The organism is Candidatus Melainabacteria bacterium (assembly GCA_003963305.1).
Classification (GTDB): domain Bacteria; phylum Cyanobacteriota; class Vampirovibrionia; order Obscuribacterales; family Obscuribacteraceae; genus PALSA-1081.
In genome coordinates, this window is sequence record RXJR01000032.1 from 57,672 (window position 1) to 115,342 (window position 57,671).

Consider the following 57,671-nt stretch of genomic DNA (forward strand, 5'->3'; position numbering starts at 1 on the left):
GTAAATCGACAGCTCGTCAAGATCGCAAGAGAGCTGGGCATCAAACTTTGCTGCACAAACGACAGTCACTTTACCGGCAAAGATGATGCGGTTGCTCATGACTGCTTGTTGTGTATTCAGATGGGCAAGAACGTCGTCGATGCTCAACGCATGAAGTTCAGCGGATGGGAATACATCAAAAACGGCGACGAGATGTATCACCTTTTTAGAGACCACCTCGACATCGAACACATCGAAGAAGGATTGCGCAGCACACTCGAAATCGCCGATAAGATCGAGTCCTTCAAATTAGCCAGTGAACCACGCTTGCCTGTATTTACCGTGCCGCAAGGACAAACAGCCGAATCTTACTTGAATCAGCTGGTTCACGAAGGCATCAAAGAAAAATACAAAGAGGTCACGCCTGAAGTACAGACTCGAGCTCGTGTCGAACTGGAAGTAATCGAAGGCATGAATTTTGCCTCTTACTTCTTAATCGTCAGCGACTTCATCCAGTACGCAAGAAAGAAAGGAATTCCAGTCGGTCCCGGTCGAGGTTCTGCCGCCGGCAGTCTGGTTGCTTACGCCCTGGGCATCACAAACATTGACCCCATCAAGTACAACTTACTGTTCGAGAGGTTTTTGAATCCTGAAAGAAAGTCGATGCCCGATATCGATACAGACTTCTGCATCGAACGTCGCGAAGAAGTGATCAAATACGTCGGCGAAAAATACGGAGCCGATCGGGTTGCGCAAATCATCACATTCAACCGCATGACCAGTAAAGCTGTCATCAAAGACGTTGCTCGCGTGCTTGAATTTCCCTTCGGTGAATCTTCCAAGCTCGCCAAAATGGTACCAGTGGTGCGCGGTAAACCAACACCACTCGATGAAATGATCGCTGACCATCCTGAGTTCAAGAAGGTCTATGCGATTAGCGACGAAGCCAGACAGGTGATCGATGTCGCTCGCAAGTTAGAGGGCGTCAACAAAAGCTTCGGCATGCACGCAGCCGGCGTCGTCATCTCCGACGTGCCGCTGGAAGAGCTTGTGCCGGTGCAGCGCAATAATGACGGCACCATCATCACTCAGTTCTACATGGAAGACGTAGCATACGTCGGACTGGTGAAGATGGACTTCCTCGGACTGCGCAACTTAACGATGATCGATAAGGCAGTCAAAATCATCAAACAGCTGCACGACATCGACATAGTGCCTGATGAACTGCCGATCGATGACGAGAAGACATACACAACAATCTCCAACGGCGACCTGGCCGGTATTTTCCAGCTAGAAACTTCATCCGGTATGCGACAGGTCGCACGAGACATGAAGCCAAACTGCATGGAAGACATTTCGGCTCTCATCGCTCTTTATCGTCCGGGTCCGCTCGACACGGGGATGATCGACAAATTCATCGATTGTAAGAACGGCAAGACCAAAATCACTTATGCAACGCCGCTTCTGGAGCCGATTCTCAAAGACACATATGGGCAAATCGTCTACCAGGAGCAGGTCATGCAGATCGCTCAACAGCTGGGCGGTTACAGCCTCGGACAAGCAGACTTGCTGCGCCGCGCCATGGGTAAGAAAAAACCCGAAGAGATGGAAAAGCAGCGCGAAATCTTTGTAGGAGGATGCGTCAAAAACGGCGTACCAAAAGAAGTCGCCAACGATCTCTTCGACATGATGGTGCAGTTCGCCGAGTACTGCTTCAACAAATCGCACAGTCAGGCGTACGCCCTGCTCACCTACCAGACCGCATACCTGAAGACGCACTACCCGGTTGAATACATGTGCGCTCTGCTTTCGAGCGTCAGCGGCGACCAGGAAAAGGTTCAGGGCTACATCGCAGAGTGCCAGGCCATCAATATAGATATATTGCCTCCAGACGTGAACATCTCAGGCAATGACTTCACCGTAGACGGAACCTCAATCAGGTTCGGATTGAGTGCGGTAAAAAATGTAGGCGAAGCGGCTGTTGAAGAAATCGTAGCTAAGCGCGAGCTGCACGGCAAGTTCGACTCATTGAACGACTTCATCTCCAAAGTCGACCTGCGCATATGCAACAAGAGAACACTGGAAGCGCTGATCAAATGCGGCGCCTGTCTCAGCCTGGACGTCTCAAGAAAACAAGCTCTGGAGAATCTCGACGCCCTGGTTGAACGCGCGCAGCGCAAGCAAGCGGAAGAAGCGAGCGGTCAGATCAGCTTGTTCAGCATGGCAGCCGACACCGGCGTCAGTTTCGAACTAAAACTAACAGGCGACGGCAGCGAATACCAGGAATCCGAACTACAGAAGATGGAGCACGAGTTACTCGGATTCTACGTCACGAGCCACCCGCTCAAGAAGGTCTCCAACCGCCTTCGCTTCCTCACAACGCACACCCTGCGTGACATAAAAGAGGCGAAAGATGGCACTAACGTGATCATCGGCGGTCTGGCGATAAGTATCGAAAAACGGCTAACGAAGCAGAACAAACTTCTGTGCATTATCCATCTGGAAGATCCCGCCGGAAAGATGGAAGTGGTAGCTTACAGCGAATTGCTCGACAAAACGCCACCCGAGGTGCTTGTGCCGCAGTCGTTACTGCTGATCAAAGGCAAGATCAAAAAGAACGAAGATCAGATCTCAGTTCTGGCAAATTCAGTCAGACGAATTTCAGACGCGTCGATGGTCGACATTTACTTCAACAGTCACCAGTCGTTCAGCGACCTGCATCGCCTGAAAGATGTGCTGAACACCCACAAAGGCGAAGACCCTGTCTTGCTCCACTTCCCGCAAGACAGCAAATCGAACCAGACCATTCTGGTCGGCTCGCAATTCTGGGTGTCGCCGTCAGCTGACTTCGTCACAAACATGCACCGCAATTTCGAGGAGAATGTGCGCGTCATGGTCAAGAGAATCTTCGTCTAGCCCGCGGAAACCGCATGAATAGCTAGTCTTAGACCGGCCCTCAACAATCTCTTAAACTTGGCCGTCGTTCAGGAGTGTTACGGTTCTTCATCTCCTTGACCGAGCAAATCCAACCGGCGGCAATGGTGGCATCTCCACACAGAGCGTCGAAGAAGCCGATGGATAGCAGGATTTACCGCTCAGCAGAGTGAGCTGAAGACAACGCATGACATCCCGGACAACCTCGGCGACAGACGCCAGGAAAAAAATTTTTGTCAGCTTTCCAAACCCCTTCAAAAAAAATTTTTTTGCTGTAGAATAGCTCTTTCGTAATAACCCAAGGAGGTTGACTCGACAAACACACAACGCCCAATTCCCAGGCCCGGCTGTTGTCCAACTCTGGTGTAAAGTAAGCGTTTCGTGTACCCCGCAAAACACTTGGCTCAAAGCTTCGATTTCGTCGTCTGTGAAAGAAGTGTTTTGTACAACTCGGATTCCAAAACACAACGTTCGGTACACCAACGAACGGAAAGGGGGAAGAAACTATGTTCGGACCACATCTAATTCTTGAAGCCTATGGCTGCCCGAAAGACCTTTTGGCAGACCTAGGATTAGTTAGCCAGGCACTAGATGCGTATCCTGCGCAACTAGATATGACGAAAATCATGCCACCATACGTGTTCCGCTATCAGGGCACAGTAGAGGATGATTGGGGAGTAAGCGGAGTAGTGCTCATCGCTGAGTCACACATCTCCATCCACACCTTTCCTGAAAAAGGCTTCGTCACGCTAGACATCTTCTCCTGCAGAGAGTTTGATGTCCAGGCTGCGATCGATTACTTCAGTAGCGTATTCAAACCAGAAAGCTACGAGAAGCAACTGCTCATGCGCGGCCGCGAGTTCCCTCGCAGTCTCGGCAGAGCCGGTATCGCAGTGGAGTCTGAGCGTTTGCGTGTAGCTGCTGCAGCTGTCTAAAACGAATCCAGACATTGAAAAAGGCGCGGCGAAAGCTGCGCCTTTTGTTTTGATTAAGCCGCAGCTACCGTTTGTCGCCAACAATAAAGCGCGACGCTCGCCCCTATTCAAATGCACCATATGCAATATCATCCATACTTATTCGGCATGACCATAAAGTGGTGCCAGTCACATCATACAATCCTCCAGGCGCGCCTCAGCCGTAGCGAATTCGAAACATGAACGTGCCTCACTCCACAGCATGGCAAGGGCAATGCCACTCTGCAAATTTGACAGCCGACTCGTTTGCTCTTATCGAAAACTGGGGACCAGCTTGTAAGCAATTGTCAGCTCTTTCTCAAGGGAAAACACCATACAATTTAAAGAGGTCGGGACACACGGAGAAAGATTGGCTGAGATTTTTATACGGTTGTCAGGCACTATTTGGCGTACGCTTACGTCAGAGTCAACGTGGTAAAAGTTGCCCATTAAGGGGTAGATTGTAAGCAGGGAGAGAGAGTAATCAGGAATGAAGGTTCCGAATATTCCGATTAAAGGCGAAGTCGTGGTTTCCAGTGTTCCGGAAGAGCGCACGGTCGAGTTCCCAGCGAACAGGTCCCTGGGCGAGCTCTATATACTAGACAAGGAAGGCAAGACACAGTTTCACGGCGATGCCGTGGGGCCGGTCAAAGTGCCCGGGGGCGCAGTCTTATCGCTCTACTACAGCTTCGATCCCATCTACGGATGCGCACTTTTATCAGACGTTAAACCAGACGGGCTTCATAGCCTCTCTTTTCTAGGCAGCGATATCGGCGACGCCGAGCTCAGCCACGTCGGACGTTTGACAGGACTGAAGGAGCTGGACGTAAGTTGCACCCAGGTCGGCGATGAGGGCATGGTCCATCTAAAAAACCTGACAGAGCTTACAAAATTGAACCTGTCGTCCACACAGGTGACAACAGAAGGTATCGCGACAATCTCAACCATGCCCAAACTCAAAGAGCTGGTCCTGGATGACACTGAAATAGGCGATGAAGCCCTCAACCACATCAAAAATCTTGCCGAACTGCAAATACTGAGCCTTTCCTTTACAGATGTGAGCGATAAAGGTCTGAGCAAGCTCAAAGAGATGAAGAATCTGGAAAAATTGCGCCTCAATTGCACAGACATAGGTGATGACGGTCTGGGCTTTATCGGTAAGCTGACAAACTTGAAAGAGCTCTGGCTGCGCAGCACTCAGGTTAGCTACCCTGGTCTGGTAGAACTGACCAAATGGCTGCCCAACTGCGAAATTATCATCTAAAGACGGCTATTTGGCGCCAGAATTCGGCGATAGACTTCGGCATCTACGTTGCCGCCGCTGGCAATACAACAAACAGTCTGATCGGCAAACCAATCCTTCTTTGATAGCAAAGCTGCGACGGCAAGAGCGCCTGTCGGCTCCACTTTCAAATTGGCAGCGGTGAACAAAATTCGCACGGCATCTTCAATTGCTGCCTCATCGACTTCGATTATAGTGCGCAGACCGGATTGTAAAATCGGCCAATTGTTCAAACCAACGCTCAATGTTCGCGCACCATCAGCGATGCTCTGGGGCTCGCTTTCATTTCTTATAATTTCACCTTTCTGCAGGGAGCGAGACGCATCATTTGCCATTTGCGGCTCGGCGCCAAAAACTGGTGTATGGTCATGATGTCGCTGCAAAGCACGGATTATGCCCGATGCCAACCCGCCACCACCGACGGGGACAATGACAGCGTCAAACTTATGACCGGATTCTACAAGCTCTTCACCTAACGATGAGTTGCCATCAATAACCAGCTGGTCATCGTAAGCTGAAACGACCTGAGCATCAGGGTGTTCGAGGGCTAACTGCGTGACACGCTCAGCTCTGCTAATTCTGGTTGTGTCGACGATGTCGACAACGCCGCCATAACTGGCAACTGCATCTATTTTGACTTGTGCTGATGTGCCAGGCATGACCACCGTGCACTTCTTTCCCAACAACTGGCAAGCACAAGCTAGAGCCTGACCAAAATTACCTGATGAAGCGGCAATCAAATGCGGCGCTTCCGTTTGCTGAGCGACATTGTATGCAGCTCGAAATTTAAAACTGCCTGTGTGCTGGAAAGTTTCCGAAGCAATGACTACGTTTGCACCGGCCAAACGAGACAAATTACGCGACTGAACAAATGTAGTTGGTCGCACTGCACGTCGCAGAACCTCAACGAAGTTAAAGGTTTGAGACATGCGGTCCCAGCCTAGTGTGTTACGTCAGACTCGCGTGGTGCTTTGCCGGCCGTTTCAAGACTCGACGACGAACCTTTCTTGTGAAATACGTTCAGCTTGCCGAACGTTCCGAAGGTTTTGCCAACCAGACCTGGTTCTTTGTTGCTGCTCTGCAGCTTTGGCTCGGGCTTCAAGCCGTGTGCCTCAGGCTTGACCTGTGCCGGCTGCGGTGGCGTTCCGTCCAGTAATTCGCTGTTTCCAGCTGGTTTCAAGTCTTCTTGCTTGGCAGCAGGTTTGCTGGCCACGGCTTTTGGAGCGACCAATTTGTCTGATTTACCGCCTCCCGTAAAAGGCAATTTATCAGCCACGGCATGCGTTCCGTCTTTCACCGTGTCTCCGGCAGCTTTGGCGCCCTGAGCAACTTTGCTGCCCATCTTCTTCGTGCTTGTGCCGATCGCGCGTGCACCCTTTATAAAGAAATTGCCCGACGCCTTAGCACCACTGGCGATACCATCGCCAACTGCTTTGGTACCTTTTTTCATGGAATCGCCAGCAGCCTTGGTGCCACTTGCAATACCGGAACCGGCGGACTTGAATTTATCGTTCACCCCTGACAACAGTCCATCACCATCGCCAGAAGGAGCAGCTTTTACTTTTGTTGGTTTCTTAGCCTGCTGGGCGGGTGCTTCGCCCGACTCGAACCCCGGCATTGTCACGAAGGTTGTGGTCGATTGCACTTCCTCCTGCGCCTCTCCGCCGAGCGAAGCGTCTGAGCGTGGAGCCTTACTGGGCTTGCTTTGAACCGGGGCAATGTAATTATTGGGATCTAGTGCGGAACCGGGCGTTCCGAGATTATTAGCCAGTGCGGCGGTGCTTGTTGCCGCGATGATGCAGGCAATGGCAACTGGCGCGGACTGCTTTTTAGCTCTCATCAGCTTCATTTTCTCCCTTCTAACCCGTGTGGGCACAAACTTTGTGTTGTTATAGCACATACGCGGAAGTGGTCATGAGCCCCAAAACCATCCAAGAGCGCGGCTCTATGGGTGTTTACAAGGACAACTGAGCATTGTTAAAGGCAGTCAATATACCGTTCAAATGTTTATAATGTCCACATACAATAATATTCGGGCAATACAAGGAACAAAATCACAATGCATCCAGCCGATTTTCAGACGTCTGCCGTGCTTTTCATTGCAATCGTGCTCGGTTATCTAGTCCTCAGCCTTTTCGTACTGGGCGGCAAAAAAGTTTACTTTGAGCCCTTCGTCGAGAAAGACGAGCCCACACCGGCCAAAGATTCAACTCAAGCCAGCGCTTCCACCCCGCCGACCCTCTAAAGGATCGGACTTGAGACAGAGCTTTTGGACCAACAGGTTCAGGGCGCCGGTTCGACAGGTGGGTGCTCACGCAACTTTACAATCTCAACCGAGCACGGGGCGTGAGCAACGATCGCTTCCGACACACTGCCAAGCAAGAATTTGGTGAAACCCCGTCGACCGTGTGAGCCAACTACAATCAAATCAGCGGGCCATGACTTGGCGATTTCTAAAATCCGGTCTTTGATATAGCCCTCGACCACTTCCACGCTGACGGCGTCAGCACCGAATTTTTCAGTCAACTGGTGAGCACTGCTGTCAATCAGGTTCTTTGCCGAAGCCATTTGCTCAGCCTGCACCTCAACGGCCAGAGGCACATATGCTGTCTGCCAGCCGGCATATTCCGGGTGAAATGGCTCAACCACAGTTAGAACTTTGAAGGCGCTACCGTCAGGCCAGGGACGCTCGAGTACTGCATCCAACGCCGCTTTCGAGTAGGGCGAACCATCGACTGCGAGCAGAATATTCATAGACTCGTTCTCTCAACATGTTGCACGCTATAAGATGATTGCATTATCCAACTTTGAGCGACAATGTAAACCGCAGCAGCAAATTTTATTGACGCGTCTTCTGAACTCAGATAGCATGTTGATACAATTTGGCACTGCAATAAAGAAACGAAATGCGCACCAACTTTTTTTATTACTGGTTTAGAGAGGTTCACCTGGCGTGAGTTAGACCTTTCTTGGTCCTCCAGGTGAACCGCAGAAAATCTGCGGTTCTTTTTTTTAGCAAAACAAACTTGAGCAAGCAAATGCAAACGACTAATTGGTACTACAGCTTTTATTTCTTCACCAGCAGGATATTTTCCGGGCGGGAGTAACAAGCATATTTGTTTCAACCGATTTACCACCAGCCCGGAACCCAGTGAGGTCCCGGGCTGTAGCACTTTTAAAGGAGTTTTCGAAATGGACGCAAAATTGGCAAGCAAGAAAAACGGCGATGATACGACAATCATCAAGATAGGCAACGCCCACTGCGGCGGCAAAGATTTGATGATTATCGGAGGTCCTTGCACCGTCGAGAGCGCTCAGCAGATGGAGCAAGTGGCATGCAAGCTGAAGACAGCGCCGGTACAAGCCTTGCGTGGCGGCGTCTACAAACCGAGAACATCGCCATACGCATTTCAGGGTATGGGCATGGATGGATTGAAAATCCTCAACGACGTGCGAGAGCGACACCAGGTGCCAGTCGTCACCGAAGTTATGTCAATCGAACAAATTGAAGCCGTCTGCGCACACGCCGACATGCTGCAAATTGGCAGCCGCAACATGCAAAACTTCGAGCTTCTCAAAGCCCTGGGTAAAGTTCAGACTCCAGTGCTTCTTAAGCGTGGCTTGAGCGCAACAATTGAAGAATTTCTCATGGCGGCGGAATACATTCTCGCTTGTGGAAATCCCAATGTAATTATGTGTGAACGAGGCATTCGCAGTTTCGACACATTCACCCGCAACGTCCTGGATCTGGGCGCAGTTGTGGCTTTAAAGCAACTGACACATCTTCCTGTAATCGTTGATCCCAGCCACGCGGCAGGGAAACGAGAGCTGGTAGCCGATCTAGCCCGCGCTGCCATTGCCTGCGGTGCTGACGGACTGATCATCGAATCTCATCCTGAACCAGAGAAGTCGGTCTCGGATGCAAGACAGGCTCTGTCTTTACAGGACATGGTCGACTTGACGACGAGCTTGCGACCAATTGCCGAAGCAGTGGGACGCCGAGTCATTAACGCAGACAGAAGACAATTCTCGATCGTGAATTCTTCCGACAAGCATGTTAAAGTCTCATTCGAAAAAGATAAGTCAGGCAGCCTGCTGCGCAGACTATCGTAGGATTCACTGATTCCCGACTCTTTGGCTTTGCCGGAAGTAATCTGATGCGACGACCGAAAGCGCCTTCGTCAAATAGCTCCAACGTGCGAGCTCAGACTCGCCTGGGCGAAATTCGGACCCGCATTGATGAACTAGATAGCCAGATAGCCGCAATGTTAAACGAGCGCTTAAAGTTAGCCGGCGAGTTGACCGAGGTGAAAGCCCAACTGGGAATGGCAATTAAAGATCGCTCTCGTGAAGAGCAGGTGCTCGACCGAGTTTCAAAAATCGGTGAAACAGAGCAAATGCGCAACGCGATTCGTAACACGTATGAACGATTGTTCGAATTAAGCCGGCAGATCCAACAAGAAAATGCCATCGACCCGCAAGTAACTACTTACTTCCCCCAGGTCACCATATTCGGTATCGGACTGATTGGCGGTGCCTTGGCTCGATTAATCAAGAGAAGACTGCCCGACACCAAGATAATTGGAGTCGACAGAGATGATGTTCTTGCCGATGCACTTGAACAAGGATTGATAGATAAAGGCGTCGAAGACCAGAAAACTGCACTGCAGCGCTCCAGCCTGATCATTCTGGCAGCCTCTCCAAGCCAGAATATTGAATTATTGAAAGAGATTGCGCCCCTTCTCTCGAAGAGAAAGCTCGTCATCGATGTGACCTCGAGCAAAAGACAGATAGTCGAGCTGGCCGAAAATCTAAATCTTAAAGGAGCAGATTTCATCGGCGGACACCCGCTTTTCGGCAGCGAAAGAAGCGGACTGAAAGCAGCGTTAGACCTGAGTGTAGAGGGAAGTACATTCTGCGTTGTGCCCGGTGAAAAGTCGTCTGAAATTTCAGTGCGGCGCTTGATTCGCTGGCTGACGACTTTGAGTTTCCACGTAGAGGTAGTTGGTTCCTGCGAGCATGATGCAGTGCTGGCACGCACCAGCCATCTGATTCAGCTTGTGGCAGTGCTGATAGGATCGCAAATTGCCAGAGATATTCCAGATAACGAATTAGCAAAATTCGCCAGACTTTCCGGCCCTGGTCTTCGCCAGTTTTCGCGCCTGATGAAGAGCCCTCCCACCATGTGGCGAGAAATAGTAGCTCAGAACAAAACCGATATCGTCGATGCCCTGACTGATTTGCAGAAAGGTATCGACGATTTGCTTTCCGCATTGAAAACTGATGAAGTGTGCCTGGACACACTATTTCAAACCGCGAGTCGGCTGCCCAGAGTGCTTGACGCTTAAATTGCTGAAGCTTGAATTGCTGAAGCTTGAATTGCCGAAGCTTTAATTGCCGAGGCCTGAATTGCTGCAGCCTTAATTGAGCCCGGCATTTTATCGCTCGTCGCGAGTGCGTTCCAAACCTTTCAAACGATTCTGCAGTTGGCGCGACGCCATCAGGGTCGGAGAAAGCCACCAGATAGCCAACACAATCAACAGCAAGAATGTACCTGCTGCCATTCCGTACAACCAGGTCGGCACTTTATCAGCCACTGCATGGGAGTTATTGTTACTCAATGACGACATGGGAGGCGCAGAACCGACACTGGAAGGGATGGCACTGCTTGCAATGCTGGTGGCATTGCCGCTACCCGCCCCGCTTGCGCTGGTGCTTGAAGAATTAGAACCGCTCGCATCGTTAGAATTATTCGCGGCACTGGAACTGTCTGGGATGCTTTCGACAGTGCTAGCAGGTTGATGCTCAACGGCAGCTTCGTCTGGCTTTTGAACAGCAGCTGGTTTAGTGACAGGGTCAGTCGAACCAACTGCGCTGCTCATCGGAACAGAAGCAACCGATTTCGGCGCCTGCGTCAGGTCCTCAGCTTGGGTCATTGCCGCCGGCTTCGGTGGTGCCGCTTTAGCCTGCGCCTGCTTTACCGGTGCCTGCTTTACCGGTGCCGGCTTTGGTTCCACGACAGGTGCTACGGCAGTAGCAACTACAGCCGCCTTCGGTTCAGGCTTCGGCTTCACCGCAGCCTGCGCAGGCGGCTTGGTTTTGCCGGCGTCGGCCACAGCCGGTTTTGCTTTTGCAGTCTCAGTTGCCGGTTTAGCTATCGGCTTAGCGACATCAACAACTACTTTCGGCTTAGTTTCAACTTTTGCCTTTGCTGCCGCTACCGAAGGCTTCTTCGCCTTGTTTTTTGCGGCAGCAGTTACCTTTCCAGCAGCAGCAGCAGCGGCGGCGGCTTCAGCCTGAGCCTTCGCTTTCGCCTCGTTTGCAGCAATCTGAGCCGCACGCTTGGCGGCGTTCTCTTCCTGCATCTTGGCGCGGGCTGCATTCTCAGCATTTCTAGCCGCAGTTTCAGCAGCTTTGGCAGCCGCTAACTCTCTCTCTTTAGCAGCTTTCGTAGCCGCACTGGAAGGTGCAACAAATTCTTCGTTCTTGCCTTTTTTGGACTTGCCGCCCTTAGTAAGTTTCTTCAGTGCCGCAGCCCGTCCGGCGATAGCAGGCCCATAGTTTGGATTGAGCCGCAAAGCCTTTTCATAGAACATGACAGCAGTGTCGTAACACCCCTGCCTGGCGAGCGAGTTGGCAATATCCGCTTCGTCTGAAGCAGGACTTGCCCAGGCGCTGCAAGGAGCCAGGGTGACAAGAGTAAGAGCTAGTAATGGAAAAGCCTTCAAGGGTGCCTCGTTAGAACCCTATTTCTCATTATTACACCAGTGGGAAAAACAAGCTCATGTTTCGCTTGTACTACCCACATCCTTCGTGCCCATTCCTGTTCGAAACCACGCGCCCATGCCGAGAAAAGACAATAACATTATGAGTCGGATGCCAATCCGAGGCAAAATTCCAAGTGGCGGAATGAGGAGCAACAAGGAAAGCAAAAAGCTGCCAAGCAGGGGCGCTGCTAACCGCTCGAACCACTGCCGCTTAATGGGAGCCGCTTGCTTGCGACTGAAAACAGAAAGTATGGTCTGACCGACTAATGTCGAGCTGATAGCCACTCCAATCAGCACAAATAATTCCAATGCCGCCAGAGAAACAATTGCCAGTGGCAATCCTATCTCACTGGCGAAGAGTGCCCGAGCTAAGGTAACAAATAAGAGGCAAGCGACGATTCCGCTCCACAAACTTCTCCAGTAATGGGTGGCGTAGTACCGCCGCGCTACATCCATGCGCGATGGCATCACCTCAGAGGCGACAATACTTATGAAAAGCAAGAACAAAAAGGAGAGCACCGGTGGCAGTGGCTTATTGGCCCACATGCGAAAGTAAAGGAGGGGACGGCGCCGCAAATCGTTCTTCGGAAAGTCGGCTTGCAGCTGCCCGTTCAAGCCATAACGAGACGATTCATCAGAATCTTCGACTTGCTCAGGAACTGTTGCCGCAATCCTGTCTGAGGCATAGTCTGGAGAACCCAAGTCAGAAGAAGCACGATCAGGTGGAGAAAGACTGCGAGAATCCGTCACACTGATGGGATCAGCCGGCTTAGAAGCTAAAACCGGAGTCAAGCAGAAGAAACATACAAGCAGTGCCAGAGAGCCGAGACAGGCTACTGCAGAAGTTCGCTTGCCGTAAAAGCAACTTTCAATTTTGCTTCTGAAGACTGGCATTATTTCTCGCATTCACCTCTAGAAGATACTTGAAGCCAAACAACAAAACGAAGCCAACCAGCCAGGACAATGCACCATTTATGGTATCAAAAGAATCAAGTGAGAAAACAAAGAGCGAGGCGGCTATAACTACGCAGCTCAAGACAAGAGAGCGCAAAGAGAGGGCATTACTGAGCGAAGTCTCCTGTACATCAGTCATAATGCGCTGCGTCAGCGATTCCGGCACATCATAGAGCATCATATTCTTGGCCGCTTCGGTAATCGTATTTACCTGCTCGCGCCAAGTTTCACATTGCGAGCAGTTGCGAATGTGCTGCTCGGCGGCAAGCAACTGTTCGGCGGTAAAAGCAGCCGTATCGTCGACCGTTTGCCTGGCCTGCAAGCAATCTTGTTCGCTCATTGTGCATCACCTCCACGGCGAGTTATAGAATCTGTTTGAGTGTCGGCCGGTTCCGCGAGCAGCTTTCGCAGCTTATCTCGAATTCGAAACAACATCGACTTCACTGTTGGAACGCTTTCACCGGAGATGCTGGCGATGTCATCGTACGACATATCGTTGTGATAACGCAAAACAAAAATATTGCGCTGACGCGACGACAATTGCTCGAGAGCGGCGAAGAGTTCTTGCTGCGAGATCTTCAGCTCCACCTCGCGCTCGACATCGATGCTGGAAACAGGCTCCAATGCTGGTTCTGACTCAAGCATGGCGTCAAGGGAACTGATTTGTTTGTTGTCACGCACATAATTCAAACAAGAGTTTGTCGCGATTCTCAAAATCCAGGGCTTAAAATTGGCTCCCCGCCTGAAAGTTCGCAAAGACTTGAAAGCCTTCAAAAATGATTCTTGCGTTAGATCCGCCGCCACCTCGTGAGAACGCACCATCTGAAAAAGCAAGTTATAAACCAATTTTTGATAGCGTCGCAGCAAACGCTCGAAAGCCTTTGTGTCTCCGCCCAGAGTCAAGTCGATCAGCGCCTGATCGTCTGGCTCGTGCTCGAGAAAAGTTCGACTGCTAGTCACTCGGTCCCTGCTTGGAATTACGCTTGATGGTGTCGAGCGGATCATACCCACACCTCACATCTCCCTGTCGAAGGCGCGGCTGCAATTATCGCAGCATTCTCGCTCTGCCATTTCCAGTCAGACAGGCAACAATTTTGTCTGAAACCATCTTGCGTTGCTCTGGTTTGAGAAGAGCGCGCACCTTGAGAGCAGTCGTCATGCGCTCGTCCATGAGCTTATCGCGCACCTCACGCAACTCTTGCAACTTGCTGCGAATCTGCTCATCAGAAGCCTCTCCCGACATCATCTGCGTCAGCTCAATCGCTTCACTTTTCAATTTCTCGCGCTGTGGACGGCAAGCCTCACTGCGTTCATCGAGAATGGCGGTAATCTGTTCAGACTGACTGTCTGAAGCCTCGATGAAATTGAAAAACTTCTTACGGAAGTGCTTTCGCAAAGCGGTCTCAAATTCTTTGTCAACAAATGGCGCACTAGCCCCCGTGCCGTCACCGGCTAGTACCGGATAAATCGCCAGTACACTGAGCAAGAGCGTGCTTGCCAGTCCAACCGTTGCGAAGATTATTGGCTTTCGTTTCATGTCATTCTCCCTCACTTCGGCTCTAAGATGCGCCGGTAATTTGAATACACCGGAGGGCAAAAAAAGTTTCGAAAAGGAGAAATTTAGTTATCAGCTCAGGGGCTGGTAACCCTCGAGTTTTTAGGAGCGGCTGCTATTAAGCGAATGGCGTCCTCGCGACTGACTATACCGTCTCGCACAGCAGCCTGCTGATCTAGAGCAAATAATAGAACAGCATCATCGATTACCTTAGACTTCAGCAAAATACTGCCAAGCGGTTGACCAGTATCCTCAGATTTTTTCAGTGCTTTTTCAAGTTCTGACGACTCGATTACCCCAGCAGCTGAGAGCAATTCGCCCAGCTTCGCCGTTACTGTCTCTTTCTTTCGCACCCAGCCTAGCTGATGAAGCGCATCCTCGAAAGAAATTTCTTGATTTGCAGCGACGGCCAGAGCCACAAGCGCCAGATCGGGCGCAACCACCTTATCGCGAATCAAAGACTGAGCATTGAGCGCAACCTGGAGCGCGTGCTTCGACAGGTAGCCAGACATCACAAGAACTTTGCCGATCAACTGACCCGTGTCATTGGCTATCTGCACAGCCTCGTTCAAGTCTTCTCGACGCAAAACTCCGGCTGCAGTCAACAGCTCGCCCAATCTAACTGGTTTGGCTTCCACGGCAACGCCCTGCGGTGATTTAAACGACCAGATCTTTCTTACCCAAAACTGAGTCAGGCTAACCGTGGAAGTGCAAATTCCTCTGTGTCAAAATGCAGTGGTTGAGTTCAACATGAGTAAGCTTGTGATAATTCTGCCGAAACTCTGGAAAGCGAATTCGATTGCCAGTGTCATAGCAATCGCATATACGGTCCTTCCTTCAATCATTCCATCAGTCCTTGCTGCAGCGCTCTCCACATCGCTTTGTTCAGCTCTGCCGTCGATCGCAGCTGAAACCCAACAAGTCCGTACGATAACCTTTCCCGAGGATCGCTCCTATGGCACTATCATCAAGCTGGAGCCAAACTGGAACATCTTTGTAAGGCATCCCAAAGGATCATTTTTTGCTGAAGCCAGAGGCAAAGTGCAATATTCAGCGAAAGATGCGCTGATGCTCAGCGCTCGATTTCCACTTACGGACAATCCCGCGGTAATGAAAAAATTGCCGGCCGATTCATTTCAGTACATAACCTTCCTCAATCTGCCTGCTGAAGACAAAATTTTTGAACCACTGACACATCTGACCGGCTTGCGCCGCATAGATTTCCAGGAAGGCGAATTTCAAGATAAAGCCTTTGCAGAACTAGCTAAGCTCGTAAATCTGGAAGCCATATCAGTCAGAGAATGTTTTGTGACGGGCGATAGTTTGACCCATTTCGGCGTGCTGAAAAAATTGCGAGCTATGGTGTGGAAAAAGGTCGCCCTCGACTGGAAGCTGCTCAATCAATCCAGCACGGTTTTTCCAGCCATGGCTGATTTGCAATTCTCAGACACGAACCTGGACGACGAAGGTATGAATTGGCTGGAAAAAATGCCGAATTTGAGACAACTGTCGATCGACGGAAGCTCGCGTGTGACGGACAGAGGTTTGTTGATTCTGAAGAAGTTGAAAAAGCTCAAAAAGCTGGAGCTAAAAAAAATGAAGGCAGTGACTCCGAAAGGCATTATGCAGCTCAAAGGAGGCAGCATCGAAGCAATACATGTTGGCGATGCGAACTACACTCAACTCGAGATAAAACAGATCAAAGATGCCATGCCGAAGGTACAGTTTCTCTTCGACAAGAAAAAAATGAAGGAAGGCACAATGGAGATCTTCGCCCCCTTACACTAGGCTTACTCAGCTTCCTGCCAGGGTTTATAGCATCCCAAAATTTTATGAGCCTCGCTCAGCCTGCCGACAGTAGTAGCGACAGCCGGAACGATTTCATCGAAGGGAACCTCGATGTCGAGAAAAAATCGATAATGCCATGGCGTCTCAGGAATAGGGCGAGATTCAATCTTCGTTAAGTTAACCCCGAGAATGGCCAGATTGCGCAGCAAATTAGCCAGAGCTCCTGGCTGATGAGCTATTTCGACGACGCAGGAAATTTTCACAGGGGCTGCAGGCGAGGCCGGATTCTCACCGTTAACGAGAGTTATGACACCGAATCTGGTGCGATTGCCGCTGAAATCCTCAATATTGGCCCGTAAGATAGTCAGTCCGGTCTCCTCAGCAGCGAATTGACCGGCGATGGCAGCGTATGTGCGCTCCCCGGTCTCTTTGACATGGAAAACGGCAGCGCCAGTATCCCAATATGTGACGGCTTTGGCCTCTCCAAACTCTTTTAGAAAGCTGCGGCACTGGTCGAGAGCAACAGGATGAGAATAAATCTCGGTCAATTTGCTCAGGTCTGTGTCACTGAAACCGATCAGATTGTGGTGAATGGGCAAGTAAATCTCAGCTACAATTTGGATCGCCTGATTCTTCCAGAGCAGATCATAATTCGCGACAATCGAGCCCACTGAAGAGTTTTCGAGCGGTATCACACCGTGCGAACATTCTCCGGACAAAATGCGATTGAAGACTTCTTCGAAGGTCTTGCACGATACCGGCACAACTTCGTCAAGACGGTTGATTTGCTCGGCAAATATTTTCACGGCTCGATGACTGAATGCTCCGGGGGCGCCCTGATAGCCGATTTTCAAAGCGGAGTCTTCTGCCATTGTTACAGTGTTTTTGACAACTCAGAAAGTGGAACAGTCACATCATAGTCTACAATACCGAGTTTGGTTTGCGGCAAAACAAGCTTAATCGATTGCCCCTCTCTCTTCTTGTCGCTACCCATAACGCTGACCATCTTCTCTTTGGAAATGCCGCTCGGAATGGAACTCGACAGTCCAGCTTTGGCAAGCAACTCTTCAACTTTATCTAGAGCCGCTTTATCGATGCGTTTCTGCTTGACACTAAATTTAGTATCAAGGAAAAGTCCGATGCCTACAGCCTCGCCATGCGAGACTCTGTAATCGCTCAATGTTTCAATGGCATGACCGACAGTATGTCCGAGGTTGAGAATGCGGCGGAGATTTGCTTCCTGTGGGTCTTTTGCCACAACGAAGAGCTTCATCTTTATGCAACTGGAAATGATCCCGGATAGACCAGGATCATCATGTTCGAGAGAATGTTCGAGCGACGATTCCAGAACATCGAGCATACGTTTTGGTCCCAGATCATAATCGGTATTTTTAGCGACAGTCTCTTCGATCATGCCGTATTTGATAATCTCACCGATGCCTGATTTGAACTGATTGTCAGGCAAAGTGCTGAGCAGTTCCTGGTCGGCAAGCACAGCTTTGGGAAAGAAAAACGTACCGGCCAGGTTCTTGCCGGCTTGCAGATTGATGCCGGTTTTGCCACCAATTGCAGCATCAACCATTCCCAGAAGCGATGTTGGAATTAAGACCAGATTCAAACCGCGCAAATACGTCGATGCAGCGAACCCGGCCAGATCAGTGACAGAGCCGCCGCCCAGAGCAACAATCGTGTCGCGACGATCGAACTTTCGTTCCTGTAAGTGCTCCCAGATGCGAATCAACCAGTCGGTAGTTTTACAGGCTTCACCATCAGGCACCTCGAGCGTCGTCACCTGATAATCTTCCTGGGGCAGGACCGAAAGCAGATCGCGCAGCCAGTGCACCGCAGTCGATGGCTGGCAGAGAACAAGCACGCGCTTGCCGGAGCCTATCTGAGCGAGAATGTTAGACAACTTATGGCGAGCACCAATCCCGATGGCAACCCGAGTTTTCACCTCCAGATCAGTATTCCAGAGCATTGTGATGACGGGGCCGCGATGACGTGCTTTGTGGGCCATTAGAACTCTCCTAGGGCGCTTTCATTGCCTTCAGGCTCGGCATCAGTACTGACTGTATCAACAAGAGCGTGCTTTTGCTTGCCATTGGTACTGCCATCTTTTCTGCAAAACTTTTCGTAATCCATAAAAGATGCTTTCAAATCTCCGATTGAATCTCCGCCGAACTTATCGATCATGGCATTTGCCAGAACCAAGCATACCATCGCTCTGCAGACAACTGAAGCAGCAGCTATGGCACACACGTCGGAACGCTCGTAGTGTGCCTTTTGTGCATCGAACTCAGGAAAGCTCAAAGAGTCGAGTCCTTTGCGCAAGGTTGGAATCGGCTTCATATATACACGCACGCAAAGCCGCTCTCCATTGGTCATTCCGCCTTCCAGCCCACCGGCATGATTGGTCTTGCGAGTAAACGGATATCTAGAGGTGCTATCCGCCGGATATATCGCATCATGCACACGAGAACCAAGCTCGCCCGCCGCCTCCACTCCATCACCGATCTCGACGGCCTTCATGGCTTGAATGCTCATCACGGCTTGAGCCAGCTGTCCATCCAGACGCTTATCCCACTGCGTGTAACTGCCTAACCCGACCGGCAACCCGTCAACTACAACTTCGATCACGCCGCCCAGACTATCTCCTTCTGTCCAGGTCGATTTAATCAGTTCTTTCATCGACTCTGTTGCTTGATCATCGAGACAGAACAACTCAGACTGCACCACCTTCGCATCGATCTCTTCAATGCTCATATCTGCGGACTTAGGTTTAGCTCGAACGGAACCAACCTGTATAACATGGCTGGCAGACTTGACTCCAAAAGCCTCGAGGAATTGCCTGCAGACGCCGCCGGCGGCAACACGCGATGCTGTCTCTCGGGCACTGGCTCTCTCCAGAACGTCACGTATATCAGTCTGCCTGTACTTCAATGTTCCAGCCAGATCAGCATGACCGGGTCGAAAACGTTCAATCAACTTTTTCTCGAACTGCTCGATTACTTCAGGCAAACTCATATCGACCGGTTCTATCGACATGACATGCCGCCAATTTTCAAAGTCCCGATTGCGAATCAGCATGGCGATAGGTGCACCGGTGGTGATACCATGACGGACTCCACCGATAATTTCCGCTTTGTCTTTTTCAATTTTCTGGCGATTGCCGCGACCATATCCCTGCTGGCGGCGCCACATATCGTCATTAATCTTATCGATATCGAGCTTCAGACCCGCCGGCACGCCCTCCAGTACTGAGACCAGGGCAGGTCCGTGTGATTCACCAGTTGTTAAAAAGCGCAACATAAGTCTTATCCATTCAACCCCGTAAGAGTGGCAACAATCTTACAATATGGCTTTGAGCGATTGGAGTGGTTTGACGATGACTGAAACTAGTCTTCACGGTTCGTTTGCAGTCCCCGGAGACAAGTCGATCTCGCACAGAGCCCTGATTTTCTCGGCATTGTGCCAGGGGAAGGTGACAATCACAGGTCTGTCACCAGCTGAAGACTGTCAAAGCACTGCGCAATGCATGAGAGAGCTGGGTTTGACAATCACCCGCGATGAAAACGAAGCCGGTCGATACACAGTTGACAGCCCCGGTTTGCAAGGGTTGAAGGCGCCCGCTAAGTTACTCGACGCGGGCAACAGCGGCACAACCATAAGAGTGATGAGCGGTCTTGTAGCTGGACGACCCTTCACCTCGCACTTCGATGGCGACGCCTCACTGAGGAAGCGCCCGATGTCTAGAGTACTCGACCTGCTTGCTCAAATGGGTGCATCAGTTAAATTCGACGAAAAGCAAGGATGCGCCCCCTTCTCGATTACAGGAACAAAATTAACGGGCCGAGAATTCAACCTTTCGGTGGCTTCCGCTCAGGTGCAAACAGCCCTGCTTTTAGCCGGTTTACAAGCTGAGGGCAGCACTTCTGTGACATTGCCTGAGGTGGCAAGAGATCACACGTTGCGCATGTTCAAGCACATGGGAGTGCCCTTTGAAGAGTTTGCCCCGAACAGCATACGCGTTACGAAGCTGGAAAAAGTTCTCAATGGATTCACCATTGCCGTGCCGGCCGATATCTCTTCAGCTGCCTTTTTCATGGTTGCAGCAGCCTGCATAAGAGGCTCCGACGTCACTTTGAAAAACTGTGGCATCAACCCCGGTCGAACACTCGTCATCGACGTTCTGAAAAGAATGGGCGCTCACCTTGAGCTCGTCGACGCACGAGAAGTATCTGGGGAGCCAGTTGCCGACATTCGCGTGCGCTACAACGGGCGACTCAAGGGTACCACTATAGGTGGTGGCGAAGTGGCATCCGGCGTCGATGAAATTCCCATCTTATCTATCGCTGGTGCTCTATGCGATGGAGTCTTCACCGTTGAAGGGGCAGAAGAATTGCGTCACAAAGAAAGCGATCGCCTGAGCCTGATTACAAACAACCTTCGTCAGATTGGCGCAGCAGTCGAGAACAGAGAAGACGGGTTTGTTCTCACAGGGCAAGAAAAACTCCCGGGTGGAGGAGCCTGGGCAACCCATCTGGACCACAGAATGGCAATGACCGGGCTGATTGTTAATCTCATCTGCGAGAAACCAACCCAAATCGAAGAGACAGAATCGCCAAAAATCTCTTATCCGACCTTTCAGCAAGATCTGCAATCACTCCTGCCGCCGGCCGTCAGACAAGGCACACATCCGGTTTAAGCGGCAAGGGCGCCCTTTACTCGGGAGCAGGTGTTAGATTATATTAAGTCACCCCACGTTCCTTTCCAGCCATCCCAGGCCAGACACTTGAGAAACTAATGAGAGGGACCGGCGTCTAAATCCACAGGACCAATGAAAGTTTGTGCATCAACGCGGCTACCTAAAAAGGAATTTCAAATGCAGTGGCAAACCTCCCTTCTTCCGGCACTGCTCGTGATTGCGGTGCTGAACTCCGCTTCAGCAAATGCGCAAAGAGTGGCGGCACCTGATGCCGGCAACACACTGGCAGCCGGCAATACACCGATGGGCGACAACCATGTAGCAGTGTGGTTCAGCAAATACGATGCCATTCGCCGTGCCGCTCAGATGACGCCGCAAGAGAGACAACGCGCCGATAATCTCATGTCGAAAGGGTTGTCGATTGTTGTGCCAGGCCCTGAAAAGGTAATTACCGGGCAATTACTGAACAAGCTAATCAACAAAAACAGAATTGCCGCCGACCAGATGAAGGGACTTCCTCTATATAAAGAGACTGAGCAACTGCACCGTGGCTATTACCAGTACTTCACGACAGCACAGGCTCTTTTTTCAGATTACCTGCGCGTGCAAAATGACATTCTGGCAAGAGATATGAACGGAGCCGTCATTGCAGGCGGTCTGATGAATCGCAAGCAGGCGCTGAGCAACCTGGACGAAAACAACAAAATGCTCGACGCTCAATTGCGACAAGAATTCAATATTCCACCATACAGATACTAGGGCTTCAATCAGAGCGGGAAATCGCACTTGCGTGAGTAGATTTTTTGCAGCGTGTTCAGATCGCGCTGAGAAATGCGCGAGTACTCGTCCGTATCTCTATACATCATGTCGCCGCGGTCCGGGGAGTGTCCCATCAATCCTATTGCATGCCCGAGTTCGTGCGTGACCAGATTTTGCAGCAGTGGAAGTTTATGGTCGGCATCACGAGGGTCTATGACATCGAGATTGACTTCAATATACTGTGGTTTTACAGTGCCGGTCTTTTGAGAAGCAAAAGGACCGGTTTTCACCTTCCATTCGGTAATTGTGTGCGCACCAAATTCAGTGGCGCTGCGGTCTGCGGGTATGCCCATGTGCGACCAGATCACTGTAATTCTTGCTTGTTGCCGATCAGCTACCGGTGCAAAGCGAATCATTGAGTTGGTGCGAGTCTCCCAGGTTTGAAACGCCCTTTTGACTGCAGCAATATAGTCAGCCGGTGCAGGGTCGATGAAAACCGGGATCGGCATGGACGTGAATCGAAAGACTCGGTTACTGGTGGCGAGCATCACTTGATCGAAAAAATCAGAGTTGTTCTGCACCCCGTCCGGCTCGATACGCAAAAAACGTGGTGGCGTCACGTCCAGGGAAGGCAAATATTGAGAGAGAGGGAAATACTGGTTTTGTCCTGAACTCTGAGCCAAAACAGCCCGCTGCGGCAAATCAGCACTCTGCGCCCAGGCTGCACCTTGAAACAAAGCATCACTGCTTGAGGCAAACAATGGCATCAGGCAAAGGAGCGAAAGTCTGAGATTTCTAGCGCTCATTGGGAGCTAACTTTAACTCCAGGATGACAGTCTCGATAAAATCTACTAATTTCAATCTGACTGCATCATACACTCTCATCAATTCTTTCGACCAGCAATAGAACTCAGCACCGCTGCCCTCGTCTGTACTCATACTAAACAAGCTAGTTTCCGGAGCCTGCATCTCATCAAGTTGGGTCTCAATTTGCTGAATGCCAATGTTGCAAAAAATAGATTTCTCGGTCAGGTGCCTCTCATCGCAACAGACCAACTTTCCGTTCTCGTCCAACTTTCCCCAGGCGCCGGTTAGAAAACGGTACATGGGCACTTCCAGTTCGTTTTTCTTCGGTGCCGGCAGGAAGATAGAGAACTGGCGCACCCGCGGTCGTTCATAGAGCGCGGTCAGGTCATCTTTTCGGTATCCTAAAAGTTCCCTGTTCAACCAGATGAGACGCTCAGGGGGCAACCTGTCTCGCAGGTACCGGAAAACGATGAGCAGCGCATCTGAGACTTTCATCTCGCGGCGGCGCAGCTGGCGGCGAACTTGCTGGAGTTGTTGATATAGCATCTGGGATTCCCTGGCGACTTTTACCAATATATATCAACAGGCGACGCTACGAATTAACTCATCTACTATATTGTTGTTAGGGAAAACCTGATCAGTACTACATTAAATCGACTGTGCCCGCAGCAGAAAGTGCAATTCAAATCACTTTTCGGACGCAATTCTAAGCACCGCATATGATGCCACATAAGAAGGCAATATCAGAACACCTCTCTGGTATCGCTCGGTCAATAATTTGAACTTGAGATAAATTGACGGTTGCGTTTACAAAACTATATGATAACGTAAAGAAGGGTCCGACGCTGGTTTCTAGACAAACAGAAGGTCGATGCGATCAAATGGACGAGCGATTACGCGAACTAGCCGAAAGTCGCTATGGACAAAAAGAGTTCCTCAGCACCCTGTTTGAGTTGGCGCTGGAAGAGCAGTGGTTCGATCTCCAGCACCTGATTCAACACGACATGGCCAAGGCAATTCTTGCCGACTACTCGTATGAGCTGGGTAAGGGCTACCTCAATCAAGAAGTGTTTTACAGCAACTGGGAGCCTGTGATTGAGATCGGCTGGCGTATTTTTTGCGATCACACCGGTCTGACCATGGACAAAGTCAACTCTCATTTAACTGATTTGAGAGAAGCCATTTAATTCTTAGCGCCCGGCAATGCAGACTGAGCATGTCAGATCACATGCCGGAATACCGCACCACGCAAGCAATTCCGCCCGGAAATTTGCCTTCGTTGCTTGATTGCTCGAGCACCTCAGAGGCAAAAGACCAGACACCAGGGTTGTCGGCAACAAAGCTCAAATCGACGTGGTCAGAGGGATTCAAAGTTATCGTATCTCGATATACATGAGGCTCTAGTGAATCACCGCCGTTCACTGAGACAACCTCGAACCTGTGCCCGCTCAGATATAGAGGAATAGCATGTTGGGCGGCGTTGACCACACGCAATCGCACTCGCTCTCCCTGCCGCAGTTCTATAGGCGGTATCGCCGGTGCTGCCTTTCCATTCATCAAATAATAAGTATGAGAACCCGGCACTTTGGTTGGTTGCACGGCATGAGCAGCGCCTTCCGGTGCACTACCCAGATTGAGTTCAGAAAGAACAACGGTGAAGTCCTTATCCTCACTTGGTCCCGAACGAGGCTCGACGATGAAAGCCCCGAACATACCGCGATTCTTCTGGTCGGCGTTAATGACCTGAGGGTGATACCAGAATGTGCCGGCTTTGCCCGGCACGAACTGATAGGCATAAGCCTCACCTGGTTTGACGATTCCGTTATCTTTCTTGGGCAATCCACCTACAGACTGAGGCACGATCACACCATGAAATACAAGACTCGTCGGCACCTTCAGTTGATTGTGCAAAACGATTCGAACCGGCTGCCCTTCAGGCACACGAATCGGCGGACCAGGAATTTTGCCGTTGTAAGTCATGCAGTCGGCAGTGACGCCGGAATACAATTCCCACGCCGCCGGTTTAGCAAACAAATGCAACTCATGCGCATTCTCATTAGCCTTACTGGCAGCACTGGCCTGCTCCTGCAAATCATTCATCGAATCCATCGCATCTTTGATAGTCGATTTGATATCGCGAACTTCGTTGCGCATCTGATTCAACTCTTCGCGCTCTTTAGCCTGTTCTGCCGCCATTCCCTGCGCACAAACAGCTTGGCTGCAGTGAACGAGAACGAAAGCGAAAACGAAAAGCCGGAACAGAATCATTATTTAATTACCGCAGTGGAGCACTTAGCAAATGTGGCAACTCGCTGAGAAACGCTGCCCATCAAAAACTTCTCGACAGCGGAACGCCCTTGAGCGCCAAGAACAATCAAATCGGCTTTGAGAGTTTTTGCGGCATTGATGATTTCGTCTGCCGGCTCTCCATTTTTCAAAATATTGTCCAACCTGGTGACGCCCAGATCACTGAGTTCTTTCTCAGCCGCAGCCAGGCTCGCTTCACCCGACATGACGAGGTTGTCTTCGATAGCCGCAACAAACTGCACAGGAGCAATAAATTTATACATCGGCTTTATTGAAACAACATTGATCAATGTCACCTGCACATCGCGCTCGTCCAGGCTAAACAGCCGCACCGCAGCGGTTGCAGCATTCAAAGCCGCATCTGAGCCATCTATAGCAATCAAGACATTCTTAATTGGAACGTTTGGCACATGCTTGAGAATCAACACCGTGCATGGTGCATGATTAACGACTCTACCGGCGGTGCTACCCATAAGAAATTGCTCAATGCGTCCGTGAGTCCCGGCAGAAATGGCGATCATGTCGCAACCACTGTCCAGAGCGCACTGCTCGATCATCATACCGGCCAGGCCGCCCACCACTTCGCTTGTTACAGCAGCGCCCCTGGCTTCAAGGTTCGACTTCACGGCAGCAAATTCATCTGCGATTTTCTGCTCAATCTGATGCTTCAGATCTTCGGGGAAATCTCCCACAGTACCGAGAATAGCCTCATATCCGGGCAACTCATCCTTGACATAGAGCAGGTGTACTTGAGATGACTTCAAGTTCACGAGCTTATCAAGTTGATCGATGAACTCGTCATGCGGATGCAGAACGTCGACGGGCAATAAAATCTTTGGCATATGCAACCTGTGTATCTAAACCGAAGTATATTATCTCAGCTTCAAAGCTGCTCTTCGACAGATTCGAAACAGATGTAAAAACGCACATCCGCGCGGCCTCATGACAAGCAGAGAATGGCGCATTCCTGCATCAGATTATCCTCAACCCAGATTTGATTACAAAGCGATGAATACTCTTTACGTGTGCTGCGGCGCACAAGACCGCCATTGTAAAATAGGCGCTTCGTTCAAGGCGTGCACATAGAGGCTTTTTCGGTGATAGACAGGTATACCCGCCCCGAAATGGGGGCGATCTGGTCTGAACAATCCAAATTTCAGACCTTGTTAGACGTTGAAATCGCGGTTTGCGAAGCGCAAGCAGAACTGGGATTTATTCCTAAAGAAGCGGTACCTGACATTAAAGCCAGAGCCAAATTCGATATCGACAGAATTAAGGAAATAGAAGCAGAAGTAAAGCACGACATCATAGCCTTCCTTACGAATGTCAATGAGAATGTCGGCGAAAATTCCAGATTTATTCATCTGGGTCTGACGAGTTCCGACGTAATAGACACAGGTCTTGCTCTGCAACTTCGCAAGGCAAGCGAAATATTGACTAAAGATTTGCAAGACCTGCATGATGCAATCCTGGCTCAGGCTCGCAAACACAAACACACGGTGCAGGTCGGTCGATCACATGGCATTCATGCCGAGCCCATGACGTTTGGGTTCAAACTGGCTGTCTGGTTAGAAGAAGTGCGACGCAACCAGAAACGTCTGGCTGATGCAATCCAAGTTATTTCGGTTGGTCAAATCAGCGGACCGGTCGGAACATTCGCCAATATTTCGCCAAAAGTAGAAGAGCTTACGTGCAAATATTTAAATCTCACACCGGCTCCAGTCTCAACACAAATCATTCAACGCGACCGTCATGCACAATTCATGTGCACGCTGGCCATCATCGCAAGCAGCCTGGACAAATTTGCCACTGAAATCAGGCACTTGCAAAAAACTGACGTTCTGGAAGTGGAAGAACCGTTCGAAGCCGGTCAAAAGGGTTCATCGGCGATGCCGCACAAACGCAACCCCGTCGGCAGTGAAAATATTTCCGGACTGGCGCGAGTAATTCGCGGCAATGCCATGGCTTCACTGGAAAACATTCCGCTCTGGCATGAACGAGACATCAGCCACAGCTCAGTCGAACGCATCATATTGCCAGACTCAACTATTCTGCTCGACTACATGCTCGCTCGCTTCACGAAAATTGTGCAGGGGCTCGTTGCATATCCCGAAAATATGCACAGGAACATGGACGTATTTGGCGGGGTCATATTCTCACAGGCTGTGATGCTGAAATTGATCAGCAAAGGACTCTCACGTGAAGAAGCCTACAAGTTGACGCAATCAAACGCTATGGCAGCCTGGAACAGAGGCGACGGCAACTTCAAAAACAATCTTTCTAATGACGACAACGTGAAAGCGATTTTGTCACAGAAAGAAATCGACGAATGCTTCGATCCGGCGTCCTACCTGAAAAATATTGACCACGTTTTTGAGCGAGTAGGGATTTAAAATGATCATCGACACAAAGAAAAAATTAGCCGGAATACTGGTACCTGTATTCGCACTGCGCCATGCCAACGACCTCGGAATCGGCGATACGACGGCAATGCGAGACGCCATCGATTTCTGCAGCCATAACAAAATCGGCATCTTGCAAGTCTTGCCAATCAACGAAACAGGCGGTGACAACAGTCCGTATGGAGCGATAAGCTCTGTTGCTCTTGACCCGGCGCTGCTTACCGTTGCACCAGATGCGATACCAGGGCTGACGAAAGAGATTTTCACAAAACTGGCTGACACTGCCTTGCTGAAAGAGCTGAGAGCGGGCTCAGTCGACTATCCGCGAGTGAAGAAGCTCAAAGCCGACTTATTGCGAGCTGCATTCGAAAACTTCACCACAGGCGATGTCAAAAAGAATTCAGAAAAAGCAAAATCATTCACCAAATTCGAAAAAGAAAATACACGCTGGTTGAAGCCCTACTCGCTTTTCCGAGCGCTCATGGACGAACATGACGGCAACGCCTGCTGGACGCAGTGGGAAACAGAACTTCAGGACTACAAGAGCGCTGAGAGTGCATCAGAAACAGGAAGCAAACCGAACCGCAAGCAAAATCGCCAATTCTGGTCGTATGTTCAGTGGGTCGCATATCAGCAATGGGCCGACATCAAAAAATATGCCGAGCAAAAGAAAGTGCAATTGATGGGCGATTTGCCATTTGGAGTCAGCCGCTACAGCGCCGATGTCTGGGCTGAAAAACAATTGTTCGATCTCGATTGGTCATGCGGTGCTCCACCCGAAACTTTTTTCCAGTCAGATTTGTTCACACAAAAATGGGGACAGAACTGGGGTATGCCTCTGTACAAATGGTCCGAACATAAGCGCGAGAACTACGCATGGTGGCGTCAGCGCGTCAAACACCTGACCGAACTTTTCCACTATTTCCGCATCGACCATGTGCTCGGATTTTTCAGAGTTTATGCCTTTCCCTGGATTCCGGAACGAAATGGCGAATTCACGGAATTAACTGAAAAGGAAGCCGCCAAACTGACGGACGGAAAGCTGCCACAATTTTTGCCACGCAGTGACGAAGAGGAGGAAGACGCTGAAGCAAACTGTGCAGACGGCGAAGCCATCCTGAAAGTCTTGATGGATGCTGCCGGGTCGTCAGGCATTGTGGCGGAAGACCTGGGCACAGTGCCACCATATGTGAGACCACTAATTCACAAGTTAGGTATTGCCGGTTTTGCCATTCCAATTTTTGAGCGCATCGAAGAAACTCGTGAATTCAAAGAGAAGGAAGATTTGCCTGCGCTGAGTCTGGCCACCTACGGCACTCACGATCACCAACCGATAGCTTCTTTCTACAAAGGGCTGGTCGATTACTGGCACGGACCAAAAGGCGACGAAGGCTGGCTCGAGATTCAGAGACTGATGCGCTTTCTCGGTCTGGATGAAGAACAGCCGCCAGTGAAATTCGACGAAAAATTGCATGTCGTTTTCATGGATGTCCTCCTGAAAACCCATTGCTGGGTAGCCATGTTTATGATCACCGACCTGCTTGGAACTTCGCAGCGGTTCAACGAGCCCGGCCTGAGCGGTGATTTAAACTGGAGTCAGCGTCTGGACCGGCCGCTGACCGAGTATGAGAAAGACCCGCAATACGCAGGCAGAATCAAGAAATGCGCTGAACTGATTGAAAAGACGCGACGCACGCCAAAAGTACTGAGCGCTTCGGTTTAGTTTGCCATAATACTTGGTTAAAAATGGTCTACTATGCTGGTAACCTGAGGTGAACCTGTGGAGTTTCCCGTCTAAATGATCCCTGCTTTCCTAATACGCGCCGGTGTTGACTGGGTTCGGCACAACAAAGACTACAAAGACTCCAACCCGTACTCGCGTTGCGAAGAATCAATCAAGACTTGCCAACTGCTCTGGGAACAACAGATGGGCAAGCCTGACCTTGTCTTGCTCGAGCCGGCGATTGTCAGTGCCTACTGGGAAGAATTTTTCCACGCGGAAGATCCGTTGCCGGACGAACGGGAATGGCGCGAAGGTCTGACCAAACGCTCAGGACAGTACGACAGATTCGATGAATGGCAAGACTGGTTCAAGAAAAGCTATGCCAAGGTCTACAAAGACAACAACATCTGGATGAGCGTATTGATGACGGCCTGGGCCCACACACATCAGTATGAAGTGCGATATACGGAAGATTCATGGGAGTTCAGACCTTCTCGGTCATACCTGCCGACGTCACAAATGTGGAGACTCGAACCTCACATGCAGACGGTGGCCGAGGTTCTCAAAGAAGTGTGGATCGATGAGCTGCGCGCCTACGAAGAATCAGGGTTCACGATTGACGAACAGACCTCTGCCTATCTGGGCCGAGTCGAAAGTCTCGGCTTCGACGCGAAAAAATATTTCCTGAACTGGCCGCCACGAGCTCAGAAGCCACGTGAGGAAATCGAAATCGGAGACATGGTTGCTGACATCGTTCTGCCGCCGGGCGATTCCTGGTACAGGCACCCGGACAACATAATCTTTGCTCACGACTGCATCGATATCACGGCACTTGTAAACAGAGCAAAATATGTTTTTGGAAGCCAGCGCCGGTTGTTCGAATTAACAATCGACAGCGATGAAGAACAAGCCAAAATGCAGGCATCTGCTGAAGGCTGGCTGGTGCCTGAATCTGAAGGCGCGGCAGTATAAGCGGCCAGAGCTAATCACTGACCAAGCGGATGCTCTTTAATTTTCTTCCAGGCTCGTGGATATTTATCGGCGGTATGTTCTTCCTTGGTCACGAGAATGAGCGATCGAGCCTTTCCCAAAATCGTTTGATCAAGTGCAACGACACTGCCCATGACACCACCTAGCAACTTAGCAGCTTTGCGTGCCTTGTGACTTTCATCGACGAGTTGAGACTCCGTTTTCTGCAAGATAAGCACCCCACCCAAATTAAGCAGTGGCAGTGCCAGTTCAACGATCATGCCGGATCCGCCCACTGCTCGCGCGGTGGCGATATCAAAAGTTTCGCGATACTGCGGATGGTGCGCGATCGACTCTGCTCGTTCCGTCAAAACGGAGACGTTTTGCAAATCCAACAAATCAGCAGTCGCTTCTAAGAATCTTGTCTTTTTCTCGATCGAGTCCATCAGCGTGACATCAAGATCTGCAAACATAATTGCCAAGATCAAGCCGGGAAATCCTGCGCCGGAGCCGATGTCAATCAACCGGCTGGCACCCTTTTTTCGCTTCTCAATCTGATGCGAAACCGACTCAATGAGCGACATCGAATCGAGCAAATGCTCCAGAGCAACGACTTTTGGAGCGGCATTGGAAACCAGGTTAGTATGCTGATTGTACTGCTCGAGATGCTCGAGGAAGCGGGCCAGCTTATCAGACTGTCGATCACTGAATCGAACTGAGAGTTTCTCGGCTCGCTCAGACAAAAGCTCAATGGCCTGCACAATTTCGGTGTTCAGAATTCCTCGCTCCGGCCGTTTCAAATGCCAATAAATTTTGAGACCCAAATTATAGAGCCCAAAAATCAAAAATGCCCGAGCGCCTGAGCCAATGAGTATTTCTGTATAGTCATTTGCTGTAAGCTTGTATGAACACTTAATTTCTAACCTAATACGACTGCTGAACAGGTGTTAATAGTGCTTGAGAAAGGCATAATTAGTACGGTGACTGCGGGCACTACCTACCGGATGAGGCGCGTTCAGGCAGGCTATTAGTACACATGTCCATTGTCCAACTCAACATCAGAACCCGAATCGAGCTGGAAACTCGCGTCTTGGCGGCAGCTTTGAAACAAAGTTTCGAACGGGGCGATTCTGACGGAGTAAGCCTCGCTCACCGGCAACTGTTTCTGCTCCTGAAAGACCAGAAGGCTGGCAACGGCATTTCGACCACTGAGGCAGCGCCGGCTCAAACGAACGGCGACACTGTAAGCCACGAATCGGATGTACCCGAAAGTCATGAAGTTATCTATGACTATGACAGCTCCGCCACCGACAGGCCGGATTCTGCACTGGATGACGCTGACAGCGAAGATTCAAGATATCAAGAACAAGCCTATGAAGACCAATCGTCCGAAGAGCAGGGCGCTTTTCAACATGCCGATGCCGGGGAAGAGTGCCAACCCGAGTATGAGCAACCTGAGTACGAGGCAGTGGAAGGCGAACAAACCGACTTCGGTCAACCAGACTACCAGCAGCCTGAATTCGAGCCAACCGAAGGCGAGCTGACCGAAAACGAGCAACCTGAGTTCGCGCCGACCGAGAGCCAGCAGATTGAATACGCACAGGCTGCCGATGGGGAAGCGTACGATGAGCAGACCGAGAGTGGTCAGACCGAATACGCTCAACCCGCTTACGACCAGACCGAGAGTGACCTGACCGGATACGCTCAACCCGCTTACGACCAGGTCGAGAGTAGTGACCAGTCCGGATACGCTCAACCCGCTTACGACCAGACCGAGAGTGACCAGACCGAGAGTGACCAGACCGAAGACGGGAAGTTCTCTGACGAGCAGACAGAATTCGAGCGAACCGAATATACCAGAGCAGGCGAAGAAGGCGATCAGCAGACCATCTCCACTGAAGCCGAAGACGAGGACGACACCGAAGTCACCCAAGCCGGCGACAAATTGGCGCCGTCTCGCGAGAGTTCGGTACGCCAACCCGCCGGCGGTTTCGGCAGGCAAACCCCGGAGCAAGCCCACGCCATCGCCCAATACTTGAAATACAAACAGACCCGCGAGCAGTTCGTCGAAACGGTCGATGAGTCTGATAAATCACACGGCTCACAATCGACGAGTGAGTTCGGCACGAGAGAAGCCGCACTTGAGCCTGCTGCCCGCAGCTTTCAGGAAGAACCGGCGAGACCGCTCACGGAAGAAGAAGAGTTCATTCGCATGCGCAAGCCGGAGCCACCCAAAAAGGTGGAGCTGCCATTCGATCACCAGTCATCCGAGTATGCCGAGATCTTCGGCTCCTCGATAATCGAAACCTCTCAAGCTCAGAACTCAGTCCCAACCGCGGACGTACCGCACATCCCGCCGCAATTTCCAAATACGGCAGAAAGGCAGGTCGGACCGTTCGACGCAATTCCTGAGCCGCCAAGTTTTGGGCAATTTGAAAATCGCAGCTCCACGTTCACCAGTTCAGCCGACTTGCCGCCTGAACTGCGTCAACCGCCCCCGCAAGCATTTCCCAAGATCTCGCCCGTTCTGCAAAGTCCAGCGCAGGAATTACCAAAGGTTCGCCAGAACACGACACAAGACCTGCCTCAGGTAAAAGAATTCCCAGATGCTGATCTGGCGGAGGACAACACCGGCTCCGATCAAGAGACATCGGAGAATGTACAAACCAGCGCTCTGGATTTGACTCAGGACTCAATTCAAGAAAGTCCCCAGGCGCCGCGGGAGGCTGAACAAGATTCGCCAAAATCATTGCAGAACGCCACCCAAGATTTGCCCCAGATTGGTGCAAACCAGATGCTTGATGATATTCGCAATCAGCAAGCCGCAGAATATGCTGAACGAAAGGCAAGTCAATCGATTCCTCGGAAGATGCCTGCCATAGACTTCTCACTGCAGTCGGAAATCAAGGCAGAATCACAAGAACCAGCCCCCCAAGCTGAAACCAAGCCAAATCTGCCCGACATCGACTTTAGCTTGCAATCAAAGCCGCAGCCAGGCAAGCCCGATATCGACTTCAGCCTGGAAGCAGAGAAGCAGCCAAAGAAACCCGATATCGACTTTAGCCTGGAAGCAGAAAAGCAGCCAAAGAAACCCGATATCGACTTTAGCCTGCAATCAGAGACCCAGCCGAGTAAGCCCGATATCGACTTCAGCCTGCAATCAGAAACAAAGCCAAACAAACCCGATATTGATTTTACATTGCAAGCCAAAGCAGGCAAGCCTGACATCGACTTCAGCCTGGAGGCAGAAAAACAACCAGCCGCAGACAGCACAATAAAGGCCCCTGCCCGTGGTGGCTTTATCGAGGCAGAATTTGTCAGCAGCGACACCGAACCAGATACGGAACATAAGCAAGACATCACGTCCGAGTTACCTGTAATAAATCCAGCAGCATCGCTCTATCTTGATGCACAGGATGCGCCAACGCCCGCCACGCTGCAACCAGCACCGCCGTCGTCAGACCAGGGACAGGTCACGGATTTGGCTTCCAATCAAGGACCGACCTCGGTGCCGGTACAAGAGCCGACAAAAACAGTCGCATCGACACCAGCGGTCAAACCAGCAGCGACTGCAGCACCAAATGCGATACCGGCAACAGAAGCGCCAGCGGCAGTGGAAATCACAGGGCAAGAGGTACCGCTGGCTCCAGCTGCGCCGAAGCCGCCTGATCTGTATGCCATGCTTGGCGTTTCTCAGATGTCACCATTTGAGGAGATACACAAGAACTTCCTGCGCAAAATCAGAAAAATCCTACTAAAACTGAAAACTGCGGTCAGACCCGAGCGCGATGAACTGCTCAAAGAACTGCGGCGCAACTGGGTAGCCCGAGACATCTTGTGTGATCCCGTTACACGCACTGACTATGATTTCCGAGACATGGGTCTCCGCGGCTCGCCCGATGCGCCCGCACCTCATGCAGAAGAGCCACAACGGATCGGTCAGCGGACTCCGCTCAGAATAGGCGAACTGCTGCAATGTGCAGGCTTGCTGGAGCAAGCCGAATTGGAAATCGCTTGCGACATGCACAAGGCTATGCCGGAAGTACAATTTGGCACATTTCTAGTGCGCCAGGGCTTCATCCAGGAGCGCGACCTGGACTCGGTATTGCTTGGTCAAACATTGCTCAGGGATGGGAAAATAACAGTCGCACAATTCCAGGTCGCTATGGAATTGTCGCAGTCTCGCGGTGCCAACATTTCCGACACGCTGATCGATCACGGATACATAACTGCCGCTGAACTTTCGCAGTTAACAGAGAAATCTGCCGAATCCGGCGATGCATCCTTGCCCGACACCCCACAAATCAAAGAAGTGCCGGTCAAACCGCGTCCAGCCGAGCCGCCTGCGCAAAATCTGAACACATCATCGGCGGTGCCAACCTGGAAAGATCAGCTCGATTGGAGCAAGCCCCTGCCAGTAGATGACGACGCTTCGCTAATAGATAGAAATCCGGAAAAACAAAGTCTCGCAGAGCTATTGGGCAACGTCAACAGCGAACCGGCCGGCGAGCCTGAAGGGCTAAAAATAAGCAACAATGCGGCCCCGAGCTGGAAGGACCAGCTCGATTGGCATCAGCCGCAAGAAACTGAAAACGACACCACCGACGGTGCAGAGAAAACGCCAGACCAAACTTCTGGCGAAAAGCAAGATGCCTTAACAGAGGAAAAGCCGCCGCTCTCAATAGCCAATGCTGTGCCAAGCTGGAAAGATCAATTAGACTGGGAACAGCCCAAAGAAGAGACGACCTCTTCTGAAAAGCAGGCAGCGCACCAGCAAAGTCAACACCATGACGAGCTAGAAGAAGAAGAAGAAGAAGAAGAAGAAGAAGAAGAAGAACCGATGATTCACGGTTCAAAAGAAACTCAGCCAATCTCCATTTATCCACCAAATTCGGTGGCACCGAATATAACACTAGGAAAAGGCAACTCTAACACCGCATCTGATACTGAGTCAAAACAGAGCGGAGTCGAGACCAACCTAGACCAAACGCACGCTCCCCATTCCGATCAAGCTACGACAGGAGAGCTGGAAGTCCATGACGATCAATCACAGGACGACGAACACGATGGTGGCGATGACGAACATGCAGGCAACGAAAATGAAGGTTTCTTCAAAAGAAATCTGAACAAATTGAAAAAGGGCGATTCGAAAGACAAGAAGAAGAAGCGCAAATAGCCTAGGAAGTTGGCACTGGCGCGCCTTCTCGTTGTGCATGCGACTGGTAGAGTCTGAGCACGATCGAAAGCTGTTCGGCTATCAATCGCACTACTTTCTGATCTCCAGGTTTGTAAGCCTGATTAGGGTAAGGCAACACGATCAGCAATCCGAGGCGCAGACCGGTCATATCAATAGGCTGAGTAAGCGCGTTCTCTGGGAAATTAGCCGTTCGCTGAACTTCCTCACGCAGCGGCGGCAATCCTAGCTGCAAGGCGACCTTGGAAACATAAGACTTGACTGCCGATTCCTGACTGTCTTTAGACAAATCGAGCATCAGGCTGGAAAACCGTCCCTGATTGACGACAAGCGCACAAGATTGATAGGTAATGATTGAAGCCAGCAAAGCGAACAGCTTTTCAGTGATTACTTCCAGGTCCAGAATGTCTTCACCGATTCTGCGCACCTCATCAACAATGGTAGCCTCGAAAAGCAATCGTTCCAACAGCTGATTCAGACGATTGTTGATTTCCTCTGACGTGGGGCTGCGGCTGGCGTCACTCAGTATGCGAAGACGAGGCTGCACTTGAGCCTCTCCCAAAATCTCTCGAACGGCCTTGATCAGATTGGGAAATCCCGGCTCTTTAGGAATATAGCGTTCGGCTCCAGACTTCAAACCCCAGAAGCGATCGACCGAGCCGTCTAGCTTGGTCAGCAGTATTACGGGAGTCTGAGCCAGGTCAGGATCATTTTTTACCAATCGAGCTAATTGATAACCGTTAATGCCCGACATGACCACATCTGAAATGATCAAATCAGGCAGCTCGTTGTAAGCACGAGCCAAGCCCTCTGCGCCGTTCCGCGCTTCTAAAATTGTATAGCCTTCACCTTCAAGAGTTCTCTTGATGGTCATAAGCTGAGTTGGGCTGTCTTCAATAAGAAGAAGTCTGTAGCTCATATAAACAATTACCGCTGGTTTCCTTGGGATGCCATATCAGGTTCACCCCATCAGGGGATGCAACCTACCATTGATTAAACTCCAAAACCCGTCATATGGCGATGGTTTTCGCTAGGACGGCCCCCATATAACTTATAGGGATAACGCCACAATTCAGATAAAACTTACCCTTGACAGCACAAAGTGCTCGCACATCCCGCCGCCCAAAGGAATTGAGCAACAAGCTCAACAGGTACTAAACTGGCCAAAAACAAAATCATCTGACACTCATAATCGACTGCAGATTTTCTTCGATCAAGTTTTCACTCAAGTATAGTCGCTGCGGTAAAGCATATTCAGTAAGCAGGTTATCGTCTGTATTGAGTCTCAAATTATTGGCTCTCCGCCCTATAATTTCGCACCAATTGCGGACCTGGTCCGGTCCGGCAATCAGGCTTGAATCTCGCTTAGCAAGAACTGGATCAAGCGGCTTCAGGCTGCCAAGCAAAATAATCTCACCGGCGCGAGGGTAGTGATAAACGTATGTGTTCGGGAAAACATCCTGAAATGTGCGCAACAAAACCGCAAGAAACTCTGGATCAATAGCGTAAAGCTGAATCCACTGGCAAAAGAAACCGCCATCCTTCAACTTGGCTCTGGCGACGCTCCAGAACTCGGTCGTGTACAGGTCGGCCGAACCGCTAATCCAAGGTTCAGCCGGCTGCGAAATAATAACATCATATTTTTCCTTGCTGAAATTAAGTGACATACGCGCGTCACCACAGAAAGGAACGACTCTGCCGTCTTTCAACCATGCCGGTCGAGTCGGTTCACCGTTGGCAGGTTCGAAGTAATGCTGAATCTCAAATATCGTCGGTTCCACTTCCGCCACTTTTAAACGCTTTACCGACGACGACTGCAAAGCCGCACCACAGGTGGCACCACTTCCCAAACCGACGACAAACACATCTTGCTCAGTGGCGGCGTTGAGCGAAACAGGAAGACGTCCAAGCATCGAATGAGTAATCAGATCACTGGTGTCAGCCGGACGATTAGTATTAAAGGGGAGCGCCGCCTCAACCTTGCCGTCATTTTTCAAGTAGACAACATTCTGGGGAAGATTGGCACTTACAGTAACTGTTGTGTTCAAACCCTCTCGATAAAATAACAACTTGTTGTTGACGGAGTCGCTCAAAATGCGGTCGAAAATTTCTTTAGTAGTTGTTGCCTTTGTAGGCAAAGAAAGAAATGGGAGACCGCTGGAAATGAGAGACCTGTTCCAGGCCGGTCGCCAGAACAATAATGCACCCAGACCAAGTGGAATGGCAAACAAAACGAACTTGCTCTTGAAATTAGAACAAACGAGCAAGTAAACAGCAAAGAGAATTTCGACAACAATGACAAGGCAAATCGTGCTCTCCATTCCACTGGAAAACATCCGCCCCAGGAGCGGTATGAACACGAAACCGGCACTGGCAGCTCCCACCACTGAACCAACAGAACTGCATGTGTAAAGCAACGGCAAACCGGCATTTTGCTCGTTACGCTCGGAAATTTCGCCCAGAGCAAGAGGAAAAATACTGCCGCAAAAAATTGCCGTCGGCAGCACCAATAGCGATATCACAGTAATGCGCTCGAACAAATAAGCGCTATATGAATTTATTCCAGCGAAAAACTCATGATTGACATTGAAAAACCACGGCAACAGTTGAATCAGCCAGAGATTCAAGTACAAGCAGCCGGCAATTACGCAAAACATCAAAGCCATAACAGTTCTGTGTGATTTGATCCGCAACGAGAGCCGCCCAAAAATAGAGGTGCCGACAGCCAGCCCGACAATGCTGACAGCGAAGACAGAAGCGATGGAATAAGTGGAACTGCCAACCAGCAGCGAAAACAATCGCGACCAGATAACCTCGAGTATCATGCTGACAGCACCGTTTATCAAAACAGCAAGCGCGACAGGATAGACCGATCTGTCACCGCGCCATACGGCACTGGGTATGTCGGCGCTCGAACCAATGCGCAAACATCTGGTCAAGATTACAACCAGAACAGATACGGATAAACACGAAGCCACATAGATTGCCACATTCAATCCCAGGTAGGGCATGAGAACAAAGCCCGAGCATATTGTGCCTGCGGCAGCCCCGCTTAAATTGCACAAATATGCCCGATTCTGATTTTGATTCAGCCCCGCTGTCTGTTGAAGAAACCTGGTTACAAAAGGAAGAGTCGCACCCATTGCACTTGTGGGTATGAGCAAAAGAATCGACGCGAAAAAAGCACGGCACCAGAATAAGCTGTTGAATGGCTCGAATGAATCGACGTTCGATAGTGAGAAAAGATGCGTAGCCCATGCATCATAGCCGCTTAAAACCGAACCGCTATGACTGCTGAACAGCCACGGCGAAAAGACTCCAAAGATTCCGACAATAAGCTCCATCAATCCATACGCGAGTAAAGGATTGCTGCTGCGATCGGCAAACCTGCCCGCCAACCAACATCCAAACGCCAACCCCGTCATAAAAACACACAAAATTATGGTCACCGAGGGCAGTGTCGAGCCGAGAATACGCAACAACATGCGCTGCCAACTCAATTCATAAATCAATGCGGCAAACGAAGAGAGAAAAAAGCAGAAATAGACAGCGACCATTCTGTCGTTGGCATCGATAACCGAGGCAGTCATAGATCGATTTTCGCTTTCCATTAAGAGCCAGTTTGACTCAAAACCGTCTCCATGGCAATCAAGCGACCAATCACAGAATGCAGGTCGAGACAAAATCCGGCATCAGCGTCACGAGGCAATTGAACTTTTTCAAGACTTACGACGTACATAACAGTAAGACGCTTTATCACTAAATAAATCAATAAGAAGGAGAGCATGATGACATATACACAATCGGCCGAATCAATAGACAACGTCGTCAAACTGCTGCCGCGACAATTTAGGCACAAGACGTATGTCCCCCTTTCAAACCACGTCTGGGTGCAGCGTACGCCGATGTTTGCCAGACTAGGTCTGCTCAGCAATCAACGATGCAGCCAATGCGGAGCCAGACTTAACTGCGCCGGCATATGCACATTGCGGATCGATCGCCCCAAAGATATATACAGAGAAAACAGATCAGACCAGTAATATCGATAAGGACACCATTCCATATACCCGACGACTACTTCCCGCCGACTTTAAACCCGCACCTGATATCGAAAGTAGTACCACTCGATACATCAAATCATAAAATCTTACGCGCTCCCAAACAAAGTTTCAGTCATTGTCATTGCCCGAAAGGCGCAGCGGGTAACACTTTGAAGGTTCGTTGATAGTATTTGAGCTGACAGTGTTCGCAACCACCAGTGACGACTACGCGATACATTGTAATTAGATCATCATGAAAAAAAGGGCATGACTGGAATGGTCACATCTCAGTTAGAATCAACATCGCCGTGATACTCAATAGCCTTACATTGCATAACTTCATGAGCTACGCTGATGCGACACTCGATCTGTCGGGCGTAGATGTGGCTTGCCTTTCCGGACAGAATGGTGCGGGCAAATCAGCATTGCTCGATGCAATCACCTGGGCATTATGGGAATGCGCCAGAGCATCATCAGACGAGATGATCAGATTGACCGAAAAGGAAATGTGGGTCGATATCGTCTTCACCCATGAAGGTCAAAGATATCGAGTCAGACGATCGCGGCAGAAGGGAGCCTCTAAAACCGGAAGCAAATCGACCAGTAAGGGCACACTCGAGCTTCAAGTTTTCAGCACTGAAACACCAGTGCTGGCAGCGGTAGGCGCACGTACAAATTCGACCGAAATGATGCAAACAGAAGACGACGGTTCATGGAGAACGCTTACATCTGGAAGCATGCGTGAAACTCAAAAAACAATATGCGATTTGCTGCGCATGGACTTCGATACTTTCGTCAACAGTGCATACTTACGCCAGGGTCGAGCCGACGAATTTACAACGAGAGCACCAGCTGAACGAAAACAAGTCTTGTCCGAGATTCTCGGGCTTTCCTATTTCGACAGGTTACAGGCCAAAGCGAAAGACTCGGCGCGCACACTGAAGGCAAAAGCCGATTACTTAGAAAATGCGTTGAGTACACAGGCAGATACCGAAAGTCGCTTGCAAGAAGCGAAATCTTCACTTGATCAGGTGAAAGCAGAATTCGAAACAGTCAATGAACGAACACAGAAGGCAGCAAACCTGGTCGCGCAGTTAACAACAGACTGGCAACAAATCAGTCTCGCCGAACAAAAAATCCAATCAAGTCGAGCCCAACTGTCTGATCTGTCAGGCGATATCGAAAAGCTAACTGCGCAAAAGCAAGATCTTGAGCGTCGCCTCGGCGAAATTGATGCGCTAGTCAGACAGTCACCTGAAATTGAAAGCGCCGCAAATCGATTTCAGGCACTAAAACTGGAAGCAGAAGAACTCGATCGCAAAGCACTGACGATGCAGGAATTTACCGCTCAGAAATCTGAACTGCAGACGCAGCTGGCAAAAATTCGCAGCCGCATCGAATACGAACTGGGTGGTGCTCAAGCCACTCTCGCAGACGCACAAAAGAAAATTGTAAAACTGAACGCAGATCTGCACGACAGCGAAAAGATAGAACTTTCGTACGGTCAATACAAAGAGCTGGTCAAACAAGAAATTGAGATGACCAAATCACAAGAGACCTTCACAAAGCTGACTGCCAGAGTGAACGATCTGCAATCGATAATTTCCGAGTCGCGCATCAGGCTCGAAGCAGATCTCGGACAAAAAGAGCTGTCGGCGCAAGACCTCGAAAAGCTGCTACTCAGCAAAGATACCCTGACGAATCAGAAGGTACAGCTCGAAACAGAAACATTGCAAATGGAGAAGCTCGAAACCGAGTTTGACCTTGTTCAAGAGCGAGGATTGCAAATCAAATCCTCGCTGGAGACAACAGAACAGGCAATCGAGCTGCTAAAACGAAATCAAAAGGAAAACCTGGAAAAAGTTGCGGAGTTGCATGCTCATGCAGACTCGAGCATTTGTCCGTTGTGCTCTGCCCCGATAGTCGATAGAGCTGCCGTCGTAGCCCGTTACCTGAAACAGAACGAAGCTATGGATGCGCAAATATCGGAACACAAAGATCAGTGTATGAGGCTTGAAGTTGAGCGCGGAAATTTGCGCAAACAGTACGCAGAGTTGCGCAAAAAACTCGATGGACGAAAGCATCTCGACATTCAAATTGGACAGTACAACGAAAAACTAGGTTCTATCGAACGCGCGGAGAATCAAATTCTTCAGCTGAAGTCAGAAATAGAAACAATTCGCCTCAGATTAGAAAAACTGGACTACGCTCAGCTCGAAAAAGAGAGCCTCATCTCATTGAAAGCTGAAATACACAAACTCGAATTTGATCCGCTCGTCTATTCAAATCTGCAAAGCCAGCTGCGCATGCAGCGTCACATCGAAGCGCGCTTTCAGCAGTTACAGCGAGATAAGAGTGAGCTGCAGCGTTTGCAGACAGAGATGCCCAGGTGGGAGGAAACAGTCGCCAACTTAACCAGCCAAATTGCCGGCGAAAGTTATGGCGACGAGATACGAGATCAGCTGAAGTCGCTGCAAGAAAAACTAAACTCTCTCGCATACGATCGTAATGCCCACGATGCACTTAAACATCAAATCTCAGAACTGCTTCCCAACAGCGAATTATTCAGAGATCTCCAGCGCGCGCTAAGCGACAAACCGGCTCTAGAACAGTCGGATAAAGCCTGCAGCGAGATGCTGTTCAGTAAACAGGCACAAGTCGTCTCACTGCAAAACGACTTGCAAAAGCTGGAAGCGCAAATTCTCAGTGCCCCTCACCTGAAAGTCGAACTCGAGGCAAAAACAGGAGAGTTAGCAGCCAATCAGTTAGAACGTGAGGCTCTCGGAAAGCGACTGGCTGTAATTGAATCCACAATAGAAAGATTGAACAAAGATCTGGGCGAATTCATTGCCCAAAAGAAACAGCTAGAAGACTGCAAGAAAGAAATTGACGATTATCTATTTCTTTCTGAAGCTTTTGGTAAGAAGGGCATTCAGGCGGTGATCATCGAAAATGCCATCCCTGAAATCGAAACCGAATCAAACCGAATACTATCTCGTTTGACTGAAAATAAAATGCACGTCGGTTTGATCACCCAGAACAAAAACAAATCGGGCAGCGTAACTGAGACGTTGGAGTTAGTCATTGCCGATGAAATGGGCACCAGAAATTACGAGCTGTTCAGCGGCGGCGAGGCATTCAAAGTCAACTTTGCGGTGCGGGTTGCACTTTCCAGGCTACTTGCCAGACGATCTGGGGCGCGATTGGAAACGCTGATTATCGACGAGGGCTTCGGCTCACAAGATGACATAAGCCGCGATAGGCTGGTGAAAGCGATCAAAGCAGTGCAAACAGACTTTGCCCGCATTCTGGTGATCACCCACATGGCTGACATCAAAGAGATGTTCCCCAATCAGATCGCTGTTAGCAAGGTGGATGGTTGCTCACAACTGCAGCTTGTCTACTAGCGGCAAGCAGCAACGTTTTTATGCAGATGGAGCTCGACGCTGCTCCAATTGACTGCAGAAACTTATTCCTGCGGTTTTTTGTCAGGAACTGGCGTTGTTGCCGCATATGAAAAGAACGGCATATCAGTGACGCGATAGCAAAAATCGCTCGGTCGAGGCTGCGAATCAACCTGCCTGCAGGGCACTCCGGCCTCTCTGTACCTTTCTTCGATTGAAGAATGGAACACAGTGAACGACGGAACGTAAATATCGATGCATGTATGCTCTTGCCGGCATTTTTCTTTTGCCAGTGAAATTTGCTCGCGAAAGACTAGAGTATTTTGATAGTTTGCCGACCAATTCGGTATAGCAACTATCAAGGAATCGCACAGAAGCAGACCGTAGAGAACGCAAGTGCACAACCTGATTGCCCTCTTGCTTTCACTCATGACATAACAGGCCAACAGCAACCAATTCGGGAACAGCCAGAAAATTGACGCATACCGAGCCCACCAGGCATGAGCAATGACAATCGTCGAAGCAGCAATAACAGCAGCAAAATACAAAGCTAATGAGGCGTGACTTTTCAGTTGCGGGCGTATTAGCGCAAGGGCAACTGCAACCAGAAACAGGGCGGCAATAAGCACCTCTCCGAACCAGGGACCAAAACCGCCCAGGCGTACATCGCAATCCTGAAAGATGGTCAGATCATCGCGGTCGAAAAAAAATGGGGCAGGAAACTCAATACGCTTGATATCGAAATTGAATGAATGCAAATTAGCATGCTGCTCATACAACTTATAAGGATACATCTGTTCAAATTTGGGACCGGAAGCGAACTCGTTGCAATTATTGGTCTTGGCCAGGATGCTGACGCCGATTCTTGTCACGTGATTGGTATAAGTGTCAAGGAACTTCACAGGCGCAAATAGTCCGATTTCTCTTACAGACTGTTCACTCTCTCTCAAATACTGGGCCGGGTGCCTAACCAGATGCCATAAGTTTATGGCGTATGGATTAATTCCCACGACCAGCGAGATGGTTGCCGACAAACTCCAGATCGCAAGCAGTTTCAGAAATTTCCTTGAATCTCGTTGATAGAAAAAAGAAAATGCAGTCATGCTGATAAAAGTGACAAGCAAAATCCAAACTGCACTGAGCTTTAAATTGGCAAGCAAACAAACAGAGCAAACGATGCCAATTGTGGCAATGATCTGATTGTCATTCAAAAACCAGAGACCTAAAGACGAAAGAAGACAGAGATAGCCGGAAGCCACGCACCCATCAACGTAGAAGGTCGACAATTGAACGAGAACAACAGGATTGAAAGCAGCAGAAATCGCACAGAAACTGGCAGCCTTCGAGGTGCCAATCAAACGCCTGAAAAAGTCGAACGATAGAAAAATACTCGCTAATAGAAGAAAGAAGTTCGTCGCTTTTCCTGTCTCGATCAGTCCAGTCACCGCAAACATAGTAACAGCGACAAACTCGTGAGCCTTTGCATTGAACCAGGGCGCCATCGCTGGAGCGAACGGATCTCTCAGATTACGGATCGGATTCCACCCTTGCGCCACCTTGAGCACAGTTTCCTGATGATAAGCCTGACCGTCCCAGGAGTTGTCTAGAACAAATGCTGACAGCGCAAGCAATACCAGAATGCTCAGCCCAAATACAAGCGCGTCACAGAGCGCGATTTTTACAGACCGCGTCTGCTTATAGGCTCGATAACAGAGGCTTGAGCAGACGACTAGAACGGTCAGGGGAAAGATTAATGGAGAGGTGGCAACTCCACAAGCCGCGAAGACAACGAACAAAACCAGCGACAGAGCAGGCAGACCAAGGTATGCCAAACCGAACCACGACGCCCGATAAACTCCGCCTGTCACAACCTGCCCAAACTGATGACTTCGCAGGCGACAAGTTTAGTACACCAGGTAACCTTCAAGATACCTGGAAGCTGAAGTTATGAAATTCTCTTATCGCTTTCGGCTTTTAACTCGGGAACGGCGAGCTCAGCAATAACCTTGCCGTCTTTCGTCTGTTCTTCAGCATGCGCTCTTTCCGCTGTGAGAAGCAACTGACCGACTGTCATACCCAGCACCTCTGCAATTTTATTGAGAGTGCCAATTGTGACGTTGCGGCGACCACGTTCAATATCGCTGATATAGGTCCGGTGGATGCCTGCACGGTCTGCCAGTTCCTTTTGACCGATACACATCTCTGCCCGCTTGGCAGCAATAATTAATCCCATTCGCTCGAGCATTTCCACCAGAGGATCACCGATGTAATAAAAGCGTCTACATTAAAAGACGGAGGTCTTATCTCATTGTACCTCCGACCAATGAGATTGCGAACATTTTCGACTTAATGCTAACTACGAAACTGACTGATCTGCGCTGAAATGATGACGATTATGAGCAACATTAAGATCGCACTCCCTACAGCAAATGCACGCCAGTGGAGAAAAAACGCTCGCCGACCGACATGACGACGTACAGTGCGAGCACGGCTTATAATGCGGCTCTTAAGACAATTAAATGTGGAACATAATCCACAAATGACATCCACCGAACCAAACTTGACATGCAAATCAGCGTTCACCTGACACAGTAAGCATTTCGCCCATTTCCGCTATGCGGTGATGTTACTCAACAAAAGGGGAACGGACAGGAGAGACACAAAGACTCAACTGCTGAGCTCTGGTTGGAGCAACTGCCTGGTTGTCGCCAAACTAATTTTCAGCTTCTTCAATCAAACCTCATCGCAGCCGCGAGTCGGCTCGTCACGTACTCGTACTTGAGAATGGCGCACTTTCAATACAACCTGGTAGTGAAACCGTAGCCTTGAGTGGAAGCAGGCAATTTAGTATTCATCAGCATAAAGAAGGCACCAATGCAGACTGCTGCGTTGAACACAACCAGTGAAATTACGGCGCACTTCCCAAATTTTCCCAGTCTGGATAGACCTCCGACAATCAAGGCTATCAGAGCTACTTCCGACGGCAAGAGATAGCGGCCTTGAGCGCCTCCAAGATTCATCGAAGCACCCACCACCATGGCGGCAATATTGATGAAGCAGCAGAGGGCAAAAGTCAGCCAGATTGCGGGCGTAGCAAGTTTTTGACGATGTACGAGCAAATCAGAAGAATCCCTCTTGAGAGTACTGAGCTTTTCGATTATCAACTTGACACCGCCTGCGATGGCAGCAATAAGATATCCCAGGTAGCTGTAGTACACCTGCCCCGGCAAAAAACGCGTCATGTAGCCAAATACGCCCCAATAGCTGTCGTGCACAGTGCTCCAGAAGATTTTATCCTTGATCACGTGCGAGACGGGTAAGTGAAATTCCAGAGGGCGGTTGTAAGTGCGAGCCCACGTTTCACGCATGGTCCTGGTGCCCAAAACGTCGCCATGAAACTCTTGCATCGAGTGCGCGAACCACCATCCGCAAGTAATAGCAAACGTACCCGCGAAAAGGCTCAAATACTGAATTATTCGCGCCAGGGAAATCTGATGAACAAAAAATGCACAGAGCAAGGCCAAAAGCGCAGCAGGCAAGATTGCTATGCCGGAATACTTGGTCAAAACGGTCCAACCAAGCAGAAATGCTAGCAAGATAGTCTGCCGCATCGTCACACCGCGCTTCAACACGCGTACGCAAATGTAGAGGATGACTGCAGTGAGAGCGCAGGTAGTACTGTCTGAATTGGAGTAGGAATTGACGAACACAAGTTGTGGATGAAACAACAAAATCAACGGCAAAGAAAGAGCCAGAATTCCTGCTTCGAAAATTTCCGCACCGATAAAATATGCAGCAACGACCGTGACCAATCCAGCCAGAATGCTGCCAAAGCGTCCGACCAGAGACAAATCGCCGATCGGAGCAATCTTGCATACGAGCACGTGAGGCACGTAACCAAGCTGAGGCAAAGAACCATAAACGCCAGATGGTCCTCCTGCAGCGACTTCTGGGGCGGAAGGAAGCCGCATGTGTTCAGCCACAAAGCGCAAAACCCAGTAGTGCGAAAACTCGTCCGGGGCTTCAGCCATAGGCACAGAAAAGAGCCAGGGTAGCCGGATCAAAAAATAGACAAATACAATTATCAGGAGTTGCCGAGAAATTCGCATCGGATCAAGCATACACGCATGAACAAAGGTCTTCTCGAAATTGAATCAACTTCTGTAAATTCGATGAATTCCAACTCAGAACGCCTCAAAAAATCTGCTTTCAGACCTGGAAACTTTCAAGCGGCTTGCGAGTCCTGAGCTATGATCTAGTTAGGGTTTACAAGTTTCAGACCTTTCCAAGTCAATGCAACAGCAAAAAGCTGACCAGTCCAACAATTCCAACAAAGAATTTCTTAATTCTTTGAGCACGATTGTCTGGAAAATGGACATGCAGACTCGTTCTCTGACGCAAATCAACAACACCGTCTACCCGCTTCTCGGCTATACATGCGAGGAGTGCATTCAGAGCCAATCTTTGTGGGACGATACGCTGCACAAAGACGACAAAGCCAGGCTGAACAAAGATTTTCAGGAAGGCGCCACTTTTTACGATCGAGTTGTGCGCCGCCGCAAAAAAGACGGGAGTTTTCTCTGGCTGCGCGAAATTGTCAACATCGTTCAGGAAACCGGGAAACCGCCGCGCATGTTTGGCGTTTCACTAAATGCAGCGTCGGCTTTGCAACATCAAGACGATACGCAGATGATTCTGGACTCGGTACCAGCTATGGTCTGGTACAAAGATACGGAAAATCGCATCATTCTGGTCAACAAAGCAGCGGCTGCAGCTTCGGGCGTTAAACCAGAAGATCTGAACGGCAAATCGTGTTGGGAGCTTTACCCTGATGAAGCCGACCAGTATTACCAGGACGACCTCAGCGTCATAAATTCAGGCAAGCCCCGTATCGGCATCCTGGAGCAGGTTGTGGCCAGAGGCGGTGAAAAAATCTGGGTACAGACAGACAAGATTCCTTGTTTCGACGATAACGGCAAGGTTGTCGGCATCATCTGCTTCGTCATCGATGTCACTGACAACAAACTCAAACACGACGAGCTGAATCTGGCGCGTGCAGTGGCCGAACTGTCGTTAAAAGAGACAGAAGCACGACTGGACACTGTGACGCGCCATATGCCGGGTCTTATCTATCAGTTTAAGATTCACGCAGATGGTCGGCGATCTTTTCCTTATATGAGTGAAAGCTGTCGCGGCATGACTGAATACGGACCCGATGAATTGCAGGCCAATCCTGAGCTTGCGTTCGACATCATCCACGAAGAAGACCGCCCCTTACTGGCGCAAGCGATTCAAGAATCGATGGATACTATGGACATCTTCAAGTGGGAAGGTCGAATGGTCACGCCATCTGGAAAACTGAGGTGGGTGCAGGCTTCATCGACGCCAACCATTCAAAGCAACGGAGACGTCGTCTGGAACGGCATGATGATGGACATCTCTGATTTAAAAACGGCACAAGACAAAATCAAACACCTCAATCAAGATTTAGCACAGCGAGTAGGAATTCTCGCTGCTGTCAATCGCGAACTGGAGCTGCTCACACATAAGCTGGAAGTGGCATACGATCAGGCTCTGCAAGCATCAAGATTGAAATCCGAATTTGTGGCCAACATCAGTCACGAGGTGCGCACACCTATCAGTGCCGTGATTGGCATGTCTGATTTGCTCTTAGACACTGCCCTTTCGGACGAACAAAAGCAGTTTGCCAAAATCGTTAGAGAGTCAGCAGAATCGCTGCTGACAATCATTAACGACATCCTTGATTTCTCGAAAATAGAAGCAGGAAAAGTTGAACTCGAAAACATAGAATTCGAAGTGCATTCAATTCTCGAAAGTTGCGCAGAGCTACTTTCTTCAACAGCCAGGCGAAAAGGGCTGGAGCTGGTCACTGAAATAGATCCTCAGATACCCAAAACCCTTTCCGGCGACCCCGTCAGGCTGCGCCAGATCCTTTTGAATCTGACCAGCAATGCGATCAAATTCACGGAGCGGGGCGAAGTGACACTGCGTGCGGTGCGCATCAACACTGACAACAACGGACAGATCTGGCTGCGTATAGAAGTCATCGACACTGGCATCGGTGTTTCAGAAGAGGCGCGCCGACTTTTATTTCACCCTTTCGTGCAAGCAGACGGCTCGACCACGAGAAGATATGGCGGCACCGGACTGGGACTGTCGATCTGCAAAAATCTGGTCGAGTTAATGGGGGGTGAAATCGGTGTTGAAAGCCGTGAGGGAGAAGGTTCGACTTTCTGGTTCACAGTACCATTTACGTACGATCAAGACGATTCGATCCCGCCAGGCGATTTAAGAAGCGCACGAGTACTTATCGTCGATCAAGCGCAGGCAAGTCGAGTAATTTTAGAGAATTATTTCTCCGCAGCCAAAGTCTCCGTCACATTTGCAAGCACCAAAAACGCCACTATCGACTGCCTCAATCAGGCTTTCCAGGACACAGAGCCATTCAACATTGTCATTATCAATCTGGCAAACGAAGATGTGGATGGATTCGACCTGGCCAGTCAGATTCTGGAAACTCCGACGCTAGCGACTGCGAAGATAATTTTCCTGACCTCATTCGATGAGAGAGATAAAGTCAATAAAGCTCTTGCTATGGGGGTTTCAGCATGTCTCACTAAGCCGATACGGCAAACGCAGCTGATTGAAACGATACGTTCGCTTTGCCGAAGCAACGAGGCTGGGTACTTCGAGCCAAACTCCAGTCAAAACGGGAACGGATCGAAAGGGTCTAACGGGTCAGGACGAACCCTGTCGATGCCTCAAAAATCAGCTTCAGAAGCCGCCTTTCTCCTCACAAAATCAGTGTCAGCGGACACGACGCCTGTGGTAGCAGGGCTGCATCCTGCCTGCACGAAGCCTATCTTGCTGGCCGAAGACAATCCCGTTATGCAAGAACTGGGCGTGAGACAGCTAAAGAAGATGGGCATCGTCGCTGTGCCGGTCAGCTCGGGAGTAGAAGTAGTCGAAGCGATAAAGACAGGCGACTATTCGCTCATTTTGATGGACTGCCAGATGCCTGAGATGGACGGATTCGAAGCTACTCGCGCCGTTCGCGAAATAGAAAAATCTACTGGCAAGCATATTCCAATCATAGCCATGACAGCCAGCGCCATGCGTGGCGACCGCGAAAATTGCATCGCTGCCGGCATGGACGACTATATGAGCAAACCAGTTGGAAAACAGCAACTAATTGCAGTACTCGAACGCTGGCTGGGAAAGAATGCACCGCCCGCCCCGGAAACGATGAACTTCGCCCCAGAGCCGGCTGAAACTGACGCACCTCTAAACGTTGTCAAACTCACATCGCTCTACGGTGAACAGGGGCTGCCTGAGCTGCTGCGCTCATTTTTAGCCGAAGGTGAAAAACTGATCAAATCAATCAATCAACATATATGCGATCGGAATGATAAAGATTTAGCCACCGAAGCTCACCAACTTAAAGGGCTGTGCGCAGTCATGACAATCGAAGAGCTGGAAAAGCTCAGCCAGAAGCTTGAACAAGCTGCCAAGCAATCCTCTTGGGAACAAGCAGAGGTGATTTGCGAGCACATAGATGGCAGTTTTGCGACGGTAACGAATTTCATCAAGCGCTTGTTGGAATAAAAGCAGACAGGCATTGCAGCATATAATTTATTGGCAGCGATAGACTGCTCGACCCAATGTGGATTTCGTGCTCAGAATATTAGCGCTTGTTCTTTTGCTGACTCTGTTGGGAGTTCCGACTTTTGGTTGGTGGCTTGCACAACGGTCTTTGCCGGTCATGGACGGAATCGTCGCAGCACCGCAGCTTGTGCGTTCAGCTATGGTCAAATACGACGATCGCGGCATTCCGTACATCGAAGCATCCTCCGCGCACGACATATTTTTTACGCAAGGATACATAACTGCGTCGCAAAGAATGTTCCAAATGGATATTCTGCGCCGCACCGCTCTTGGTGAGTTATCAGGGCTGCTGGGACCGTCTTCACTGGCCGAAGACAAGTTGAACCGCACAATCGGATTCAATCGTATCGCTAAAGAAGAGTGGAAGAAAACGTCTCGAAAAACTCGTGCAGATATCCAGGCCTACTGTGACGGCGTTAATGCATATCTGTCAGCCAATCAAGGCAAGATCAGCCCTGAATTCTTGCTTCTAGGCAGTGAACCGAGCAAATGGAATCCGACTGATTCGATAGCTATCCTGAAATACAATCAATACACGCTGGAAGAATCATGGCGTCTGGACGACTTAAAGCAGCGAGTGCTGGATAAAATCGGCGATCAGCAGGCCGGCACTTTGTTCAGTCAAACATTCCAAAAGGACTTGATCGGACAAAACCTTAACCCCGCAGAAAACATTCGCGGAACAATCAGCGAATTGAGCAACTTTCCACGGGCTCCCCAATCTGCCTGGGGCAGCAACTCATGGGCGGTTGCCGCACCATTCTCTGACAGTAAAGGGGCGTTGCTCGCCTGCGACAAACACTCAGGCTTCACTTCGCCTGATGAATGGTTTATTTGTTCACTGGCATCAGGAGAAATGCACCTGGCCGGTGCCACCATACCTGGTGTGCCAGGAATTCTGATCGGGCGCAATGCAGACATAGGTTGGAGCAGCGTGGCTCTCAAGGCCGACACTCAAGACCTATTTCTGGAGCAGTTTGCCCCTCAATTTCCCGGTAAGTATCACAGCCCGACAGGCTGGGAGAACGTCGTCGAGCTGACGGAAGCGATTCCTGTGCGATTCGGCAAACCCCTGCTTCACAAAGTGCTGGTCACCAAACATGGACCCATCCTTTCCAAGACAGAGACGACGGGTGTCGCTCTCGCCTGGTCTGGTGCTGACTCAGGCACTACGCCAGTCTTCGATTCGATCTGGGCTATTAATCAAGCCAAGTCATGGCAAGATTTCAACGCCGCCTTATCGCATTATGCAGGTTCGGCGCAAACCTTTTTGTTCGTCGATAGACTGGGCAATATAGGCTACCAGTGCGCAGGGAACATACCAGTCAGAGTCGTTAACAACGGCAACCAGCTCATGCCGGGCTGGCAAGCCAACTCTGAATGGCGCGGAAGAGCAGCGTTTGCCAGCCTGCCTTCAGGATTCAAACCGGCGGCAAATTACGTTGTTGCCGACTCGCCCGCACTTTTCAATGGGTACAATTTCAACAATCCATTTCGCGCTATGCGCGTCGAAAGCGCTCTTGAGTCACTGAAAAAGAGCAACCAGAAAGTCGGTCTGCCTGACATGGCTTATCTGCAATGCGACCAGCTGGCCCATCTTTCCGCACTGGTGAAGAAAGAAGTAAAACAAGCCAGCACTCGCACCGAAAGCATCGACAAATTACAGCTTTCTGCCATCACTGCGCTTGACCAGTGGGACGGACAGATGACACCGAACAGCGTCGCTGCCAGCATCTACGAATCATTCATCATCACCTTTGCCAAACGCATACTGGAACCGAAGCTGGGCACGGAGATGACTCTGGAATACATGAGGCGCTATCCACGCTGGTCTGTGTTTGTCGAGCAAGTACTCAGTCAAAAACCTAAAGAATGGTTACCGCCTGAAGAGCGCACATACGAAACTTTTGTCCTCACCACATTTGGTGCGGCGATTAAGAACCTCACTGTTGCCTCAAAATCAGAAGACCAGAAACAATGGCAATGGCAGAAGTTCCACAAGATAAACTTTGATTCGCACCTGGCAGATGTATCACCCTGGTTGCACTCGGCAATCGGCACGTTTCTCGAAATTGCAGCAGTTGGAGTGGGTGGAGACGCAGATACAGTCAATGCTTGCAATGTCGACTTCCAGGCAGAGCCCTGGCTATTCAAATGCGACTCTGGTCCAACCGTGCGTTTGCTCATCGACATGGCAGACCCCGACCAATTTTTCGAATCAATTCCTTTAGGACAATCCGGTCACATTCTATCCTCGAATAGAGCAGACCAACTCAAACCCTGGTTAGAGGGGAAACCGCTCCCAGTAGCCTTCTCCAATGCCCAACTCGATAAACAACAAGAACACAAACTAATTTTGAACAATGAATGAGGATGCCGTGGTTAAAACAGAAAACAAGCTGAGTGAAGTTAACACCGAAATAAAAGGAACCAAAATGCAGAAAGTAATGGTGGCAGACGAAATCAGCTCCGAAGGCATCGACCTTTTGGAACAGGCTCTGACTGTCAACTACGATCCTAAAATCACTCCGGAAGAGCTGCTGGAGCAAATAGGCGAGTACGATGCAATATTGGTTCGCAGCCGCACCAAAGTCACTGCTGAAGTAATCAAACGCGGCACGAAGCTGAAAGTTATTGGTCGCGCCGGAGTGGGTGTAGACAATATCGATATCCTCGCCGCCACCGAAGCTGGTGTGCTCGTCATCAACTCACCTGAAGGCAACACGGCCAGCGCTGCAGAGCACACTGTGGCAATCATGATGTCGCTGGCGCGCTGCGTGCCTGCTGCAGACCAATCTCTCAAAGCCGGTAAATGGGAACGCAACAAATACATTGGCTGCGAGCTCTTCAACAAAACTCTCGGTGTGATTGGGCTTGGCAAAGTGGGCGGACGTGTCGCTCAAGCCTGCCAGGCAATGGGCATGAAAGTCATCGTTTTCGATCCTTTCTTCAGCCCCGAACGCGCAGCTCAATTGAATATTCAGAGCGTATCACTGGAAGAAATATGGAAGCGTGCTGATTTTATCACCATCCATACTCCAAAAACACGCGAAACGACCGGCTTGATCAGTGGTGCCGTTCTGCAGCGAGTCAAACCAGGCGTGCGCATCATCAACTGCTCACGTGGCGGCATCATCGATGAAGCCGCACTGGCCAAAGCTATCAAAGAAGGACGCGTTGCAGGCGCTGCCCTCGACGTTTTCGAGAACGAACCACCCAAAGACTCTCCGCTTCTGGAACTTGGCGATAAGGTAGTTCTGACTCCGCACCTGGGCGCATCGACCGTTGAAGCACAGTTCAATGTGGCCATCGATCTGGCGGAGCAGATGCGAGATTACCTCACCACAGGTCTGGCAAGAAGCCCAGTCAATTTGCCGTTCATGCGTCCGGAAGTGCTCAAGAGCCTGGGCAAATACGTCTGGTTGGCCGAAGCGATGGGCTCCATTGCAGGCGAGTTGAGCGAAGGCACAGTCAAAGAAATCGAAGTAATTGCATACGGCGGGCTGGCCCAGAAAGACACCAAACCACTGGCGGTAGCGGCACTTCGCGGCATGCTTCTGCGCAGAATGGAAAGCGTTACCTATGTCAACGCCGAACTGATCGCGAAAAACAACGGTATCCACGTGCGGGAGAGCAAGGGCGAACAATCAGGTCAGTTCAGAGAAGAGCTTTCGATCATGATTTCAACCGACAAAGGCGTCTCTTCGCTATCTGGAACAGTGCTGCCGCATGACGAACCGATCATTACATACATCAACGACCATCCAATCAACCTGACGCCTCAGCGCTATATGCTCTTCACCGCGCACAAGGATCAACCAGGCATGGTAGCGAAGGTTGCGGGTGCTCTCGGGAAATTTGACGTCAACATCTCTACAATGAGTGTAGGACGCAAAGGCGTTCGGGAAAATTCGGTAATGGTAATGACTTTAGACGACCCAATCAAACCAGAACTCGTAAAAGATCTCACAAACATCGATGGAATCCACATGGCAAAGTTTGTGTCGCTGCTGCCGGCTTCACATCTTCCTTCCTAGATGTCGCCGAAACGTGCCATAGCGTGGCTTCTAACTCTGGCGGTCAGTCTTCCGACTGTTGCGTTGGCACAGTCGCCGATAATTGATACTCAACCAATGCGGCTTCCTCCTAAAGAGAAGCCGCAGGTGCCTCTGCACAAAAAAGAGTTAAATTTGGAAGACTTGTTTCCGCACACGGAAATCCCCTATGCCTATCCCAACCCGGTCGATCTGCAGAATATGACCGTGGGCGGTCTGAGCGAAAAAAACACGACAACACTAGGTGCAAACCTCTTCATTGTCGTAGACAACACCAAATACAACACCATAGCTGAACTGTACCGCGCCAATCGGCTGAAGAAGAAAAGCAATTTCGTCACAGTGGACGCGCTCATGCACTCATTCCTTGCCATGCGAAACGGCATGCTGGCAAACATGATAGAAGAACATCTTCTGCCTGAATTGAGAGCTTTGCTGGCGGGTATGTTGAAGGCAACGTCGGCTGACTACAAGGAAGCAGATGATGCAGACGTTCGAGCGGACCTGGAAAAGAATCTGGCATTTTTGAGCGTCGGGCTACGACTGTTGGATCCGGGCTTACCATCACCAACGATGGCAGGAGCGACAGCCATGGCCGATCGCGAATTGCACAACATTCTCTCGTATCAAAACAGAAAATCTGCAATCTTTGGTGTCGAGGAAGACTTCTCAGCTTATAAGCCATACGGCTGGTACGACAGTTCTCGCAGACTGCAAAATTTCTTCCGGGCAAAACAGTGGCTATCGCGTGTCGGATTTCCCCTCTCTGAAGGATCAGCTGCAGACGGCGGTGGAGATTCATTCAGGCGCTCCGCCCTGCTCTTTCGGGCCCTCGACAAGAGTATGGCTGGAGAACAAGCGGGGTTGCAGGTCTGGCAACGAATCAATACGATGATGGCGCAACTTGGTGCTCCAATCACAACCGAAATTAAAACACTGACGCCGACAGACTATCGGGAAGTTTTCAAATCAACCGGCGGCGATTCAAGAATGTCTCTACAGGGTCTGGCTGAGCCTTTCTACCGAACCAAATTGCTGCTCTCGGTGAGACGACAACGACCGATGCAAATCTCATCCACATCTATTTTCGACATCGAATCGAGTCACCCTGAAAGAGCCACGCAAGCAGCCTTTAGACTTTTTCCGATCATAGAAGTAGCAGAGTTGCCCTGGTTAAAGCAGCGCGGACACAACTTCGTCCAGGGAGGAGAGGTGCCGGCACCACCTCTTGCACTGCTGGTTATGCACGCACACGGTATTACACAAGCCACAAATGTGCTCGGCGAAATGATATGGAAACTGGATCCGACACTGGTTAATGTGATACCAGATTTGATGCAATCAGTAAAAAAGCAGGCGACCCGCGACGTTGTCTGGCAAGTCCTCGGCTCATACTTTAAGATGCCGGTTGAAGCCGTGCAGGGCGTTTTGAAAACAAATTTCTGGATGACTCGAAAACTTGAAAGTGGCTTCGGCGCCTGGCTGGATAATCAGATTGCGCTGGAGCCGGCCGTGCCACAAAAAAATGACGAAGATAGTATGGGCGTAAATGCTGCTCCAGAGGCGCAGTCAAATAGCGCTGGTGCTGGCGCATTACCAGGTTCAGTCCCGCGTGCAGGTGCAGGTCCAGCCCCACATGCAGCTGCAGGTGCAGCCCTCCGTACAGGTGCAGGTGCAGTCGCAAATGCTGTTGGCACTCCACCGCTTAAGCATTATGTGGAGCCCGCACCGGAAGCCTTTCGTAATATGAGAACGGAACTACAACGACTGAATATCCAGATGAGCGGACTCGGTTATAGTGCAAAAAAATATCAACAACGCATCCAGGATCTGACTCAATTACTGGAAAGGCTGGAAACAATCGCAACGCGTGAAATCAACGGATTGAGCCCCTCACCGGCGGACGCAACCTTTCTGGGGCAAATTGATCTGGCTCTGGAAAAGTTCTCACCGCCGACAGCTGGAAGCCTATTTCTTGATACTGGAAACGTCAATGAAAATGAACCCAGAGGGAGCACTGCATCCGGTGCCACGTTGGCGCTGGGGCATCCTGCGATGCTGTTCATCATATTCCAGAGCGGTCGCTCGCTGACCGTAGCAAGAGGCGCCATGTACAGCTATCACGAGTTGCCCGGCGGTCCTATAAAACCGGAGCATTTAGAAAGAAAAATGGAATTTGGATTTTTATCGCCGCCCAACTGGGCCGAACAATTCGAAGTAATTCAGGATCAACCAGCAATTGGAGGAAACTAATGCGCGGCAAAGTGCTTTCAACTCTATGCAGTCTTGGTGTTTGCTTTTCAACACAGACTCCGGTCTGGTGTGAAGATGGGCTGCCGAACTCGGCAGTGGCATCCACTCAACCGGTCGCAGCAGCCCCTCAACCGGTCGCCCCATCTACACAACCGGTCGGAGCGGCGGCACAATCAGCCGCGTCGGCGTCTAAGCCGACTGCAGATCCAAAAGCCATTGAGGAACAGCTTCGGGACTTGTTCGACACTATCAAAAAGGTGTCCCACGCCGCTCAAAACCTGCAGTCGGAATGCAATCGTTCGTACAACGCAGATGCAATAGACAATTTGGTCATGGACCCGTGGATGACGGGAGAACCAGGGCTGATGAATGTAATGCCACCACCGTTTCCGGGCGCCTTGAAACCCCTTCCGGCTCGAAAGAAGTGGATTGACTACGACCAGAATCAGATTACTCAGCTGCTGCGGATATTGACCAATGAGGTCAACGCCCTGGGCGGTGCCGCGTCAATAGATAGCAGCATAAAAGTGACAATCGAAATCTTGCAAGACAATATGCAACAGGTCGACGAACAATATGCGCGGCTGACTGCGCTCACCAATCCAAGCACTTCCGACGCGAAGGGTAATCCGAACTACGACAAAACGGCAATCACAAGAACCGCGCAAGCGCTCAAAGACGAAGCTTCCGGCATGAACGAAATTCGCAAAAGACTTTTGCGTCAACTCAAGGAAATATCCAAAGACAACTAATTTGGATAGCGATCGGGCTGCGCGCACCATCTTGGATAATTTCGGCTTAGGGGTTTGCACCTTTTTGCTTAGGGGTTTGCATGGCGCCAATGCTTTATAGGACGTAACCTCAAGCTTACCGGAAGGTAATTTTGTTTTATTACAACGAACTTCGAACTTCGAGAATGAGAATTTGACAGGGTTTCGCGTCACCAGTGGGAATTACACCACTTGTCACACACGACTTTCTCATACACTATAGAACTCCAAGGCAGTCAGACGTTCGTGCGCGCTTTCGACGCGTCCGACCGGATTTCGTACAGGACTTTACTACCGATGAACACGATTCCTGGCCGAGCCATGAAAATAAGTCCTGCGTTCGATGGCGAAATCACGCAGCGAACGAAAGTACCTGGGCCTGCTC

Annotated in this window: 44 protein-coding genes (2 of these 44 cut by a window edge); 21 read left to right on the top strand and 23 right to left on the bottom strand. The window is 50.2% G+C overall.

Annotated features, from left to right (window positions below):
• The 3 genes from EKK48_28090 to EKK48_28100 form a co-directional block, all read left to right on the top strand.
• Positions 1–2,895, top strand: the 3' portion of a protein-coding gene (locus EKK48_28090) for a DNA polymerase III subunit alpha (GenBank protein ID RTL35557.1). Its footprint begins 711 nt before the window's first position; only the last 2,895 of its 3,606 coding nucleotides appear in the window; the start codon falls outside the window, past its left edge; the stop codon is at positions 2,893–2,895.
• 524 nt (positions 2,896–3,419) lie between these two features.
• Entirely contained in the window at positions 3,420–3,848 is a 429-nt protein-coding gene (speD, locus tag EKK48_28095; protein ID RTL35558.1) for an adenosylmethionine decarboxylase, read from the top strand.
• Positions 3,849–4,356: 508 nt separating this feature from the next.
• Positions 4,357–5,130, top strand: a complete 774-nt coding sequence (locus tag EKK48_28100; protein ID RTL35559.1) for a hypothetical protein — start codon at positions 4,357–4,359, stop codon at positions 5,128–5,130.
• On the opposite strand, the gene EKK48_28105 is transcribed toward EKK48_28100, so the two are convergent.
• Both EKK48_28105 and EKK48_28110 read right to left on the bottom strand, forming a co-directional pair.
• Complete coding sequence (locus EKK48_28105) at positions 5,127–6,077, bottom strand: threonine/serine dehydratase (protein ID RTL35560.1); 951 nt, start codon at positions 6,075–6,077, stop codon at positions 5,127–5,129. The genes EKK48_28100 and EKK48_28105 overlap by 4 nt on opposite strands.
• Before the next feature lie 11 nt (positions 6,078–6,088).
• The gene (locus tag EKK48_28110; protein RTL35561.1) at positions 6,089–6,997 is read right to left on the bottom strand and encodes a hypothetical protein; all 909 of its coding nucleotides are present in this window, start codon (positions 6,995–6,997) and stop codon (positions 6,089–6,091) included.
• Positions 6,998–7,207: 210 nt separating this feature from the next.
• Here EKK48_28110 and EKK48_28115 point away from each other — a divergent pair, with 210 nt between their 5' ends.
• A complete protein-coding gene (locus EKK48_28115; protein ID RTL35562.1) occupies positions 7,208–7,393 on the top strand; it encodes a hypothetical protein in 186 nt (61 codons plus the stop codon).
• A gap of 38 nt (positions 7,394–7,431) precedes the next feature.
• Here the strand turns inward: EKK48_28115 and EKK48_28120 are convergent, their stop codons facing one another.
• Positions 7,432–7,902 carry a universal stress protein gene (locus EKK48_28120; GenBank protein RTL35563.1) on the bottom strand — a complete coding sequence of 157 codons (471 nt, stop codon included), beginning with the start codon at positions 7,900–7,902 and terminating at the stop codon, positions 7,432–7,434.
• A gap of 438 nt (positions 7,903–8,340) precedes the next feature.
• On the opposite strand from EKK48_28120, the gene aroF reads away from it, so the two are divergent.
• Both aroF and EKK48_28130 read left to right on the top strand, forming a co-directional pair.
• Positions 8,341–9,261, top strand: coding sequence for a 3-deoxy-7-phosphoheptulonate synthase (gene aroF, locus EKK48_28125; GenBank protein RTL35564.1), 921 nt, complete (start codon positions 8,341–8,343; stop codon positions 9,259–9,261).
• Between the two features lie 44 nt (positions 9,262–9,305).
• Positions 9,306–10,496, top strand: coding sequence for a prephenate dehydrogenase/arogenate dehydrogenase family protein (locus EKK48_28130; protein ID RTL35565.1), 1,191 nt, complete (start codon positions 9,306–9,308; stop codon positions 10,494–10,496).
• 90 nt (positions 10,497–10,586) lie between these two features.
• Here EKK48_28130 and EKK48_28135 read toward each other — a convergent pair whose 3' ends face one another.
• From EKK48_28135 to EKK48_28160, 6 genes are all read right to left on the bottom strand, one after another.
• Complete coding sequence (locus tag EKK48_28135) at positions 10,587–11,876, bottom strand: hypothetical protein (GenBank protein RTL35566.1); 1,290 nt, start codon at positions 11,874–11,876, stop codon at positions 10,587–10,589.
• A gap of 54 nt (positions 11,877–11,930) precedes the next feature.
• Positions 11,931–12,809 carry a hypothetical protein gene (locus tag EKK48_28140; GenBank protein ID RTL35567.1) on the bottom strand — a complete coding sequence of 293 codons (879 nt, stop codon included), beginning with the start codon at positions 12,807–12,809 and terminating at the stop codon, positions 11,931–11,933.
• Positions 12,784–13,209, bottom strand: a complete 426-nt coding sequence (locus EKK48_28145; protein ID RTL35568.1) for a hypothetical protein — start codon at positions 13,207–13,209, stop codon at positions 12,784–12,786. The genes EKK48_28140 and EKK48_28145 overlap by 26 nt, the downstream gene beginning before the upstream one ends.
• The gene (locus EKK48_28150; protein RTL35569.1) at positions 13,206–13,874 is read right to left on the bottom strand and encodes a sigma-70 family RNA polymerase sigma factor; all 669 of its coding nucleotides are present in this window, start codon (positions 13,872–13,874) and stop codon (positions 13,206–13,208) included. Before EKK48_28150 ends, EKK48_28145 begins: the two co-directional genes overlap by 4 nt.
• Positions 13,875–13,914: 40 nt before the next feature.
• Entirely contained in the window at positions 13,915–14,406 is a 492-nt protein-coding gene (locus EKK48_28155) for a hypothetical protein (GenBank protein RTL35570.1), read from the bottom strand.
• Between the two features lie 95 nt (positions 14,407–14,501).
• Positions 14,502–15,062, bottom strand: coding sequence for a hypothetical protein (locus tag EKK48_28160; GenBank protein ID RTL35571.1), 561 nt, complete (start codon positions 15,060–15,062; stop codon positions 14,502–14,504).
• Between the two features lie 112 nt (positions 15,063–15,174).
• Here EKK48_28160 and EKK48_28165 point away from each other — a divergent pair, with 112 nt between their 5' ends.
• Complete coding sequence (locus tag EKK48_28165; GenBank protein ID RTL35572.1) at positions 15,175–16,212, top strand: hypothetical protein; 1,038 nt, start codon at positions 15,175–15,177, stop codon at positions 16,210–16,212.
• Between the two features lie 2 nt (positions 16,213–16,214).
• Here the strand turns inward: EKK48_28165 and pheA are convergent, their stop codons facing one another.
• The 3 genes from pheA to EKK48_28180 are packed head-to-tail and all read right to left on the bottom strand — an operon-like array spanning position 16,215 to position 19,518.
• A complete protein-coding gene (pheA, locus tag EKK48_28170; GenBank protein RTL35573.1) occupies positions 16,215–17,084 on the bottom strand; it encodes a prephenate dehydratase in 870 nt (289 codons plus the stop codon).
• Positions 17,085–17,086: 2 nt separating this feature from the next.
• Positions 17,087–18,229: a 3-dehydroquinate synthase gene (gene aroB / locus EKK48_28175; GenBank protein ID RTL35574.1), complete on the bottom strand. Its 1,143-nt coding sequence runs from the start codon at positions 18,227–18,229 to the stop codon at positions 17,087–17,089.
• Entirely contained in the window at positions 18,229–19,518 is a 1,290-nt protein-coding gene (locus EKK48_28180) for a chorismate synthase (protein ID RTL35766.1), read from the bottom strand. The genes aroB and EKK48_28180 overlap by 1 nt, the downstream gene beginning before the upstream one ends.
• 49 nt (positions 19,519–19,567) lie before the next feature.
• Here EKK48_28180 and aroA point away from each other — a divergent pair, with 49 nt between their 5' ends.
• Both aroA and EKK48_28190 read left to right on the top strand, forming a co-directional pair.
• Positions 19,568–20,917, top strand: a complete 1,350-nt coding sequence (gene aroA / locus EKK48_28185; protein ID RTL35575.1) for a 3-phosphoshikimate 1-carboxyvinyltransferase — start codon at positions 19,568–19,570, stop codon at positions 20,915–20,917.
• Positions 20,918–21,094: 177 nt separating this feature from the next.
• A complete protein-coding gene (locus EKK48_28190; protein RTL35576.1) occupies positions 21,095–21,676 on the top strand; it encodes a hypothetical protein in 582 nt (193 codons plus the stop codon).
• Positions 21,677–21,684: 8 nt separating this feature from the next.
• Here EKK48_28190 and EKK48_28195 read toward each other — a convergent pair whose 3' ends face one another.
• Positions 21,685–22,482 carry a matrixin family metalloprotease gene (locus EKK48_28195; GenBank protein ID RTL35577.1) on the bottom strand — a complete coding sequence of 266 codons (798 nt, stop codon included), beginning with the start codon at positions 22,480–22,482 and terminating at the stop codon, positions 21,685–21,687.
• Positions 22,472–23,029, bottom strand: coding sequence for a hypothetical protein (locus EKK48_28200; protein ID RTL35578.1), 558 nt, complete (start codon positions 23,027–23,029; stop codon positions 22,472–22,474). The genes EKK48_28195 and EKK48_28200 overlap by 11 nt, the downstream gene beginning before the upstream one ends.
• 335 nt (positions 23,030–23,364) lie before the next feature.
• Between EKK48_28200 and EKK48_28205 the strand changes: the two genes are divergently transcribed.
• Complete coding sequence (locus tag EKK48_28205; GenBank protein ID RTL35579.1) at positions 23,365–23,670, top strand: hypothetical protein; 306 nt, start codon at positions 23,365–23,367, stop codon at positions 23,668–23,670.
• Between the two features lie 37 nt (positions 23,671–23,707).
• On the opposite strand, the gene EKK48_28210 is transcribed toward EKK48_28205, so the two are convergent.
• Both EKK48_28210 and EKK48_28215 read right to left on the bottom strand, forming a co-directional pair.
• A complete protein-coding gene (locus tag EKK48_28210; protein ID RTL35580.1) occupies positions 23,708–24,751 on the bottom strand; it encodes a hypothetical protein in 1,044 nt (347 codons plus the stop codon).
• Complete coding sequence (locus EKK48_28215; GenBank protein RTL35581.1) at positions 24,751–25,632, bottom strand: universal stress protein; 882 nt, start codon at positions 25,630–25,632, stop codon at positions 24,751–24,753. The genes EKK48_28210 and EKK48_28215 overlap by 1 nt, the downstream gene beginning before the upstream one ends.
• Positions 25,633–25,887: 255 nt before the next feature.
• Here EKK48_28215 and EKK48_28220 point away from each other — a divergent pair, with 255 nt between their 5' ends.
• The 3 genes from EKK48_28220 (at position 25,888) to EKK48_28230 (ending at position 29,887) form a co-directional block, all read left to right on the top strand.
• A complete protein-coding gene (locus EKK48_28220) occupies positions 25,888–27,183 on the top strand; it encodes an adenylosuccinate lyase (GenBank protein ID RTL35582.1) in 1,296 nt (431 codons plus the stop codon).
• Position 27,184: 1 nt separating this feature from the next.
• Entirely contained in the window at positions 27,185–28,915 is a 1,731-nt protein-coding gene (locus EKK48_28225) for a 4-alpha-glucanotransferase (GenBank protein RTL35583.1), read from the top strand.
• A gap of 75 nt (positions 28,916–28,990) precedes the next feature.
• Positions 28,991–29,887: a hypothetical protein gene (locus tag EKK48_28230; protein RTL35584.1), complete on the top strand. Its 897-nt coding sequence runs from the start codon at positions 28,991–28,993 to the stop codon at positions 29,885–29,887.
• A gap of 14 nt (positions 29,888–29,901) precedes the next feature.
• Here the strand turns inward: EKK48_28230 and rsmG are convergent, their stop codons facing one another.
• The gene (gene rsmG / locus EKK48_28235; GenBank protein ID RTL35585.1) at positions 29,902–30,828 is read right to left on the bottom strand and encodes a 16S rRNA (guanine(527)-N(7))-methyltransferase RsmG; all 927 of its coding nucleotides are present in this window, start codon (positions 30,826–30,828) and stop codon (positions 29,902–29,904) included.
• A 92-nt stretch (positions 30,829–30,920) separates the two neighbouring features.
• Between rsmG and EKK48_28240 the strand changes: the two genes are divergently transcribed.
• Positions 30,921–35,060 carry a hypothetical protein gene (locus tag EKK48_28240; protein ID RTL35586.1) on the top strand — a complete coding sequence of 1,380 codons (4,140 nt, stop codon included), beginning with the start codon at positions 30,921–30,923 and terminating at the stop codon, positions 35,058–35,060.
• Position 35,061: 1 nt separating this feature from the next.
• Here EKK48_28240 and EKK48_28245 read toward each other — a convergent pair whose 3' ends face one another.
• The 3 genes from EKK48_28245 to EKK48_28255 form a co-directional block, all read right to left on the bottom strand.
• Positions 35,062–35,997 (bottom strand): response regulator, encoded by a 936-nt coding sequence (locus EKK48_28245; GenBank protein ID RTL35587.1) that lies wholly within the window; start codon positions 35,995–35,997, stop codon positions 35,062–35,064.
• A gap of 256 nt (positions 35,998–36,253) precedes the next feature.
• The gene (locus EKK48_28250; GenBank protein ID RTL35588.1) at positions 36,254–38,689 is read right to left on the bottom strand and encodes a hypothetical protein; all 2,436 of its coding nucleotides are present in this window, start codon (positions 38,687–38,689) and stop codon (positions 36,254–36,256) included.
• Positions 38,689–38,901, bottom strand: a complete 213-nt coding sequence (locus EKK48_28255; GenBank protein ID RTL35589.1) for a hypothetical protein — start codon at positions 38,899–38,901, stop codon at positions 38,689–38,691. The genes EKK48_28250 and EKK48_28255 overlap by 1 nt, the downstream gene beginning before the upstream one ends.
• A 558-nt stretch (positions 38,902–39,459) precedes the next feature.
• On the opposite strand from EKK48_28255, the gene EKK48_28260 reads away from it, so the two are divergent.
• A complete protein-coding gene (locus tag EKK48_28260) occupies positions 39,460–42,525 on the top strand; it encodes an SMC family ATPase (GenBank protein RTL35590.1) in 3,066 nt (1,021 codons plus the stop codon).
• A gap of 62 nt (positions 42,526–42,587) precedes the next feature.
• Here the strand turns inward: EKK48_28260 and EKK48_28265 are convergent, their stop codons facing one another.
• The 3 genes from EKK48_28265 to EKK48_28275 form a co-directional block, all read right to left on the bottom strand.
• Positions 42,588–44,390: a hypothetical protein gene (locus tag EKK48_28265; protein RTL35591.1), complete on the bottom strand. Its 1,803-nt coding sequence runs from the start codon at positions 44,388–44,390 to the stop codon at positions 42,588–42,590.
• Positions 44,391–44,467: 77 nt separating this feature from the next.
• Positions 44,468–44,767, bottom strand: a complete 300-nt coding sequence (locus tag EKK48_28270; protein ID RTL35592.1) for an XRE family transcriptional regulator — start codon at positions 44,765–44,767, stop codon at positions 44,468–44,470.
• 550 nt (positions 44,768–45,317) lie between these two features.
• Entirely contained in the window at positions 45,318–46,643 is a 1,326-nt protein-coding gene (locus EKK48_28275) for a hypothetical protein (GenBank protein RTL35593.1), read from the bottom strand.
• Between the two features lie 172 nt (positions 46,644–46,815).
• Here EKK48_28275 and EKK48_28280 point away from each other — a divergent pair, with 172 nt between their 5' ends.
• The 6 genes from EKK48_28280 to EKK48_28305 form a co-directional block, all read left to right on the top strand.
• A complete protein-coding gene (locus EKK48_28280) occupies positions 46,816–50,148 on the top strand; it encodes a response regulator (protein ID RTL35594.1) in 3,333 nt (1,110 codons plus the stop codon).
• 67 nt (positions 50,149–50,215) lie between these two features.
• On the top strand, positions 50,216–52,579 hold the full coding sequence (locus EKK48_28285) for a penicillin acylase family protein (GenBank protein ID RTL35595.1): 2,364 nt from the start codon (positions 50,216–50,218) through the stop codon (positions 52,577–52,579).
• 64 nt (positions 52,580–52,643) lie between these two features.
• Positions 52,644–54,245: a phosphoglycerate dehydrogenase gene (locus EKK48_28290; GenBank protein ID RTL35767.1), complete on the top strand. Its 1,602-nt coding sequence runs from the start codon at positions 52,644–52,646 to the stop codon at positions 54,243–54,245.
• Positions 54,246–56,516 (top strand): DUF3160 domain-containing protein, encoded by a 2,271-nt coding sequence (locus EKK48_28295; protein RTL35596.1) that lies wholly within the window; start codon positions 54,246–54,248, stop codon positions 56,514–56,516.
• Positions 56,516–57,268, top strand: a complete 753-nt coding sequence (locus EKK48_28300) for a hypothetical protein (GenBank protein RTL35597.1) — start codon at positions 56,516–56,518, stop codon at positions 57,266–57,268. The genes EKK48_28295 and EKK48_28300 overlap by 1 nt, the downstream gene beginning before the upstream one ends.
• Before the next feature lie 315 nt (positions 57,269–57,583).
• Positions 57,584–57,671, top strand: partial view of a tetratricopeptide repeat protein gene (locus EKK48_28305; GenBank protein ID RTL35598.1) — the 5' end (the start) only. Its footprint extends 965 nt past the window's final position; the window shows 88 of its 1,053 coding nt (coding positions 1–88); its start codon is at positions 57,584–57,586; the stop codon falls past the right edge of the window.

Bases quoted from the DNA above. Each gene is read 5' to 3' on its own strand.
- EKK48_28280 (RTL35594.1), top strand. From the start codon at position 46,816: ATGCAACAGCAAAAAGCTGACCAGTCCAACAATTCCAACAAAGAATTT.
- EKK48_28140 (RTL35567.1), bottom strand. From the start codon at position 12,809: ATGCCAGTCTTCAGAAGCAAAATTGAAAGTTGCTTTTACGGCAAGCGA.
- EKK48_28245 (RTL35587.1), bottom strand. From the start codon at position 35,997: ATGAGCTACAGACTTCTTCTTATTGAAGACAGCCCAACTCAGCTTATG.
- EKK48_28215 (RTL35581.1), bottom strand. From the start codon at position 25,632: ATGCCAAAGATTTTATTGCCCGTCGACGTTCTGCATCCGCATGACGAG.
- aroB (RTL35574.1), bottom strand. From the start codon at position 18,229: ATGGCCCACAAAGCACGTCATCGCGGCCCCGTCATCACAATGCTCTGG.
- EKK48_28200 (RTL35578.1), bottom strand. From the start codon at position 23,029: ATGCTATATCAACAACTCCAGCAAGTTCGCCGCCAGCTGCGCCGCCGC.
- EKK48_28210 (RTL35580.1), bottom strand. From the start codon at position 24,751: ATGATTCTGTTCCGGCTTTTCGTTTTCGCTTTCGTTCTCGTTCACTGC.
- pheA (RTL35573.1), bottom strand. From the start codon at position 17,084: ATGGCAGAAGACTCCGCTTTGAAAATCGGCTATCAGGGCGCCCCCGGA.
- EKK48_28105 (RTL35560.1), bottom strand. From the start codon at position 6,077: ATGTCTCAAACCTTTAACTTCGTTGAGGTTCTGCGACGTGCAGTGCGA.
- EKK48_28225 (RTL35583.1), top strand. From the start codon at position 27,185: ATGATCATCGACACAAAGAAAAAATTAGCCGGAATACTGGTACCTGTA.
- EKK48_28230 (RTL35584.1), top strand. From the start codon at position 28,991: ATGATCCCTGCTTTCCTAATACGCGCCGGTGTTGACTGGGTTCGGCAC.
- EKK48_28240 (RTL35586.1), top strand. From the start codon at position 30,921: ATGTCCATTGTCCAACTCAACATCAGAACCCGAATCGAGCTGGAAACT.
- EKK48_28130 (RTL35565.1), top strand. From the start codon at position 9,306: ATGCGACGACCGAAAGCGCCTTCGTCAAATAGCTCCAACGTGCGAGCT.
- EKK48_28195 (RTL35577.1), bottom strand. From the start codon at position 22,482: ATGAGCGCTAGAAATCTCAGACTTTCGCTCCTTTGCCTGATGCCATTG.
- aroA (RTL35575.1), top strand. From the start codon at position 19,568: ATGGCTTTGAGCGATTGGAGTGGTTTGACGATGACTGAAACTAGTCTT.
- EKK48_28120 (RTL35563.1), bottom strand. From the start codon at position 7,902: ATGAATATTCTGCTCGCAGTCGATGGTTCGCCCTACTCGAAAGCGGCG.
- EKK48_28250 (RTL35588.1), bottom strand. From the start codon at position 38,689: ATGGAAAGCGAAAATCGATCTATGACTGCCTCGGTTATCGATGCCAAC.
- EKK48_28165 (RTL35572.1), top strand. From the start codon at position 15,175: ATGAGTAAGCTTGTGATAATTCTGCCGAAACTCTGGAAAGCGAATTCG.
- aroF (RTL35564.1), top strand. From the start codon at position 8,341: ATGGACGCAAAATTGGCAAGCAAGAAAAACGGCGATGATACGACAATC.
- speD (RTL35558.1), top strand. From the start codon at position 3,420: ATGTTCGGACCACATCTAATTCTTGAAGCCTATGGCTGCCCGAAAGAC.
- EKK48_28205 (RTL35579.1), top strand. From the start codon at position 23,365: ATGGACGAGCGATTACGCGAACTAGCCGAAAGTCGCTATGGACAAAAA.
- EKK48_28260 (RTL35590.1), top strand. From the start codon at position 39,460: ATGAGCTACGCTGATGCGACACTCGATCTGTCGGGCGTAGATGTGGCT.
- EKK48_28290 (RTL35767.1), top strand. From the start codon at position 52,644: ATGCAGAAAGTAATGGTGGCAGACGAAATCAGCTCCGAAGGCATCGAC.
- EKK48_28155 (RTL35570.1), bottom strand. From the start codon at position 14,406: ATGAAACGAAAGCCAATAATCTTCGCAACGGTTGGACTGGCAAGCACG.
- EKK48_28190 (RTL35576.1), top strand. From the start codon at position 21,095: ATGCAGTGGCAAACCTCCCTTCTTCCGGCACTGCTCGTGATTGCGGTG.
- EKK48_28110 (RTL35561.1), bottom strand. From the start codon at position 6,997: ATGAAGCTGATGAGAGCTAAAAAGCAGTCCGCGCCAGTTGCCATTGCC.
- EKK48_28115 (RTL35562.1), top strand. From the start codon at position 7,208: ATGCATCCAGCCGATTTTCAGACGTCTGCCGTGCTTTTCATTGCAATC.
- EKK48_28295 (RTL35596.1), top strand. From the start codon at position 54,246: ATGTCGCCGAAACGTGCCATAGCGTGGCTTCTAACTCTGGCGGTCAGT.
- EKK48_28270 (RTL35592.1), bottom strand. From the start codon at position 44,767: ATGCTCGAGCGAATGGGATTAATTATTGCTGCCAAGCGGGCAGAGATG.
- EKK48_28275 (RTL35593.1), bottom strand. From the start codon at position 46,643: ATGCTTGATCCGATGCGAATTTCTCGGCAACTCCTGATAATTGTATTT.
- EKK48_28145 (RTL35568.1), bottom strand. From the start codon at position 13,209: ATGAGCGAACAAGATTGCTTGCAGGCCAGGCAAACGGTCGACGATACG.
- EKK48_28300 (RTL35597.1), top strand. From the start codon at position 56,516: ATGCGCGGCAAAGTGCTTTCAACTCTATGCAGTCTTGGTGTTTGCTTT.
- EKK48_28150 (RTL35569.1), bottom strand. From the start codon at position 13,874: ATGATCCGCTCGACACCATCAAGCGTAATTCCAAGCAGGGACCGAGTG.
- EKK48_28100 (RTL35559.1), top strand. From the start codon at position 4,357: ATGAAGGTTCCGAATATTCCGATTAAAGGCGAAGTCGTGGTTTCCAGT.